Raw genomic sequence first — 41,462 nt, forward strand, 5'->3', positions numbered from 1 at the left:
CAGTAGCTACCTCGGTATGATTGCGGTCAGACTCGACACAATTTCGGCACGATCCCCGTCTCAGCCAGTCACTAAACTAGAACGGATGGGGCTCCCGTACTACGTCCTCCGGAAAGTGACGATCGCGAGCGCCGTGAGCCTCGGCATGAGCGGAGTCTCGACACAAGCGGCCAGCAAAGCCCGCTCGAGAGCGTCTCGACTCCGCTCTCGGCTCCAGGAGAGCCGGACAACGGACACTCCCTCCCCGTCGAAGTCTCGAGGTAACGTCAAACAACGAGCGTACTCCGGCTCCTCGAAGGAATCGGCCTCGAGCTCTTCTCGATCGGTCGGTTCGTTCGGAGGGGGGTCGAGCTCCTCCAACTCCAGCTCCCGTTCCTCGAGTACGCTCTCACTCATGCAGAGCAAGCGCAACGCCGATCGAGCCTCGAAGACTCGCGCCGACGACTGACCTACGATATCAAGCAAAACAATGTCCGACGAAACCACAGAGATCGAACGCAACGGCTCTCGAATCACGCTCCCCTACATCGATACGTCGAACGAGATATTCGGCCCGTTCGACCTCAAAGAGACGCTCATGCTCGCTCCAGGCGGCGCACTCATGCTCGGGAGTGCTTACGTATGGATCGGCTACGGTGCGATCCCCGCAGCTCTTCCAGGCCTCGCGGGCCTCGGAGCAACCATGATTGGAGCGCAGCTCGGGATAACGTCGCGATGGTACAACTCCCCGCGCGAGCGGGTCAAGAACCGACTCAGCTATCACGGCCTCCAGCGGGCGCTCCCCTGGAGTCACGAGGAACTCGAGCAGAAGCGAGAACACGGCGTCAAGCGGATCTTTGCGGACGGAACAGCAGAGATGGATGACGGCCGCCTCGTTGGCCTCGTCCGTCTCGAGGGCCGAAATACGTACCAACTCGAGGAGAGCGTCCGCAACCAGATAGCTCACCAAGTCGGCCGCGTAATTGATGAGGAGATTCGGGACTTTGGGTTCCGGTTCCATTCGACGACTCGCCGTCCGGATCCTGACGAGCTCATGGCCGCTTACGAGAATCGAACTCTCGAGGATCTCTCGGAGACCGGAGCCGACCAATATAGCAAAGAGTATCTGCTCGATCTCGTTGAGTGGTACAAGAATAGCGACGTCCCTCCCTGGGACGCCCGCGAATGGAGTCATTACGTCGTCGTCGATGTCTCCCCCGGCGAGGTAGAAAGACAACTCTCTCGCCGAGAGAGCGAGTCGAACGGACTCCGTTCCTACCTCGATCCGATTAACCCGCTCTCGGGGAGTGAGGAGCGCCGCCGTCGCCGTCTCATGAAAGAGGAGCTCGAGGACCGGCTCAACACGATCGAGGGAGATCTCGTGAACGCGGTCGACGGAGTGACCGGAGAGCGAATTAGCCCCGACGAGCACGCTTGTCTCCTCCTCTCGTTTTGGACCGGACAGGAGACCTCCCCGGACGACGAGCTCCAGCACGCATTCAAACGGACGCACTCCGGGCCGTCGGTATGGCCCGGCGACAAGAAGTTTCGCGACCCGGATCACTCGGAGGAGCCGGAATGGAAGGCCGATCAACCAGGGAACGAGGACGCAAAGGCCGCAATCGATCCCAACTCAGACACTCGCTCGAGAGCCGCGGCCGACGGCGGCAGCGACGTGCAATCAGGGACGACGACGGCTTTCTCGCCGAGTCACTTCGACGTCCACCGGAGTTACGTTGAGGTCGGCGAACAGTATGCGAAGACCTACTGGATCTCCGAGTGGCCCGTCGCTCCCGAGAGCCTCTTTCTCGAGGATCTCTATACCATGCGCGGTGTCGACCTCCATACGACCTTTCACTTCGAACCGGAGCCGAAGAAAGAGACGATCTCCGAGCTCGCGAACGATCGAGCGGCGATCGGTGCCGAGGCCTCCGAACGCTTCGAGGACGGCGACGTGACGGCCGACGACGTCCACACCGATTCGGACGCGTACCATATGTACTACGAAATGCTCCGATCAACGTCGACACAATCCTGGAGAGCGAACGGGTACGTCACCGTTCGCGCCGGATCCCTCAAGGCGCTCGAGGAGTTTGACGAACGCGCTCAAGGGATCGACGGCCTCGAGGGCGCAAAGATGGAGGCGCTCCGAGACAGTTCCGATCGAGTCAAAAAGACGCTTTCCGGAGCGCCCGCGGACATGATCCCGCTCCCCCCGACGACTCGGCAGCGAGAGGCTTTCGAGAGTGCCTCCCCTACCGGCCGCGATTGGTACAACGAGGCCACCGACGTCGACAAAACGACTCGCGTTCTTGGGGGAACGATCGGCGCGCTATTCCCGCCGTGCACGGAGACCGTCCAAGAGGACGGTGGGATGGATTGGGGCCGAAACGAGCACAACGGGAGCCTACTTCGGGCCGATCCGTTCAACCGGGGAGCTGCGCCGCACATCATTACGATCGGCCAGTCCCGTTCGGGCAAGACCTACGGCTCGACGAAAGCGGCCGCTCGCTGGTTCCTGGAGAACGATGAGCGCACGCTCATCGTATGCGACACTCAGGGAGGCTTCGAGGGCCTCACGGAGCTTTGCGACGGCGAACATATTGTCGTCGACGGCAGCGATACGATCAACCCGCTCGACATTCAGCCGGTCTCCAAACGGCTCCGGCAGTCGAGCGGACAGATTGATCCCTACCGCATGAAAATCGACGAGGCGTCTCAATTCTTCGCGGGGATTCTTCGATCCCAGGGAGTCAAACCTGGGGAGTTTACCTCAACGATCGAGGAGGCCCTCGAGGAGACCTATGCTCGAGCAGGGATCTACCAACACGACCTCGAGAGCCATGCGAACGAGAGTCCGACCGTTCGGGACTTTCTCGACGTCCTCGGCGATATGCTCGACGACCCGCACGAGTTCACCCACACCGGCCATGAGGCCGAAGCCAACGAGAAGGTGCAACACGCGAGCCAACTCCTCGATTATTTCTCGGGATTCAATGAGAACGGAAAGTACGCTCACCTAGTCGGGGAGACGTCGACCGGCCTCAATGATCCGGACGTCGACATGGCTTACCTCGATCTCCAGCAATTCCAGGGCCAGAGCGACGCCGAGAGGTCGGCCATGCTCCAGCTCATGCTCGGCCAAGTCTCGGAGAAAATCAAGCGAGCGCAAGGCGAGAGCGTCTTTATGATCGACGAAGCGCACTTTCTCCTCCACAGCGATGAGATGAGTTCGTGGCTCGAGAAAGCCGCTCGCGAATGGGCTCGATACGAGGCCTGTATGTGGTTTATCTCCCAGCACCCAAGCGAGTTCGTGAGCGACGACGGCGCCGACTCGAGCAAAGACAAGATCACGGCGCAGTGTTCGACCATTCAGCTGTATCGGACTCCCAAAGTCGACCTCGAGACACTCCGTAAGTTCGGCCTCAACGACAAGCAAGCGAGAGAAGTGAAAGAGCAACTTGTGACGGGAAAGTCCGGGCGCGGATTCTCGGAGTGTCTTCTCCAACTCCAGGATAAGCAAGGCTGGTTCCCGACGTATGTCGAGGCTGCTCCCTTCGAGGACCTCGTGCTCAACTACACCGCTCGAAAGCATGGGTCGTTCGACGACTACGTTCGCCGCAACTGGAGTGATTACTAACATGGGATTCTTCGGAAGTGACCCCCGGACGCTACGGAAGGATAGTGAGCGAGACGATCGGGCGGTAAAGCTCTCAGAGTTCGGCTCGATCGAACTCGACAACGAACTTGCCGAGAGCCTTCGCGGCGATTTCCCCGACGAGGACGACCGGCCCGCGATTCGGGTACGGCCGTTCAAGGATAACGAAGGAATCGAGAGCGGCCGCGACTTCATGCAGTCGATCTATGAGGTCGAACGCGCGGGGTTCCGAGACCGTAAGAACGTCTCGGCAGCTCACTCGTTCGAAATTCGCTACACGGGAGAGCGGATGAATATTCAGTACGTCCCGGCCGAGGGGTGGGCGAATAGCTTCGAGAGCCAGCTCCAGGACAAGTACCCGAACGCGCTGATCGAACAGGCTCCCGTCGAGACGCTCTCATTCGACGCCGAGAAGTACGTCGCCGGGGCCGAACTCGATCTCTCCCTCTATACCCTCTATCCGATCAAGAACCTCGAGCTCGAAGGGTTCCGACGCGACCCGTTCGGTGGGATCACGAGCGCGATCGAGGACTCAAAGAAGGACGGCGAAGCGAGCGCCGACGTCCTCATGCAAGTCGTCTTCCGGCCGGAACCGCGCGACTGGGTGCACGGAGTCAACGGTGGGCCCGGGATCGATACGATCGCTCACAACCTCCAGCAACCACGCTACGAGAAAAAGCGACGGCTATTCACGACGACTCGAGTCGAGCATCCCCCTTCCGATATCGAGAAAAAGGCCGCTAAGATCGTTCGCGATCAACACGGAGATCGCGCTTGGAACGTCAATATCCGTATCTTCGCCGTCTCGAGCGAGGAGCAAGTTGCCCGACGGCGAGTCAAGAAGGCCGCCACCCAGTTTGAAAACTACTACGAGACGGCCACCGAACAGAAATTCGAGCCGATCCCGCTGAAAGGCTCCGATCTCCGCGACGGTCTCGATCGGCTCATTACCCGTGAATGGGAGGATCGCGGGATTATCAAGTCCGAAGCTGAGGTCGCCGGGTTCGTCCATATCCCGAACGCTGAGATCAATCAGCAAAACTTCAACTGGGCGCTTTCAAAGCCCGGAGAGGGCGTTCCGCCGGGAACTCCCCGATTTGATTTCGAGAGCGCCGGTGTGAGCGAGATGGCCTCGGAGGCCGAGAAGCAAGTTGCGATGATCGACTCGGCCGACGTCGGCGATCCGTACTGGTACGGGTGGGGCCAGAAAGATGGGATTGAGGCCGGAGTTTACGACGAGTATCTCAACGCTCACTAGGGCGTGTTCGGCCGGACTCGCATGGGGAAGACGGTTGCTCTTACCAACTTCGCGGGGCAGGCTATGCGACGGTTCACCGACGATCCGGAGACCGATAACGAGGGCGGGATTATTGTCGACCCCAAGGGCCAGGACGGCGACGAGTTTATCGCCGAGTGGCCGGAGGATCGCCCGAACGAGGATCTCATCGTCGTCGACCTCGACGACAAGAACGAGAATATTCCCCGGNACGAGTTTATCGCCGAGTGGCCGGAGGATCGCCCGAACGAGGATCTCATCGTCGTCGACCTCGACGACAAGAACGAGAATATTCCCCGGTTCAATATGCTCGAGATTCCGAGTCATATCGAACCGGGAACGCGAGCGTTCGACTCCTACACAAACGCCGTCGCTGACGTCGCGACTATGATGGTCGCCGAGGCTGGAGGCTCGGATAACTACGTCGGCTCCGTTATGAAGCGAGTGACCCGGACGCTCGCTCGAGGAATGCTCAAGTCCGATCGGACGTGCACATTCCTCGATCTCGCCGCCGCGGCCTCCTATAAGGGCAACTTCGAGCAGTTCTCCGAATGGATGGATGATGATCGGCTCGCGTTTATCGGTCAAGCTGCCGAACGCATGGCCGAGGATGATAATATCGATCTCAACCCTCTCGCGGGCCGATTCGATGAATACGTTCAACCCGACAGTATTCGCTCGATGATCTCCGCTCGGGAACCGAGTTTCTCGATCCAGGACGCCGTCGATAACGGCAAGTGGATCGTTCTGATTTTCCCCGAGTACGCCGGTCATACGGAGGTAACGGCGCTCACCAACTCCTATATGGCCGAAACCTATCTCGCGAAACTCCTCTCGGAGAACGACGCGCCGTTTCACTTCATCGGCGACGAGGTCCACAACTTCACGACGGGAGAGTCCATGCTCCCGCACATCCTTTCCCAAGGGGGCGGGCTCGGGTATCGGTGCACGCTCGCTTGTCAGAGTCCGGCCAACCAGCTCAAGGACGCGCCGGCCGTTCGCGACGCGATTCAGGATAACGTCGATATCTGGCTCTCGTTCAAAATGCCTGGCAACTCGAGTCAATATGCAGCCTCTCAGTATCGGGAGACCGACGCCGAAGACCTGGAGAACGTGACTCGATACTCGGCGTACCTCGTTCAGTACACCAACGAAGCCGAGGACATAGGGACGCTTATCGATACGTTCCCGCCGATCCGAGAGGTTCGCGAGGACGTCCTCGGCGACGAGAGCCGGACCGACAACGAGCTCGAGGAGCTCAAGCAAGAATCCATGGAGCGGTACGGGGCCCCACTCGAGACCGCCGAAGAGCAGGCCGCTCAAAGTCACTTCTACGGCGACGACATTGCTTCCCCAGCTACCGACGAGCAGCTTCAGGACGATGTCGCGAAGATCGTATACGACGCCGCGCTCCGATCCGAGGGCAACGACCGGGACGTCCCGCTCGAAGCGTGCGAGGACGCGATTCGGGGCGCTGTGGCCGATCGCCTCGAAGCGGACATGATCGATACCAGGGAACGGCTCTGGCGCAATATCCTCAAGCCGATCCCCGACTCGAAGCTCACCGAGAGCGAACGAGACGGCGCGCTGTGGCTATCCGTCGAGGAGGACGTCGTCTCGAGCATCCAAGACGTCGGCGACGACGAGAGCGCCGGCGGGGCGCTGCATTCGCTCGTGCTCCGGGACGCATATCCCGCACTCAATGAGCTCGGTCTTGACGTCACGATCGCCGAGCAGGGTGAGGGCGACAAGCCTCTGCCGGACGGCACCGCCGACCCGACGCCACTGCTCGAGATCGAGGATGGTGCCGATCCCGCCGCGATCGCCGAAGCCTTCGAGCAGTTCCGTGAAGATCACCCGACGATCGACGCGCTCACGAACGGGCGCGAGGCGATCCTCGAAGCCGAGAAGTCGACCGGATCAACGAAACAAGGTCAGACGATCCGCAACCTCTCAAGCGCCGCGGCCGATAACAAGACGTGTCTATTCTTGTGCCGCGAGGACGTCGCTGATAATGTCTGGCGGACGCTCGCCAAGGAACCTCGAGGCGCTCGCGAACGGCATTCGGTCGATAGTGAAACCCGGTTCTACAACCTTCGGCCCTTAGGTATCGGCGGCGAAAGAGTCTATCGCAATGGTGCCCCCGAGGACGTGTGGGTTCGGAACGACGAGACCGGCGAGTACATCCTTCGGGACGGCGCCGGCAACGTGCATGCTCGGTTCCCTGACGCCGCGAGTATCTTCGAGGACGCCAATCAGTACCCGGCCGTCGGCGACGAGGCCACCGACGACATGCGTACGGTCAAGACGCCGATTATCCCAGAATATAAGTTCGACAGTGGTGAGGTTCCCGAGCCCGGCGACGGCTGGTACATCGTCGTCGTTCCGTCAACCGGGGACGATAAGACGCTCACCCCGGGAGACCTCGAGGTTTACATCCGCGACATGACCGTTCCCCTCAAGGCGATCGGATCCGGCGACGGCGATCGCGACGACGGGCCCGACGACGAAGACGACGAGAAGGACGGCGCCGGCGACGAGCTCCAGGACGACAGCGACGACGGACCCCACGCACCGAGTGAAAAAGAGGACGACGGCGACGGGAGCAGTACGGTTCTCGACGCGCTCTAGATCTCTTCCTCGAGCCGATCCACTTCCTCATTGAGCCGTTCTAACTCCTCGTCGAACTCCTCGAGCTCCCCACTATCCACTACGTCGAGTTCCTCCTCATGTTGGTTGACCACATAGGCGAACTTGTTAAACGTCGCCTCGAGCCGCTTCACCCGTGCTTCGAGGAGATCGGCCCGACCCTCCAGTTCGGAAGCCGATGGCGGACTTTCGTCCCGTTCCCGAATCTCCTCGAGGGCGTCCCGCCCCTCGTCGGTGATCGCCCAAACGACGGCTTTCTCTCCGCCGCCGACTTGCTCCGAGCCGACCCGCATGATCGCTCCCCACTCCTCAAGCAGCTCCAGGTGGTAATTGATACTCCCTCGAGGGACATCGCCGTTCTCTCGAAGGGTCGGCGTGGTTGCTTCCCCGCCGGCTAATTCGAGCGCGCTGAGCAACGACTCACGCCGGTCCTTGATCTTCCCTATCGGCACCGATCTCTCGGATTGCTTACTATCGCTCATGGGACTCATAATGAGTCATAGACGCATAAATCTAACTTATAATCGAAGCATATCCGCGACTACCGAATACAATAGGCATTGTAACAACCGCCGGGAGGGCAAGCCAGGGGATCAAGCGATATCCACTATATCTCGAAAAATCTATAACTCGAGACGGCGGGAGTGACTCCTCGAGCGAACGAGAGCGACGACGACCTGGAGGACGACGACAGCCTGGTGAAGAGTAACACAACGGCCTCGAGGGAACAACGGCTTGGTGGGGGATCAAGACGCCGATCACGAGGATGCCTGGAGGGGGACAGGAACGAGAACGAGACGGCCCACGTCGATCCGGAACGCCCTCGAGGCCGGTCACGACGACAGCGCTCAAGAGGAAAGCGACTCTTCGAGTTCCGAGGACTACACGGTCCGGGTCTACTACTCTGGCGAGTGGTCCAGCTCTGTCAGGGGAGATGGATCGAGCCGTACTATCGACGGATCCGGAGAGGAAACCTTCGACGCTCATCTGTAGGACCCGAAACTTTCACTCCTGCCAGGGGCTGTGTGGCACGAAACGACGCTCTTGCTCACGAGATCGCGGGACAGATTCTCGGGTATGCACTTCTACAGTGAGGTCCCTGTATATTTATACAGAAGACGAGAGAACACACCAAGCGTATGGCAGACCTGATTGTTAAAGCGGCTGTGAAGGAAGCGCTTGACGACTACAACGTTGCGGCAGATTTCTACGAGGCACTCGACGACGAAGTTACTGAGCTACTCGACGAGGCTGACCAGCGTGCTGAGGCGAACGACCGAAGGACTGTCCAACCCCGCGACCTCTAGCTCACTCAGGGAGTTTCACCGCGCTGCTCGAATTCACTCACCTGTTTTTAAGATGCACTATTGAATCGCCAGACGACATCGGAGTAAATTCGGACATCTGGACGCTTTGGTGCCGTCTTGCGATTACCACCTCAGCCAGGGCATAATTACGTCTATAGAATGACCAACGAGGACGCGTACTGCACCTGTAGAATTCAAGTGTGTTGGTGTGGTAGAGAGAGGAAATTATGTCGGATAAAAGATAGCAAGCTCACTTGGCCACCTGTGATTACTGTGGGAGCGTATATGCATCCACAACCACGGATGATGGGCAAATCCTCCCAATTGGAGCTCGAAATGGCTGTAGATGTGGTGGAACATCCTTCTCTACAATCACCAATGACGACCTTGAGGAAACAACCAACAGCTGAATCAGCTCCGATTGTTCACCGAATTCTCTTGAGTGACTTTGACTTCTTCCTCCCGTGGGGATGCCGACACTGCCTCAGTAGTCGAGCCCCTCGAGCAGCTCCTGGACCTCCTCAGGAGTGGCACCCTCGAGGCGATCCAAGCCATACTCAATCACGAGCGGGTAGTAGTGACGGTTCTTCTCGAGACTCTCACCGAACTCTCGCTCATACTCTGCAGAGATCATCTTGTAGCGAAAGTTCATCTCGTCTCGCTGCTCCTCNTTCTCGAGACTCTCACCGAACTCTCGCTCATACTCTGCAGAGATCATCTTGTAGCGAAAGTTCATCTCGTCTCGCTGCTCCTCTGGGAGATAGAGGTAGGTGCCGACCTGCTCATCCTTGAGCGACGTCGATTCCTGCGAGCTGCCCGTCTCGTCTGTCTTGGATGTCTTTTCCGTTTTGGACGTCTTGGATGGTTTTGATTCTTCAGACTCTTCGGGCCTTCGATCTTCTGAACCCGATTCAGACGCAGCCTGCGATTGGACTTTCTCCTTGGACCGGTTCCGTCGTTCACGGAGCCGACTCGCACGATCACTCATGCTTGAACCACCCCGGAGTCAGACGGTGACGCAAATCCAAACTGCGAATCGAGACTCTCTGCGATGTTCAGGAAGGCCTCACAAACGTCAGCTTCATCGTTGTATTCGAAGATCGAAGTGCCGTTCTCGAGAGCATACTGGATGTCCGCCCGTTCACGAATCTCCCAGACAGGGACATCGTCGTAGGCCTCGTTGATCCACTCAACCATCTGCTGGGCCTGGTTCTTCCGGACGTCAATTCGATTGACAACGACGCCAACCTCGTTGATCTCGATCTCGTAATCCGCCTCGAGGAGGTCGACATGATCGTACAGGAGTTCGAACGCACGCTTACTGGTCGACTCCGCCAGCGCTGGCACAAGGATATTCTGGGCCGCATACAATGCGTTGTCCGTGAGGTTCCCGAGATTAGGCGGGCAGTCGATGATGACGTAGTCATAGTCATCCGCGACGTACTCGAGGACGGCATCGAGCTGCTCTCCGCTGCGACGCGAAAGCGTAAGCTCTGGCTCGACCGCGGTCATATCGATATTGCTCGGGATGACATCCATCTCCTCGTGTTCACGGACGATCTCCGTCACGTGCGAGCGCATCTCCGCATCAGTCAGACAATCGAATAGCGTCGGGGGCTCGTCATCGTAGACCTCTGGCATCCCCAGGTTTTCCGTTGCATTCCCCTGTGGGTCGATATCGACCAAGAGGACATCCCGACCACGCTGGTTAAGCGCGCCAGCGACATTGATCGCTGCCGTTGTCTTCCCGACGCCACCTTTCTGCTGAGCTACACTAATCTTGGCTGTCTCGTCCATACAAACCGTATTGTATCGGCCAGATATAAAAGACAGGATAACTGTCAAAATCTGTAATGGGAGATCAAAATCGTATAGCGGTGGCAGTGGAGNCCTCTCCACCGTATACATCGCCACTGCGACCTACTCCACGCCAACATGTCTCCCCCCGCGTGGTGGACTCCCAAAAGCGAGCAAGAGAACTAGGTAAGAGAGACTGAATTCATCGACGAGCAGCAGTGAGGGCAGAGTTTTCGGTGTTGGGACCCTATCCACGACTAATGACGTTTCAGTCGACCTGGAGTAATCTGCTCGAGGAGTGTGAGGCGTTAGGGGATGAGGCGACACTGGTGACACCCTTATCGAAAAAGCCGTTTCACATCGTCGATGTCCAGGAGCATCGGATCGTCATCGAGTTCTCGGACTCTGAGGAAAAGCGACCACTCCAGCGTAACCAGTTCGAGACGCTTGCACGCCGAATTGGAGATGCAGCCGATACATTCGACCTCGAACGATTGCCCCCCGACGCCGAACCCTATGCGGCAGTCTTGAGTCTCCACCCCAGATTCGAGATTGATGAGCGCGAGGGGCTGATCCGAGAGAGCGAGAACCCAGGTCCGTCCCAGCTCGTCCAAGCTCCAGAAACCGAAACAGAGACTGAACGAACAGAACCCGACCTTTCCATCTATGCTGACGCACTCCTCCTTACTGATGCACTCGAGCGCCACGATGTAACCGATCTTAGTGGACAAGAGACATCCACACTGGTGAACCTCTATACGCTGTTATCTGACGTCCAGCGGAATGCCGATGACCTCCGCCAAGATGTTGCTGACGTCTTGCTTGAGCGGGTTCATCACGATCAGCCTATTCACGCGCAATTCGGATCTGTCCAACGGACTAGTCGGACGTACAAATCATTGCGCGACGAAGAGGAGGTACTGGCAACCCTCGAGGACGCTGGGATCCCACGCAAACGTGTCATCAGCGTTGATTCCAGTAAGGTCGATGAAGCCCTCGAGGTCACTGAACTGAGTCGAAGCGATGTCTACGAGATCGAAGATCGAGAATACGTCCGGAAAGCCGACGTTGATGAAGAGCACAAAGAGACGCGACTCCAAGGTCTCAAAGAGCAGTTAGCCGCCAGTGACGAGCCAGAGGCCGCTGAACTGCGTGAGGAGATTGATGATCTCGAGACTCGAATCGAGGAACTCACTGAGTTTAGTCCGGCTCAAGAATTCCACGCTGAGTGAATTAGAGTTGATGGCTCCGCTGAACCGCACTACTGGTGACCGTGTCATAGCTGTCTTTCCGACGTTTTCTGAGAGACGTTTTTTCTTCGAGAGTCTTTCCGAACGAGTCCGACGGGAAGACTCTCCTAGGTAAATAGCCAATAGAACGGCTGTGGGTGCTGTTGCTGAAAAGCAAAACAGCAAAAGGGGTGCTGGCTTCCAGCACCCCCCTACCCTACCCTCAGTAAGTTAGGGTGGGGGTGTGGTGAAACCACCAAAACCCTAACTTGGTGAGGGTAGGGTGCTGGAGCACAGGTCTTTCTTCTGTCCATCTTCGTCCTGTACAACTGTGTACTCGCTATTCTCCGCTGTTTCCGGTGCCTATCCTCGTGTCGCCCTCACTCTCAGATCTCCAGGTGAAGAAAAAACTCCTCGTCTCGACAATCAGCTAAGAGGGGCCATAGAACAGTTCGCATCTCTGATTTTCAATAAACGGTGAGTAAAGGTAAACCTCGAGCAGTGACGACAGTCTACGCTACCGAATTGAGAAGCACAAAAACGACTCCCCTGCTATATCTCTACCTTGTAGCCAGAACCACTTAAAGAAAATCGAGGTTCGCTCAAGGTCAATCGGAGCCCTGACGACTTCCCGTTTCGAAGCACTCCGCACAAAAGCTCCTGTGGAGTTCAGAAGTCAGAGTGAGTGGTCTGCGCGACGCCGTATTTCGCGGTCGTCGACTGTTCCGCAATGACTTCTCCATCTTCCAGAATCTGGATGATGAGTTCTTCACTCGTATCATCGTGCTCTCGAGGTGACGTCGTTCCACTCGCTCAGCAGAGAGGAATTCTCCCCCTTGCTATCAATATGGAGGGTCTCGGGAACAGAGCAGAGACGTAGCTGACGCTAACCGAAAAATCACGATCTTCTCGAAACGTGTTGTCCATACATTCGTCTATCGGCCTATCTCTCGGCCCTGTTTGAGTGTGGACTATTCGCTCACTACACCGCCGTCAGTGGCCACTTGTCTTCCGTTGTCAGTTCGCGCTATCTCTGTGCACTCCTCGAGCGTGAGTCCGATTTCATCGGCGACAGCGTCGATCTCTTCCGGAGCAACACTCCCCGCGGTTGCATCTGGCTGAGCGTCGGGGATCTGATCGGCAATCGACTCGCGAGCATACTCGATATCCATCGATTCCCAGAGCGCGACGAGATTTCGATCTGCATCAACGATCGATTCGACAACCTCAGAGAACCATCTGGTTTCCTCGATTGGTGTCTCTGGTTCAGTATTGCTTTCGAGATCGTCGCTGTTCTGATGAGTGTCCTCACTATCTGCCGTCTCGGGCTCGGATTCGGACTCCTCCACGGGGTCGCTCGTGTCGTTGACATCTTCCGGATCACGGAACTCATCAGTGTCTCCGTCGTACTCGAACCCGAGCCGATCGATCAGTTGCTCGACGAACGCATTGACTTGCTCGCGGTTGTTCTCGGAAACCTCGATCCCATTCGCGTCAAGTGCACGGCAAGCATCGGCGCGGTCGAACGCCGGCGCAGTGTTAAGAGATCGGTCGCCACCGAGAGCGTCGATCACATCCCCGACGATTTTCTGTCTCCAGACTTTTGGTGGGAGGTATTCCGTAGTACCGTCCTCATCGTCGTATCGCTTGACATCGTCGTCGAGGTGGTTGATTACGCGCTCACGGTATTCCTCGACAGTCTGCTTTGCCGGGCTATCGCTACGTCCAGCATGCTTACAAATAGCCTTCTCGAGCGTCTCGCCATCGAACACGTCGGGGAGTTCGTTCACGATCGTGATCGTCGTTCGTTCAACACTCGAGAGCCCGTCGCTGTTTGAGTCGGCCAATGTCGAGAGTAGACCTTCAGCGTCGTCGGCGATCCGGTCAAGTTTCCGATTGAGACGGGATTGACGATCGTCCTCGAGGTACTTCCGAAGTGCCCGACCGAGCTCGACACCGTATGTGTCATCGCTCTGCTCCACCTTCGCTCGGAACCCATTCGCGATGTCAGCGTCGACCCCCTTTTGTACTCTCACTCGATCCTCGTTCGCTAGTGAGTCGCTGGTAACTGGTTCGCTGTCCTCGATATCTTTCGGTCGCCGTCCGGCAGCTCGGACAAGCCGGTCGATGGTCGACTCGGGAGAGTTGTCAAGATCAGTGTACTCGATCATTGCGCGCTCGAGTTCTGGCCGTTCGTAAGCCCGAACACTCGTCCGATTCTGAGAGAGATGGTCCTGAAAATCGTTCCACGGGTTCTTCGGGACGCTCCAGTCGATTCGATCGGTAGTTTTGTTTGAAGCTGGGTTGTTCGTGTCCGATTCGTCCGTTGCCGTCGTTCGCGTGTCCGTCATTTCTGTGGTTTGGGGGGTTAACGCGCCCAAATCAACACTGCAGACAGCGACCGCCGACGAAAAGTCTTTTACTCGGCCCGTTCAAGGACCAAGTAGACGACATCACGTCGTCGGCAAGTTCACTCCGAACTCCGTTGTCCGCGTTGTGGTTCGTGGACGCATACTTCGGGGGGTGGCAGCCCCCCGGACGTTACTTCTCGAACAGTCACGACGCCACCGTTCGGTGCCGCGACCTGATTGCCTCATCGATTATCTTGAGACCCNGGCAGCCCCCCGGACGTTACTTCTCGAACAGTCACGACGCCACCGTTCGGTGCCGCGACCTGATTGCCTCATCGATTATCTTGAGACCCGGTAAGTGTTTCCCTCACACTCTGTCTTCACAGACGACTTCTTAAAGCTCCTCGAGAACATCGGGCCGCTCTTCTCGTGATGTCTCGATATCTGTCGGCAGCTCCTCTCTGATTCGCTTTCGCACTCAGTAGACCGTCTATTTTGTACGTCTCGTCCGTTTTGTATGATTTTCATGTCTTGTCTATTTTGTACGGCTTACATATCTTGTCTATTTTGTATGGTTTGTCTGTATCGCACAGTTTGGAGATGCGATCAGATCTTGCTGAAAAAGAGGCCAGCTGAAAGGAATAGCCACGGTATCGCTGCGAGTGAAAGGAAGAAGATCCCGCCAGGATCGGTGGCCTGCATATCTGATCCCCAGACACCGAGAGCATAGAGACCAAGAGCAACCGAGTTAGCCTGCCAGATCCTCGTTGGAATGATAATTGTCAACCCGGCGACCACGATCGAGGTAAGGAGAAACGCGCCAACGAGTTCGGGCGTCGAAAGCTCGGTGAGAGCCTCGATGGCAAACGTAATCAAGAAGAGATTGATGGCGGCGAACAACCCAACAGCTGCAGCAATTGCATACCCAGCTCGACCCGTACTGGTAGAGGTTTCTGGGCTGCGTCCCCGATCCGGCTCACCAACCCAGTCATCGCCGAAGATATCATGCTCGTGGGTGTCATCATGACACGGCTCACATAGCGTAGTGAGATTTGAGAGGGCGTTCGAACCGCCCTCGGATCGCGGCGACATGTGGGGAGCATGGAGCCGAACACCATCTCCGTTTGCATGTGGTCCACTCTGACGACCGCACTCCTGACATGTCCAGTCGTCGCGCCGATAGACGCGTCGGCGTCGTGCATCCCAGTCTGGTGGGAGATCTTCATCGTATGAGTTTGGATCATCCCATCTTGGATCTACTTCAGGTTGAGATTGCATCCCTGTCTTCGAGATAGCTCCCTTAGAGGATATTATATCTTTGTGATAATAGCAGAATATGGGAACACTCTTGTGAGGGACATTGGTGGTGGTATCTAGGTCGNTAGCTCCCTTAGAGGATATTATATCTTTGTGATAATAGCAGAATATGGGAACACTCTTGTGAGGGACATTGGTGGTGGTATCTAGGTCGACCTTCGCGTGCGCGAATATTCATCATCTAGCAGTGCCGGAAGCGGCGATATTACATCAGTCTCTTCGCAGACGCAATATCGACTAGATCCTCAACGACATCATCAATGCGGCCGTCTTCACCAAGGATATCGAGAGTAGCTTCGAGGTCTGTTTTCAGCTCGAATCGATAGTGAGATCCACCCTGAATCCCCGTGTTTCGGGTTTCAGCGAGGAGAAATCCCTGCATCCCGAGGCTTTGAAGATGGTCGCGGACGCGGCGCTCAACGAGTTGGTTCCCATCGAGTCTATCAACAATTGATTTGTACTTCTGGAATACTTGACGCGTCCGGGCCGGCGTCTCTTCGTCAATCTCGAGTGCCACGACGGAGAGAAGTGCGAACTGATCCTGCGTCGTCAGACTACGCATCCCTTCCTCGATCCGTTTCCGTTCAAGGATATCGCGAGCTTCGCGCACGTGCTGCTCATCTACGGCCTCGTCGTCACGATTGAGCGCCAACTCGCCCGCCTTATACAAGAGACGGATAGCTTGTCGAGCACTGCCTTCGTCTTGGGCAGCGAACGCTGAACACAAGGGAATAACCTCGCCATCGAGAACACCATCAACGAATGCACGTTCCGCACGTCGTTCTAGAATTGTCGTCAACTGATTGGCGTTGTACGGGGCAAATTCGATTTCTGAATCGTATAGGGAGTCTTTGACCTTCGGCGAAAGATTATCTCGGAATTGGAGGTTGTTACTAATACCAATTACACTCACCCATTGATCCTCGATGTGACCGTTTTTCCGTGCTCTCGGGAGTTCATAGAGGAGTTCGTCGTTACTTCCGATAGCATCGATCTCATCGATAACGATTATAACCGTGTCTTCGAGACTGCCAATTTCTTGGTATAGGAGGTCGAACATTGACTGCTGGTCGATTCCACTCGGCTTCTTCGTCCCCCCACGAATCTCCTTGATCAGATGCGCGCAGAGTTGATAGCTCGTTGTTTGATTGTTCGCACTCGTCTTGATGACACTTAGATTGAGATCGTCACTATCGTCGGCATACTCTTGGAGTAACTCGATTTCGTGGTCTATGGCCACGGTTTTTCCTTGGCCAGTTTTCCCGTAGAGAAACAAGTTGTGTGCGTTCACCCCTCTTGTTGCAGGGGCGAGAGCGTTCCTGATCTCCTCAAGCTCAGGTTCCCGCTCGGGGAGCTGCTCGGGTTGCCAATCTTCCTTTAGGACACTTTCATCGGCGAAGACTTCAACGGACGTACTGTAGGGATTGCTGTCGAGTGTCCCGTAGGGGTTCCCCGAGTTCGTTTCATCACCGGTCATGTTATCCGGAACCAATAACTCAGAGATCATAAAACCCCCTTGTCCGGAGCGTCCAGTGCGTCCGCATAGCTGGATTGGTTTATCCCCCCGCCCCCCACTGCGTCTGCATAATCTCGGACCAAGAACTATACTCTCACGAACTCCCGGTAAGAAGGCTAGGGTAAGCAAAGAACTAAGTTACAAAGAAACTAGCCGGTCCGTAGTGGTCGATTTTCGAATAAAGATCAATCACATCTAGTGAAGAATCGACGTAAGCCGGAACGTCTGACGCTCTTGCGTCCAAATTATGCGGACGTGGTGGGGGGGGACGAAGCGTTGTCTTAAACATCCCCGAGCAATTTATGCGGACACGGTGGGGGGAGAGGGTTCCTTTCTTACGGTATCCCCAGCCCTTCTTCAGAAGATTATGCGGACACAGGGGGGGGTCCCTCTGTATCACTATGTCGGCATAGATCCTCCAGGTTGTTCGGAAGCAGGAGCGGAACTTCCTCCGATGGCTAATTACCTAGGCTCAATAACCGTGAACTCCGTCAGATCCTGCTCCCGTGTCTTGGCGAGTTCCTGACGAATATCTGTTTGATCCTACCCGAGCGGAGAGAGAATGCTTTCGACAGCACGGAGTTGGGTTTTGTAGTACGACGAGTCGTACGTATCGGACTCTTCATGGGCGAGGACGACACGCTCCCGTGGGGGACTCTCATCATCGATGACCACGTACCTGATATCTTGGCTAGGATGAACGAGGTCTTGGTCGCCAGCACGCTTCAGCGCCGCGACATTCTGTGTGTTCGAGGGGGTCATAGAACTATTCTCATGGAGTTGTTTTCATCCCTATTTCGGTGAACCAACCGTTACGTAGATGTGCGTATATTACATCTGTTCAGCAAGATGCTTGGAGGATGATCTTGCCGAGTCAAGTTTGATGTAGAAATAAAAACGGCAGACAGAGACGCCTAGTGTTGCGAAAGTGCGTTGTCAGGATACCCTGCTCGTCTTCGTGCAGTCTGTCGCTCTGCTTCGGTCAGCCGATAACCAGACAATTCCTCCTCAAGCGAACCGAGCGCCGCTCGCCGCTCTTGATGATTTTCGAGAAAGTCCGCGATACGCTCTGCTGCTAATTCCTTGATTTCACCACTCAACAGCGTCCCTTTACGATATTCTTCTGCGAGTCGTTCAACCCGCTCATCGCTTTCCTCAAAGAAATAGTACAAGAACAGATACGGGACATCTACCTCCGGATTTCCACCTTTTGATCGATGTTCCTCAATACTCGTTTGTCCACCGGAGTAGGCGTGTGTGCGGATTTTATCGATTACTGTTTCGCGGTCATCAGAAAGGAGGATACTCGGAGCATCACTGGAGGTACTCATCTTCCCCGGCCCTTCGAGACTCGGGAGGAACTTCGAGAGTAAGGCACCGGGCTTGGCCACGTCATAGCGTTGCTTGGCCGCGATGTCACGGCAGACACGGACGTGAGGGTCTTGATCAACCGCAATCGGAACGAGCGTCGGATGGCGACCTTCTACGAGTTGTGGGAGAAGCAAATGAGTAGCTTGGACGGCAGGATAGAACGAAAGGCCGATATTCTCAGGTTCTCCGTACGTCGCGTCTACCGTTGACTGTGTTACGTCCTTTGCAAAGGCAGCGGCGAGTGGATACACCACGTCTGCGTCTGCTGTATCGACTATAATGCGAGTATGCTCAGGATCGAACCCGACAGCGAGGAGGTCGCGGAGATTCTGGCGAGTGCAGTCACTGATTTCGTCCAACGATTTATCCTTGACAAAGTACTTTTCGTCGTCGGAGAAGGGGATATAGACGAGTGTTCCGGTCTGTTCTTGGAGATATTTTGCGAAGTAGAAGGGAAAGATGTGGCCGATGTGCATCGGCCCGGAAGGGCCGCGTCCAGTCACAATTGAGTGGGGTTCGCCACTGTTTACAGCGTCGAGGAATGAGTCTACATCTCGTTCAGCATAGAACACGTCTCGTCGGACAAGCGGATGGCTGGGATCGGGAAACCGAGCTTTCTGTTCGGGAGGGAGACGGTCGGCTCCGAACTGATCAAGGAGTCGGTCGTAATCGATGTCGCCTTCGACAGCGTAGGGCGTGACGGTGAAGTTGTCTTCTGCTGGCATTGATGTTGGTGATGTGGTGGTTACTCGGAGTGCGGTACAGCAAAGAAGTAAATGAGCATCGCAGTGGTATCCGGCGGGGGAAGCCCGACTGATCCTATACCGCGATACTGTCCACTTCCCGTGACACATACCAACGCCAGCAGTTGGTGTGGGAAATGGACACCTTACGCTGATTGTAGAGTGCTTTAGATATATATCCTATGATCGCTTTTAGCGGTCATCCAACTGATGTATTTTTGTGGCTGAAAATCTGTTCAGCCGAATACACTCTCTGTGCTGGATGTTATTTGCTTGCCCTGTACGTACCGTTCGTCGGGTAGTCGAAGAGGGGTATGCGAACCGTTCTATGACCCCCTCGTGTGTTCTGGTACCGTGCCTACGTAGGAGTCGTACGTAAGAGCGCTTGCTGCTCAATCGGTGGGCCCATAATCGCCCGGCTGTCTTCAGTGGGNTTCTGGTACCGTGCCTACGTAGGAGTCGTACGTAAGAGCGCTTGCTGCTCAATCGGTGGGCCCATAATCGCCCGGCTGTCTTCAGTGGGTTTTGTAGCTGTAAGAGCAGCTGCTAATCGCATCCATGAGCCGATCATCGGATGATCGAGTAACCGTCCTGGATCTGGTGGCCAGAATAGTGCGCTGCCGAGCGGATCGTTGGGATCGCCGTATCGATCTGGCGGGAGCACCGTCTCGAGCAATGCATCGGCTGCATCGAGGTGCGTCTGGTTCTTCTCGAGGACGGTTGGAACGATGGGATTGCGGCGTTCAGTGGTAGTCTGGAACGATACCGCTAGACGATACCCGTTTTCATCAACACGGATGAGGTCGAGCGCCTCAAGTCGGTCGCGATAGTTTCGAATCGTCCGTGTTGAAATCTCTGCACGGTCGGCAAGCTCCTGTTGTGAGAGCCAACTCTCAGCGGTAAGAAGCGCTTGGACGATTCGACCAACTGCCGGTGGGAGATCTGGAAGCAACTGTTCAGGCCTGAGCGTTCCCAGCGCATAGCGGAGTTCGTCCGGACGAAGTTCTCGACGCTTGTCCTCGCCGGCGAGTTGGTGGAGTGCTTGAGCAGCAGCGTACGGTGAGCCGGTCAATGCGTGGAGCAACGAGATTGTCTCTCGAGTCGGTCGCAGATTCTTGGACTGCAGGATTCGCGTTGCAGCCGATGCGTAGGCGGTTCGCTCGACCGCCGAAAGGGAGACGTGGACTGCAAACTCGGGAGAATCCTCAGCGAGCGCTGTCGGCGTCTCGAGCGATTGCTCGAGCTTGGGACGGAGTCGGTGGACGTCTTCACCACGAACGACAAGGGAGCCAATGAGCGTCCCCACTGGATCGTTGGCGTCGACTGTTGGTGACAGCGCACCCTGGCGTTTTTCTTCTCGAGTTTCGAACAGTTGCCGGTAGCAGGCGAACGCACCGTATTTCGACTGAATTGCCGTCGCAATGCTGATTGTGGTCGCGAGCTCCTTCAGCGAACTCGTGTCGAGCCCGGACGGTACTCGAAGTTCGCGAACGACGTCGATCCCGAGAGTATCGAAGAGATGCACAATCGAGCCAGCAAGCCCGTGAGCCGACCGCATGATCGATCCACGGAACCGATCACGATCCTCGTACACGCCGGCCGAGAGTTTTGTTGTGAGATCCTCGAGATCGGTCCCCCACTCGATGAACGCTTCACGGAGTGCTTCGGGATCCTCAAGGGTTACATTGGAGAGTCCACCGATACACCGAGCATTCCGAAGAATCGTCGGCGGATCCTCCAGGGACTCGAGGCGACCATCGGTGAGGACTCGGTTGAGCAAACGGGGAGATGCTAACGCCGTCGCGAGACTCACCACGTACTGCAGGGGCCCACTCGCCCGAACAGCAACCACGGCTTCCTCCCGATCGTCGTCGAAGCTCACATACCGAGTGTGGTCCGGAGCATCTGTTTGGTCCTCGAACGCCGCTTCAACGAGGGTGATGTCGCCGGCCTCTCCACATCCAATGGCACCGGCATGTCCTGGACGGTCGAGGTAGGCCGTCCGGTAGGGGTTGCCGTCTGTACTGCCGTCACTCCCCTCCCCTCGTGTACGCGGGGTTACACGGCACTGTGTGGAGGACGTTCCGGTGTCGCTCACGGCCTCGACCAGTTCCTGCTGACGGCCGACTTGGGCGTCCAGCTCCTCGAGTAACTGCTGACCGGCCTCGAGTAACTCGACAGTCCGATCATCCGCTGGTCCGAATTCCGCGACCAGTCCAAGCTCGGTGAGCGAGTTCTGCTCGGAGACCAGAAGTTGAGAGATCCGACTGCGGTCAACGTCGTGCATCGCCCTCAGTGCGTGCCTTGAATGCGTCTGGGCGGGTTCGTTGGCGAGTTGTCTGAGCAGTTCGACCTTGCGGCCGTCCGGGTCCAGCACCTCGAGTGCTTCGTCGACGCGGTCCCCAGTAGGAAGGTGTGTCTTTCGCCACTCGCTCACGCCGGGCAACTCTTCGCGATGCTCTCGAGCGAGCCAATGCTGAGTGCGCCCACTCGCGACGACGCGGATCTCGAAGCCGGTCGCAAGGACGGCAAGCAGTCGGCAGATCGACTCGCGTTTGCGCCGTGGGGCATCCTCGAATTCGCGGCCGATGGTCACCGCAAGCGTCGGTGGCTGCTCATCGGGGACATTAGTGGCGAAGAAGTCGGCAGTCGCGAACAGGTCCTCGAGACTCGCGTGTCCCTGTCCGAGGTTCGGCACGAGATCGGCAGCTAGTCGCCACGCTTCCCGTCGGTTCCCGCGGGCGACGTCTAAAATTCGCGAGCGTAGCCAGTAGGGGATCTGCTGATCCTCGAGGGCCTCGTAACACTCGGTGACAGTCCAGCCGTCGGCGAACCGGCGGACGGCGCGAATGAATCGATCTCGGATCGATTGCTGGTCGAATAGCTGTATCCAGAGTTCGGAAACGGGTTCGGTAGCAATCTCGAGGCTGGCCGCCGGCGAGAGCGGGGGCTGTTGTGTCGGCGTAAGTCCCGCGTCGGTCACGGTGGGCTCACCTCGAGTCCGAGTGTGCGCTGTGGGCGTGCTGACTGGGTGGGGGGGCGTGCCATCGAGTCCTGAAGGCGACTGTGGAGAGTGCGGACAGCTGAGCGCGGTGGCTCACGGGCTGTCGGCGTGATGCGTGGTCAGGGGCTCATCGGTTCGGAACGGGGATCGCCCGTGGGTCGGTGGCCCTATTGGTAGGTGGACTCGAGTCTTTGAGTTCAGGTTCGATGACGGCCAGTCGGGACTGTTGGGTGGCTAGATCAGCGCGGGTGCCGAGTCGGCACTTGGCCAGTAGTTCCGTACAGCCGACTGTTGGGTGGCGGATGGGGTTGGGACTGCAGGTCGGACAGTAAGGGCGATGGATTGCCCACTGGTCGGAGTCAGCTGGGCGGGCGGCGAAGACGGTTGCGTGGTCGCCTTCCTGGAGGGTGTTACCGCAGTGTTGGCACGCAGTAGGTTGGGGACCGACTGGGAATCCCTCGAGGAGTTGCGTGGGAGTAGTGGCGACCTTCATTGGTCGTCACCTTCGAATGCATCGAAGAGTGAGTTCGTGAGACTCGAGTAGAGGTGTTGGCTCTGGAAGCCACGTTTGACTTTGACGTATTCGATCCAGTCGTTGATACGCTGATCGACGGTGTTGAGGTCGTAGCGATGGGTGCGATCACTGTCGGAGATGACGTGGACGGTTTCATCTGTGGTACGGTAGAGGGGATGTGCGTCCTCGGTATCGATGCCGACGAGAAGGTAGTCTGGTCGATGGTCGGTACGACTGTGAGCCGAAACCGTTTCGTGGGATTGCGGTTGTATACTCATGTGCTGGTAGGTCCAGCACGGGGTCGGTGTGCCAGCACCGGCCTCAGAGATTTTCCGAGGCATCCGTGCTTACTCTACGATATGCAGGATCTATATTTATACTTAACGAATAGTAAAGGGGAGCCGTATTTTTGACCATTAAAGACAAGTGGTAACCTCTGTTACTATAACCAAGGTCGAATTACAGTGCAGAAAGTGACTCTACGAATTGACCCACTGATGCACGACGTCCTAGACGTTTTCGCATCTACCGATGGCTACGCAACGACTGGATATCTTGTCGACGAGCTTGATTCAACGCGCCCAACAGTCGGAAAGCGGCTTGATAAGCTTCATGCAGCAGGTAAAATCGAATACATTCATGAACCCACGGCTTTCTGGTATCTTGTTGACGACCCACGTGAAGAATGATTGTGAGACCGTGTTTTAACCCCATGCTAGTTTTCTTCTATCTCGATTCGATGTCTGTCTGTGAGGCTGTGGGCTTGATCCAGGAGAGGAAGAGTAATGTGAATCCGGTTCCGGCTTTGGTTGGTCAAGCTTGAGTGACGTTAGAAGAATTGATAGGATGTTGATTGTCCTGTTATAGCTGTACTCGTTTGAGTCCCATGTATTATATTAGGTATGATCAAGTTGAATCAGATAACATGGATGACCACGAGGTAACGAAGGTTCTCACGAAGTTTTTGGATGACTCGGGTGTGGACTATGAAGAGGTCTATTCCGAAAAGAAGACGTTGTATGTGAGGGGTCTAGGGGATTCTGTGGCGCCACAGCTGGCGTATACTAAGAGGAAGTCGTTAGATCCATCTTGGGAGGGTATGCTGATGGTTGATACCTTGGATGGTGGTCGAGAAGAGTATTTCACTCCAGGGTACCTTTTACCTTTGCAGAAGTAGGTGAGGGTGTCATAGAAGTCTTCTCACACCGTGATCACGGTACTTCCCGGATTGTCTCCACGTTCGTAGTTGGTGATTGCGACAACGAGGCGCAGACACAGCGCGAGAAACACTTGTGCTCGCGCGTGAACGCGGCCNTCCACGTTCGTAGTTGGTGATTGCGACAACGAGGCGCAGACACAGCGCGAGAAACACTTGTGCTCGCGCGTGAACGCGGCCTCGGGCGTGGGTGCGCCCAAGGCCGCGGTCCTTAACTGATTCATTGGTTCGTTCGACGCCTGTGCGACGGTTGTACGTCTCGTCTAGGATTGATTGCTTCGGCTTGACGTTCTCGCTGTGTTCCTCGATTCAGTCTTCGACCCTGTACTCAAAGACGAATACGTTGGTGAGGTATTCGACTGAAGCACAGTCTCTTCTTTAAGTGCCGTGTTGACTCGATGGAAATTCTGCTATCCCATGAGAGCGTGAAACAAGTATGGGACGCAAGAGACCGAGCGCTATTCCGTGCTCTGAAGCACGTGGTGTTGACTGGTCCGAGTGCGTAGGAAGCCGAGTTCTGGGCATTACAGCCCGACTGCCGCTCCCGGCGGCAGTCGGGAAAGCCCGTATAGGTGAATCTCTGTTTCACGCACCGGCGTCCCGAGGTGAACCCAATGTTCATCGGAATTGACGTACATAAACGGTACTCACAAATCGCGGTACTGGACCAAAACGGAGAGATCGTTGAAGAGGTTCGCGTCGAAAACGCGAACCTCGACGACTTCGCTCAGCAGTACGCTGGGTCCAAAGCCGCGCTTGAAGCGACCAGCAATTACTACCACATCCATGATACTCTTTCAGAGTATCTGGATGTGACCGTCGCCAATCCAGGCGAATTAAAGTTGATCTCCGACTCGGACAAGAAAACTGACCGCGTCGACGCGAAACAACTCGCTCGGATGGTTCGGTTAGGCTCAATTCCTGAAAGCTACGTTCCAACCGACGAGGTTCGGCAAGCCCGCGCACTTGTGCGCGGGCGTCAAAAGCTCGTTGAGAACCGGACCGAGTACGCGAACAAGATCCATGGCTTGTTGAGTGATCACGGGATCACTCAGGAGGNGCGCGGGCGTCAAAAGCTCGTTGAGAACCGGACCGAGTACGCGAACAAGATCCATGGCTTGTTGAGTGATCACGGGATCACTCAGGAGGTGAAACCACTGAGTGTGAAGGGACGAGAGTTCCTAGCGGAACTCTCGCTCCCGGCACCGTGGGATGCGTTGCTGGAGTCGTATCTGGAGCTCATTCAGACACTCACTGAACAGATTGAGTCGTTGGAAGCAGAGATCGAGGAGCGGGCTGGGTCTCTGAAGGAGACCCAGCTCCTGATGACGATTCCTGGTGTGAGTTACTTTACGGCATTGACGATTTACGCAGAGTTGGGAGAGATCGACCGGTTTGACCGGGCCAAAGAGGTCGTAAGCTATGTCGGATTGAACCCGATAATCCGCGAGTCTGGCGACTCGCGGTTTGAGGGGAGCATCTCGAAGCGAGGATCAGGACGAGTCCGGTGGCTGCTCGTTCAAGCATCGTACTCAGCGGTACATACGTGCGAAGACGAGTATCTCAGCCGGTTTTACAACCGGTTAGATCGAAAGAAGAACTCGAAAACAGCGATTGTAGCAACTGCTCGGAAGCTGCTGGTTTCAATGTATCACATGCTGGACCGTGAGGAGGTGTACGATCCACCAGGGGTGAGTGCCTGAGCGCCGCCAGGGCGGCGCTCATTGGCCGGTTGGTGGCAGCGTGAGCGACTGCTCTCGCAAACAAGAAGTCTCCCGCCTGATGGCTGTTTCAGTAACTATCGGTTCGCCGCTTGCTGATTCTACGCTCGCAGATGCAGCAAGCCCTCGTCGCCCCGAAGAATTATCTTGGCAAACGTGGTTTGGTCAGCCAGCAGAATTTCCATAGGTGAATAGCGATCTAATCGGCTGATATCACGGAGTAGAAAGGCGAAGCCGAGGAAATCGATTCTGTCCATGGAAGTCGATCTCCTCGACTTCGTTGAGCAGTGTCGTCGCCTAGTCAAACAAGCATTGGGAAAGCACGCGGGCGAGCCCGCCAGCGGCGGGTTCGCCCGCTGGAAACACGTCGTGCTGCACTGTCTTCGGCTCGAAGACGGCCACAGCTACCGAGAAACGCCGAATCGGCTGAAGTACATGTCCGAGATTCGTGACGTCCTCGACTTAGATCGAGACGATCTCCCAGACTACAGCACGATCTACAAATCGTTCGACCGGCTGAAAATGTGGGTGTGGCGGGCGTTGCTGCGCGTTTCAGCGCAGCAACACCCGCAGTCCGGCCATGCAGCGCTCGACAGCACGTTCTTCGACCGCCGCTCGGCCTCGTCGTACTACCGCCAGCGGTCGGGAAGTAACGTTCAAACGTTGAAAGTGACGACGCTAACCGATAGAGAGTCTCTTGCTGTCCTTGACGTACATATCTCTGCCCGGTGGAAACACGATACAAAGACTGGGCCGCAGGTCGTCCGCCGGAACGCGGACGACCTGCTGTCGGTGGCCGCCGACAAAGCGTTCCACAACTGGGTCACGAAATACGAGTTCTACGCACTCGGCGTCGAACCACTCATCTTACAGCGTGGATCGAGGCCGTTGACGCTCGGACACAACGCACTCATCCGGGCAAAAGGCTACTCTCAGCGCTGGATGGCCGAAAGTTCGTATTCGACAACGAAGCGCTCGCTCGGCGATGCCGTGCGAGCGCTGGGCTGGTATCGGCAGTTCCGGGAGATTGTCCTGATGTTCGCCATCTCAAACATAGAACCGCTCTGTGAGCCACTCTAACCGTGACTCAGCATCTATTCAACACGGCATCTTTAAGTGGTTCTGATTACAAGGTAGAGATATAGCAGGGGAGTCGTTCTTGTCGTGTTTCTTAATTCGGTAGCGTAGGTTGTCGCCATTTTTCAAGGTCAGTGATAACCGTACCGACGAGGTCACCGAATTAGTCGAGTAGGTAGCAAAGAGGGGTGAATTGATAACGAGCCTACTGGTCTAAGGGAACCGAGACTAACAAATTGGTGGTAGTCAATATCATCGCCACTTCTTGATCGAAAACAATCAGATGGAACTAACTATGACAAACGCCATTTAATCGAAAAGGACATCGCTATCCATTCAGTGGGACCCATAATTCTCGGCTTCAAACCCAAAGATCCACACGGCACTAAAGATGAACGCGCGTACGATTGAATCGGTAGGATACATCACGCACCATAAGGATGAGATTGGTAAGGACCATTGCTCGGCGATCCGGGACGCGCTCATCACCGCTGTTGCAGATGGGCTAACCAACGGAACTGATTCTGCGGGGAATAGACATGAACGAGATTGAAGACGCCCGTGCGGCCGGTACATACGTTATATCGCTCGATAACGCCCAGGCAACGAATCGAGCGCTCGTCGGTGGTAAGGGCGCGCACCTCGCTCAACTCATCGAAGCTGACCTGCCGGTACCTGCGGGATTCTGTGTGACGACTGCTGCGTATGAGGAATTAACCGACGATCCAGCCATTAAAGCAGCAATCGACGAGCTCTCCGATCTCGATCCGTCAGACACAGCGGCAATTGCAGAGGTGGGAAGCACGTTGCGCACTCAAATCCAAAAACACAGTATACCAGAGGAGATCCGAGATGCCATCGAGGCCGGTCTCAACGAGATGGCGAGAGACCCAGAACAGGCATATGCGGTTCGATCAAGCGCGACAGCCGAAGACCTCCAAGAGGCGTCATTTGCGGGCCAACAGGAAACGTTCCTTAACGTCCGCGGCGCAGACAAAATCGCCGATCGGGTTCGCACCTGCATGGCGAGTCTATATACTGATCGCGCAATCGCGTATCGAGCGACGAACGATGTCCCCCATGATGAGGTTTCGCTCGCTGTCGTCGTCCAACAAATGGTCGANTATACTGATCGCGCAATCGCGTATCGAGCGACGAACGATGTCCCCCATGATGAGGTTTCGCTCGCTGTCGTCGTCCAACAAATGGTCGAACCCGACGTCTCTGGAATCCTCTTCACTGCCGATCCACAAACGGGTAACCGCCACATTGCTTCCATTGAGGCCGGGATTGGACTCGGAGAGGGCTTGGTGTCTGGAGAGGTGACCGCAGATACCATTCGTGTGGAGACGCGAACTGGTGAGATTCTCGAATATGAGGTTGGAGATCAACAGAGCGCAGTTCGAGCAACTCCAGAAGGGGGAACTAAGATGGTCGAACTAGACTCGACCGACCACACATCACGTGTACTCACAGTTGAGCAGATTCAGACCCTTGTAGACCTCGGCGGGAAAATCGAAGCACTGCTCAAGAACCCTCAAGACATCGAATGGTGTCTTGACGAGGGAGAATTGTATGTCGTTCAGTCCCGCCCGATTACGTCACTATTCCCTCTCCCATCGCCGCTGCCAGACGACGACCACCTTCATGTCTACTTCAGTATGGGGCATGTTCAAGCGTTTGCGGAAGCAATGCCGCCGCTCGCCAGGGACATCTGGATGGAGTTCTGCCAGCTCTGGATGGTGGAGATGGGAATGGACGCTACTACACAGTGGACGGTGGAGGCCGGCGGGCGAATTTACATCGATATGACGCCGTTCTTGCGGAACAGTGTCCTTCGGCGTGGATTTCCGAAGTGGCTATCCGCCACGAGCGAACCGCTCGCTGCTGCTGTCGAGGATTTGGTGGCCCGGCGTGGCGAAGAGTTCCAATCGAAGCGGACTGCTCGTGAGATACTTACACTACTGCGGCGGGTCGCTGGTACGGTTCGGACACAAGCACGACCGATGACTTCGGCAATAATAAGTGGATTCGTCGGCGCATTCATCGGAGAGCCGACCCCAGAGCGTGAGAGAGATCGGTGGAACACCTGGGGACAGAAGGCAGCAGACTACGTGCGTACACCGGAGACACCTACTGAACGTGTTCGTGCTGCCTTTGACACTAATAATAGTGCACTCGTCAATTTTCCGCGCATCGGGCCGTTGTATGCTGCCATGGTAGCTGAAGGACTCCTTCAGCACTTGTTCTCCGACGTTCCCGAGGAGTTGAATGATGTCGGCCGGGGCTTCCCGGATGAGCTGGTGACGCGGATCAACCTCGGACTGGGTGACCTCGCCGACGTGGCGCGTGACTATCCAGCGGTCACTGATGCGTTGCGAGAGGGCGCATCGATTAATGGGATCGAACCGCATGAAGGCGGAAGGGAGTTTCGGGATGCACTTAACGCCTTTCTCGTTGAATTTGGTCATCGAGCGACTGGCGAACTAGACGTCAGCCGCCCTCGATGGCACGAGGATCCCTCTGGGCTGCTTGCGATAGTTCGAGCCAACCTCGAACACGGTGAGAAAGGTGAACATCGAGAACGCATCACCCAATTAGAACGAGAGGCGAACGTAGCAGCCAAGCGACTCGAACATCGGGCTGGTCAGGGGATTCTTGGACCTCTGCGTAAACGATTCGTCCGACAACTCATCCGAACGTACCGCGGCTATATCCAGACGCGTGAATACCCCAAACATAGTACGGCACACCTATTCGCAGCATGGCACGAAGCACTCCGTGACGCTGGCGAGGCGCTCGTCGCTGAAGGACAATTGAACGAGATCGATGATGTCTGGTTCCTTTGGAAAGATGAACTCTTCGCCGCACTGGACGGGGATACCATTGACGTCGATATCTCGGCCCGGCGTGCCGAGTTTGAGCGTTACGCAGCGATGGCTGCGCCTCCGGTATTGACAAGTGAAGGGGAGGCACCGAGTGCGGCCATCGAACATGAGGACATCCCTGATGGNGCGTTACGCAGCGATGGCTGCGCCTCCGGTATTGACAAGTGAAGGGGAGGCACCGAGTGCGGCCATCGAACATGAGGACATCCCTGATGGTGCGCTCGTTGGAACCGGCGTTTCGAGTGGCGTCGTCGAAGGGACTGCTCGTGTCGTTCATGACCCCTCTAAAGAGACAATTGAAAGGGGGGAGATTCTCATTGCGCCATCTTCTGATCCTGGCTGGACACCACTATTCCTGAATGCAGCAGGTATGGTCGTAGAAGTTGGTGGCCGAATGAGTCATGGTGCGCTTGTTGCCCGTGAATACGGGCTTCCAGCAGTAGTCTCAGTACCGGAAGCAACGCGCCGTATCAAGACTGGGCAGCGGGTACGGATCGATGGCACCCGAGGAACAGTAGAAATCTTGGAAGACGGCTGAGGACTTGTCACCCGTTTCGCCACTTCGTTTCGACGAGTCTTCACCGAAAGAGCCGATACAGAGACAGTGCATATGGAGCGTCCGGCGTCGTGTCTGCAGCCTCGAGCAACCACCGGTGGGTGGGACTGAACGGGGCTGGGACATTGAGCGGTAGGTGCGACGAGAGCAGTCCTGCTCGCACGAACACGGGTGATTGCCCCGCCCTCCCCAGCCGATTCACTCACTCTCTGCGATCGTTCGTTCATCCCTCGCGCAGTATCGTCGACCGCCCTCACTGACGTTCGGTCGGTCGACAGCGCACGCCACCGCAACGAGGGGAGGTCGATCTCTGGTGATACGCAGTTCCCCTGTACGTAACACCGACTCAGCGTTACTCTAGTTGCGAACTGACCAACTACCGTCCAGAAGCGGTTCACTTCTATGGTTCTTGGTGGGAGATCGAGAGCGGCTACAAGAGTATCAAGCGATTCATGGCAGCGATGACATCGAAAAGTTTCGTGCTACGGTTCTTCTACTTCGCGTTCGCCTGTCTGCTATATTCGATTTGGAGAGCTGTCGATCTGCTCGTGCAGATCGAGTTTACTGGCGAGTACGAACAGACACCACTCGTAACGGCGGAAAATACGCTCACGCTGTTGAAGAAGGAGACGGGAATCGGGTAAAGAGCCACTCTACCCGCGTGGAAGAGTGATTTTGAGTGGCGACACTGGAAGCTACCTCGGAAGAGCGCCGAAACCCTTCTAAAACTAACAGGAATTAGCGGCTGAGAGGGCGTCTGAAAGATCTCCGCTAGACTGATTTGTCCGAATTCACCGACGACAAGCCTGCTAAACGGCCTGTAGTCTCATCTTCCGGGAGACCAGAACACGCGATACCGAAATAGAGTTTATCCACGCTCAAATTGAGCGTTTTTCCGATGCCACTGATGAGGTGTTGATTGTCGGTGACTCGGGGTTAGTACATCAGTTTCTGAACGTTGTTGAGCCTCTCCAAACCTGGTTGGATTCGTTACAAAACAATTCGATTCACGTTCGAATTCTCTTGTCCGATAGGTTTTCTGATACTCACGGACATAAATACGTAAAGACATCTGGAACTTCGATGCGGTTGAGTGCAGAGAGAGCGGCATCACGAAGGTCGTCAAGTGTGTCGAATAGACGGTTCCCAAGTTCTTGATCAAGTTGTCTCCAGCACTCTTCCGCGGGGTTCAGCTCCGGTGAACCCCGCGGGAGATAACAGAGTTCGATCGGTGTGTCTTCGACGAATTCCTGCACTGCATTCGCCGTGAAATACGAGGCGTTGTCCAAGACAACGCAGATTTTCTCGCCGAACTCGGCCTGGAGTGCATCGAGTAGACGGATTGTGGTGTCGCTGTTGAAGTTCTCGGCACACGGGAGAAAGAACGTCTCGCTGGAATCGCTGACTGCACCAAGGAGCTTGATGCTGTCCCACGCGCCCGTCACTGCCAGTGACGGGCGCTCTCCCTCTGGAAACCACGCATAGATCAGCGTTGAGAGCACCTGTCGCGTCTGGTCGATCGTCAGGACCGTGTATTCGTCGTCCAGGTCGTTGCGCTTTTTTTGAAGCCTTCTTGCCAGGCTTCTTGGGCTCTCTCGTCGGATTTGTAGAACTCCGGCCGGGCTGTCTTCCAGGACAGCCCGGCCTCAGACATCAATCGTCGAACGTGCCGCTCACAGTACTCAACGTCAAATTCCTCGGAGAGATAGTGACGAGCTAGTGGAACAGACCACGCGGGCGCGTCTAGTCCTACTTCTTCGGGTGAGTCGTGAAGTACCTCAACGAACTGGTCGTGCTGTTCATCAGAGAGTTCGGATGGTCTGCCTTCACGCGGATCGTCGTAGACGACTTGCTCGACCGGCTCATCAGCGAGCCGGTCGAGCCGGCCAACCCAACGAGATAGCCATGGACCGGTGTATCCGTACCGTTCAGCTCCCTCTGCCATCGTCGCGTCGTCTTCTTCGAGGTAGTTGATCACCGCCATCAGCCGCTGTGTCGGCTTCTTGTCCCCGACCTCCACGAGAGCGTCGCGGAGGTCATCAAGGGTGGCGGCGTCAAGCGTGGCCATACCCTAGAATCACACTCTAGCCTAAAAAATATTCAGCCGACAGTATGATGAGGGAGATCAACTAATGCGGTTGTTGCGCGAGACTCACCAAGCGACGACTTCGGTCGAAACACGGATTCATCCATCCGTTACAGCAAACTTTGATCTGATCGATCAACGTGAATTGTACCTCTACGTAACTGATCCATTTGCTCGCTCAAGACCCCTTGGGACGATCCATGTAAACGAGAGTACTCTTGTTGAAGAGTTGAAGGGCGAATTCACAACGTATTGGCAGGAAGCGGAGGCGCTCCCAGAGAAGTACTGATTACACGCAGTACAGTGTTTTCATGACGAACTGCTACCCAAGAGCGGTTCACGTCTCAACTCGCGAATGTAGAAGAGAACTATCAGCGGCTGGAAGTTGGTCGAAGCAACTTCAACTTTCTCACATTAACTTCCGGTCAGATTTCAACTAACGGCTTTGTGAACTACTGAATCTCAGGAACACTCAAGTTGATCTGATCCGTGGCGTTCCATCCACATTTCCAATTCTTGGAAAACTGGCGTGAGATCGTCTACCATTTCTGTTTCCCTATATTCCACTCGGGGTGGGATTTCGTCATACTGTGTTCGCTCAAGAAACCCAACTTCGACGAGTTCATCAAGCCGTCGAGAGAGCGTATTCGGGGAAAGTCCAAGTGAGCTTTGGAGTTCGCTGAAACGGATTGACTGCTGGTCTTTAGTGACGATCTCCTTGAGGATTGCTAAGGGATGTGCCTTCCCAAGAAGTGAAAAGAGCGTACTCTCATCAACCGTTCCACTCTGTTTTGATTCCTGCTTTATTTCGGACTTGCTCATGGCACTACTACGGAATTCGTAGTAATGGATATTCCGAAAAAAGTATCCGTAGTTGAGAATAGTAAAGTAGGCCACATACTTTAGGGTCCAATTCGAGAGGGGCCAGATCGGTGAGCCAGTTCCCTTACTTCCACCCTCGGTAGGAGCAACCACACTTCTAACTTGGTAGCTTTTCACACTCCCACTCATAGGACTGAAACGGGAGACCATTGATGAAAATTGGAATTATTGGCGCAGGCAATATTGGAAGTACAGCCGCTCAGAACTTCGCTGAAGCAGGGCATGAAGTCATGGTTAGTAATTCTCGGGGGCCAGAAACACTCACGGACCTCGTTGATGAGCTTGGAACGAACGTTCGAGCAGGAACAGTATCTGAAGCAGCCGACTTCGGCAAGGTCGCCATGGAGGCAATTCCTTTCAGTGCTTATGAATCACTTCCTGTAGAGGACCTCAGTGGCAAAATTGTAATTAGCGCGTCAAATTACTATCCGGCACGTGATGGGGTTATGGACGTAGCAGAGACATATACGGATACCATCGCAGAATATCTCAAAGACTCAAGAGTCGTCAAGGCATTCAATGAGACGTATTGGAAGACCCTCCAAGATGGGCAACGGCCAGACGCTGATTTAGATGACCGTCTCGCGATCTTTCTCGCAGGGAATGATGATGAAGCAAAGACGGTCGTTTCAAACCTTATCAAAGATATTGGTTTCGCACCTGTAGACGCAGGCCCACTCACTGAGGGAGGTCGCCATATAGAGCCGGGTTCGCCGATCTATACCGAACCAATGACGGCGAGCGAGGCACGGACACGGTTAGCAGCACTAAAAACGACCGTAGCCGCGTATGAAAATGGCTATTACGACCCTTCGCGGGAAGTCACTGTTCAAGAATTAGCCAATGAACTGGATATGAGTGAGGAATCGCTTTCAGAACAGCTTCAACGAGGGACGGAGCAACTCATCAGTCAATATCTTGAGTAAGAGTGCCAGTCACAGCTACCGGTAGTTGAGGATTAGATCTCCATTTCTGACAGCTATCGGAGAGGTAAATAGCAGCACCGGTAACGCCTACGCCTGTACGTAACACAGTATCCTCTTGAGACAGTGGGCGAAGAGCNCCTGTTACATCGGTCTACACACTGAACAGGAGTCGACTTGCAAGACGGACTGTTCACGTGCCTTGGTATCAAAACGTGCGTTTCAGCGATTAAGTATTGATCCGAGAATAGGCTGCTGAAATTATGGGGCATCTCCGGGAATATTTGAAACGAGTTGACACCGGATATACTCGTCTAACTGATTGTAGACGGCTATCTCTCGACCGTCGTCTGACAGTGAGGACCGGAACAGTGCACCCTCGAGAGCGGAAAGAATAAACTCGGCGACTGACTCCGGATCAACGTCGCGGAAGACGCCGTCGTCGATTCCCTGCTGGATAATCCGAACGAGACGAGTTCGGATCACCTCGTCCTCGTGCAACAGTTCAGTCCGGAACGACTCGTCGTGGATCGCTTGTGCCCGTAGTTCGATGAATGCGTCAGCTGTGCCCGCTTCGAGGGCGCTGTCTGCCGAAGTATTAGTTTCTACCGAATCAAGGGAGAAGAGATCGATAAACGTCTGCAACTCCGTTTGTGGGTCCTTGTCGATGTCGTCAAACGGGGTATCAAGATACCACTCGAGGAAACGGCTCAGAAAGTCCAGCAGTAGGTCGTCCTTGCCCTCGTAGTGATTGTAAAGCGCGGACTTACTCANATCAAGATACCACTCGAGGAAACGGCTCAGAAAGTCCAGCAGTAGGTCGTCCTTGCCCTCGTAGTGATTGTAAAGCGCGGACTTACTCAATCCCGCTTCGTTTGCGATTTTCGCGATTGAGAGGTTCTCATAGCCGTGTTCCAAGAGGATGCGGTACGTCGCCTGCATGATAACGTCGACGGTGTTTGTCGCCTCTGCACCGAACTGAGTGGAGTCGGCCATAGACAGGTAGATGTCATATACCTCGCTCGGGACCTTAAGAAATGGGGCGGAGACTCCGACAGGGGCACCGACCGGCTGTGGTGCCGGTCAGGCTTTGCCAACCCACTATGTCCCCTTCGTCGGAATGTGTCACTTCGCTACCGTCGTTTCTCTCGATCGATAGCGGCCAATCGGACGAGCGGATCCGGGCTACAGGCGATTCCGCGAGTCCGCGACCGTCGATTCGACTGGCGTCACTCGCCTTTCGCGTTCGTCGCTCCTATCACTCGGTTCGGTGTCTGCGTCGATTCTGTCGGCCGCTTCGTCGTTAGTTTCCAGCGTCTCGGCGAGATAGTCGTCATCGATATGAGCCATCGCAGGCTCCCACTCGGTCATGATCCCGTACTCGATCATCGTCTCGACGTTGGCGATCGCCGCCTGCAGCCGCACAGCGACGAGGGGAACGTCGTTAACGGTGATCAGCAGATCAGCATTCAGGATTGCCCCCTTGTTTAACGCGCGATTCAGCAGTCCGGCGAGACCCTCGTCGGCCGATTCGGTTTCAGGTTCCATGAGTGTCGGTGCTGGGTGCATCGCTCCCGAGCGAGCCGACGAACGAGTACGGATGCCACGGGCCGGTGAAAACGACCTCGACACCCGGTTCGTCATCGATATCGCCCAGTACTTGCTTCAGTCCGTCGATCTCTCCTTCGGCGACGAGACACGACGCCGTGAGCACGTTTCGGCCCCGGTCGTCGTTCTCGCGCTCAAGGTCCTCTTCTGTGATCTCGTCGACGACTGACTCGATTCGCGGGAAGTACGATTGGAAGCGACTTTTCGTGTTCTCGGCGATCTCTTGTCGGCGCTGTTTCTCCCGTTTCTTCTGGTCGAAGTACGCCATCCCACCGATGTCACTGGAATCAGGTGAGTCGGAGACAGGGTCGCTCTCCTTGAGTAGTACATCCTCTTCGCAGTAGATCCGGACGCCGTATTCCTCTGTTCCGGCCAGAACATCCAATCTGCTCCGTATCTGGCTTTGGTGCTTGACGAGAAACGTTCGGAGGGATGATTCGTCCTCGAAAATTGTATCGAACGTCATCGGGAGCGGCGTTCCAAACGCATTCGCCGCGCGCTCGATTGTTCTATTGTGCTGTTTGACCCACGTTTCTGCCTGCGATCGGTCATCGGTATCGTACGCTTCCGATGGACAATCGTGGACGACAGCGCCGATGCCGTCCTGAACGAAGACGGACACAGGCTCCTCGTCGATTCCCGTCCCGAGTGTCTGTCGGTCCTCATCCGTCGCACTGACGATACAGTAGGTATACTTGCTCTCAATCATTCGTCTTCCCCTTCGCTGGCCGCTGCTGGAGATAGCTCTCCCTCGGAGACGCCGTTGTCGACCGTTTCGACGGAGTCACTCTCCTGTGCTTCGATTTCACGAGCCCACTCAGCGGGGTTGAGCGCCGTGTTGAGAACATCATCGACCGTTCGATCAAGCTGATCTTTCGTCTCCGAAGCCGTCTCCTCGATGTTCTGTTCCTCCTCAATCTGTTGAATTGTCTCCTCGAGGTCCATCAGTGACTGGCCAAGCTGTTCGGCGGATTCGTCGTCGAGAACNCCTCCTTGATAATCTCGACGAGCGCCATGATGAGCCCGAGTAGCCCCTGCTCAAGTTCCTCCTCGTCGACTTCGATCGTCATGAAACGATCACCTTCTCGTTGCGTAACGACTCGAGAGCAGGATGATCGTTTGGCTCACCAGTGAACCACCACTCGAACGTGACTACTGAACCGGTCCGAGAGTCGATCTCCCGCCGTTTGAACTCGAGTACCGGCTTGTCGAGGGTTTTTCGTGCGGTTACATTGAGCCGCTCTCGAACTACGGTAAGAGTTTCCATGTCGGTCGCCGCTCCAATCAGCGTCGTCAGTTCTCGGACTGACGCATGCTCGTTGTGCCAGCAGTACTCGAGAACGGCAAGGCTGCGGTCGTCGAGTACCCGCAGAAACTCGTATACCACCGCTTTCTGAGACACTCCGAGTGCAGATTGCAACGCGTCGACCGTTCTGATGACTCGAACGATCGTTCGTCTGGCAGACTCAGATTCAGTGTACGCTCGTTCGACGAGTTGACGTCGATTGTCCCCAGTAAGCGGTTCCAACTCTCTATCCATGGTAGTCGGATCGTCCGCCGTCGTTCGGAGGTGTCGGCGATATCGTTGCAGTTCCGCTCGGGAGAGAACGCGACCGACGTGGTCAAGTTCACTTGTAGTCATGGGTCCTGAGTGAGCGAGTGTGCGCGTTCGACCGGCGGATCATCGGTCCTCCCTGTCGACACCGGTCAGTGGTTGTTCCGCCTCGATCTTCGTCTCCCGGCGCTTCGAGCGGGCGCTTCGCCAGCCACACCACGGGCACTCCTCGTTGAGCAGGACCTCTTTCTCGACTCGTTTCGCACACTGTGGACACGTTTCATTTCGGGCTCGAGCTTCGGCGTAGGCTTTCGTCTCTTCCGTTCCAGCAGGGAACTCGAGGCCGTATTCCGCTGCCGTCTCGAACGACGCCAGTGCCGCCCGGACCTTGATTCCAAGGAGTTCTGTTCCGGCGACATCAATCGTGACGTCCGCATTGATGACTAGCCCCTTATCGAGAATGCGATCGACGGCGCCGGCGAGTCCGTTCTCCGATTCGTGTGCATTGGTGGCTTCGATACTCATGAACGATCGTTCGTTCACCAGTCCGGTACCAGCACGGAAAGCATCAGAGCACTCATTTGCAAGGTGGGATGATGGTCGTATTCGCAGATTGACTTCTGGCTCGGAACTACTGTAGAAGTTGAAACTGCGTCACCCACTGCATATGGACTCGTCACCCATTCCGTCACTTCGTTTCGTCGAGTCTTCACCGGAAGAGCCGACACAGAGAAAGTGCGCATTGATCGACGACGCCGCTCTCGGTGCCCATCGCACAAGGGTTGAAAGATCCCAACTCGATTATACGCGGTGAGAGAGTACAAGGGGTAGGAGATCATGCGCGAGGTCATCTTTACCGTCGAGTACGAGAACGGGGCTGACGAGGTGATGGACCTCTTTATCGAGAATCCAGACCTGTACGCGCGGTCGATGGAGATTAACGCGACCAGCGAGTCCGTTTGGGGAATCGAGAAGATCATGGGCCCGACCGACGTTCTTGATGAGTTCGACGACCGATTGGAACGCGTCGCCAACGACCCGAATGCGACTGGAATGTGTGGTGCACCGATCACCAAGTGGAACTACGACATCCTGTCGTCGAACGACGAGTCGCGGAAGATATATTCACTCCGCAGGGAGGGTGATGGCCCACGGTCGATCCCACTTGTCGCCGCGAAGCACGTCGGCGAGGGGTTAATGATGCGGACCGAGCGCCGCAGCGACCAGTTCCGCTGGACGTTACTCGTCGACGAGACGGTGGCAGCGATGCACGATGACATCCGCGAGAACCTTCGAGACGGGTTGTCGCTCACTGTCGAACGTCTTGGGACGCCTCCGTGTCTCCTCAACGACGGTCGCGTCCAGCAGAGCCTCACGCTCGAACAGAAGGCAGCGCTCGAAGCCGCCATCGAACATGGGTACTACGAAGTCCCCCGACAGCGGTCGGTCACCGAGATCGCAACCGAAGTCAACGTCTCGAGTTCGACGTTCCAGTACCGACTCAACCGGGCCGAGGCGTGGTTGGCCCACCAGTTCGCGGCAGACTCGATGGATATCGACGTCGACCTCGATCTCGAGGATGTCGAGTTCATTCGATGACCGGCCATCTCGTTCGGAGGCGGTGCAGTTGAAATATTTTGAAGTAAATCCCAACCCGCTGTCTCTCCAAGGGGATTCGTGTATGACGACTAACTCCGACTTCAGTGTTCAACTCGTACGGAACGCCACTGTCCTCGTGACCGTCGACACGACGACGTTCCTTGTTGATCCGATGTTTACGCCGGAAGGCGAGATGCCGACCGTGACGGATAGCCCGGGGGTTCCCGAATTCCTCACGACAGAGAACCAACGCCGGAACCCGCTCGTTCCGCTGCCCGCCATCGACCTCGACTACGACGCAGTCGTCGTCACCCATCGTCACCCCGACCATTGGGATGAGGCGGCGAAAAAAGAACTCGACGCAGATGTCCCACTCTTCTGTCAGCCCGAAGAGGCGGACGACTTCGCTGACGAGGGATTCACTGACGTGCGACCCGTCGACGACGAAACCTCCTTCGACGATGTAACGATCCATCGAACTCCGGGACGCCACGGACACGGCGACTTGGCCGAGGGAATGGGCCCTGTCTCGGGGTTCGTATTCGAGGGCGGCGAGACAGTGTACGTTGCCGGAGACACGATCTGGTACGAGCCGGTCGAGGAAACGCTCGAGGAGTTCGATCCCGACCTGGTCGTTCTCAACGGTGGCGAAGCACAGTTCGAACAAGGTGACCCCATCACGATGGGCGTCGACGACATCACCGCCGTCCGCGAGGCAACCGACGCGACGGTGGCTGTCGTTCATATGGAAGCCATCAATCACTGCCTTCTCTCACGCGACGAGTTGCGCTCGGAGACGGAGGACGTTCTCGTTCCCGAAGACGGGGAACAGATCACCCTGTAAGGCAAGAATCCTGTCTGCATGGGCACACTGTGACTGGCGAGTACGAATCCCCTCCACTCGTAACGGCGGAGAATACGCTCACGCTGTTGAAAAAGGAGACCGGGATCGGGTAAAGAGCCCCTCTACCCGCGTGGAAGAGTGGTTTTGAGTGGCGACACTGGAAGCTCCCTCGGAAAAGCGCCGAACCCCTTCTAAAACTAACAGGAATTAGCGGCTAAGAGGGGGTCTGAAAGATCGCCCCTAGACTGATTTGTACGAATTCACCGATAACCAGCCTGCTAAACGGCCTGTAGTCTCATCTTCCCGGGGGAGGCAGACGTTGAGACTGTGTCGCCCAATGTATATGGAATTGGTGCTCTATTCGCATAAAACAGATGCTTTTATATCTATTTTATAATAAGAACGTCACGTCTCCAACGTGAAAATTTGAGGATTTAGTTAGTTTAGCTCCTTATTCGTACTAACTGGCAGATTATATATGGGAACTGCTCAGGGATGGTTTCCGAATATGTGCCTGCTTACGGTCAGATACCGATGGTATTGAGAAGATTTTTCGCACTGACTGAGTAATTAGCTAGTATGGCAGACGTGCTCGTTATCGGTGGCGGTCCGGCTGGCCTCAGTACCGCGCTATTCACGGCGAAGAACGGCCTTGAAACGACTGTCTTCGACACTGACGAGACGTGGATGCACAAGGCCCACCTGTTCAATTACCCTGGCATCGGGTCAATTGACGGAACGAACTACATGGCTACGCTCCGCGAACAGGTCGATGATTTCGGCGTCACCCGGTATCAGGACACCGAGGTCACATCTGTTTCGACAACCGACGATGGGTTCCGCGTCGCCACAGACGATGATGAGTACACTGCAGATTACGTCGTGTTAGCGACAGGGGCGAACCGCGATCTCGCAGATGAACTGGGCTGCTCTCTCACCAATGAAGACGTCGTCGATGCGGACGTAACAATGGAAACGTCGGTCGAGAACGCTTACGCGACGGGCGCAATGATCCGCGCCGAAGAGTGGCAGGCAGTTATCTCCGCAGGTGACGGTGCGGCAGCCGCACTCAACATTCTCACGAAAGAGAAAGGGGAGCACTTCCATGACTTCGACGTACCAGCGGACGCCGAAGAACTGTTCGGGTCGTTAGTCGATACCGAGTAATCAGTACTCTTCAGTGTCCGCTCGTCTCATTCGCTACTTCCCGTCTGCGAGCAGCTTTCCATACTGGTGTAGCCGAATCCACAGGAGCGATACCAATAGTCAGACTGCAGCCGCTGCGAGGAATTTGTCTCTATGAGTGAACGATCCCGACTTGCGCTCGTCGTGTGGAGTGTCCTTGTTTCACAGGTCTTTCTCTATCCAGGGCTTGACGAAATCGTCTCAGTGCTAGATGGCGGTGAGAGCCTTCTCGCGGGGACGTGGTTCCTGGTCGCCGAGTTCGGAGCGTTCGTCGTCTGTGCCGTTCTGTGGGGTATCGTGAGTGATTCGCTCGGCACTCGGTCCCCGCTTGTCGTGCTTGGTGCTGTGGGTGGTGCAGCGAGTTATCTAGTAGTCGCGTCCGCACCCACCCTCGAGCTCGGGTTTGGTGTCGTGCTGCTATTGCGTGTCGTTGGCGGTGCGTTCACGATTGGCGCGTTTTCGCTGTCGATCACGATGCTGATGGACCTTTCGGGCGGCCACGGCCGAAATATGGGCGCGGCCGGGACGGCGATTGGCCTCGGTGCAGCGCTCGGATCGGTCGTCGGCGGACAACTGACGAGCTTCGACCCGCTCGCGCCCCTGTACGGCGG

At 55.9% G+C, this 41,462-nt stretch carries 34 protein-coding genes and 4 pseudogenes; 18 read left to right on the forward strand and 20 right to left on the reverse strand.

From position 1 onward, the window contains the following. Positions 1–99: 99 nt before the first annotated feature. A complete protein-coding gene (locus C492_RS00160) occupies positions 100–396 on the reverse strand; it encodes a hypothetical protein (RefSeq protein ID WP_152424768.1) in 297 nt (98 codons plus the stop codon). A 73-nt stretch (positions 397–469) separates the two neighbouring features. Here C492_RS00160 and C492_RS24925 point away from each other — a divergent pair, with 73 nt between their 5' ends. After that, positions 470–3,619, forward strand: a complete 3,150-nt coding sequence (locus C492_RS24925) for a VirB4 family type IV secretion system protein (protein ID WP_008419364.1) — start codon at positions 470–472, stop codon at positions 3,617–3,619. A 1-nt stretch (position 3,620) separates the two neighbouring features. Beyond that, positions 3,621–4,895, forward strand: a complete 1,275-nt coding sequence (locus C492_RS00170) for a hypothetical protein (RefSeq protein WP_049892542.1) — start codon at positions 3,621–3,623, stop codon at positions 4,893–4,895. A 2,645-nt stretch (positions 4,896–7,540) separates the two neighbouring features. On the opposite strand, the gene C492_RS00180 is transcribed toward C492_RS00170, so the two are convergent. Then, complete coding sequence (locus C492_RS00180) at positions 7,541–8,044, reverse strand: hypothetical protein (protein ID WP_152424769.1); 504 nt, start codon at positions 8,042–8,044, stop codon at positions 7,541–7,543. Between the two features lie 256 nt (positions 8,045–8,300). Here C492_RS00180 and C492_RS23350 point away from each other — a divergent pair, with 256 nt between their 5' ends. After that, the gene (locus C492_RS23350; protein ID WP_008419367.1) at positions 8,301–8,555 is read left to right on the forward strand and encodes a hypothetical protein; all 255 of its coding nucleotides are present in this window, start codon (positions 8,301–8,303) and stop codon (positions 8,553–8,555) included. Positions 8,556–8,701: 146 nt separating this feature from the next. After that, positions 8,702–8,869, forward strand: coding sequence for a hypothetical protein (locus C492_RS00185; protein WP_008419369.1), 168 nt, complete (start codon positions 8,702–8,704; stop codon positions 8,867–8,869). A 984-nt stretch (positions 8,870–9,853) separates the two neighbouring features. Here C492_RS00185 and C492_RS00195 read toward each other — a convergent pair. Beyond that, positions 9,854–10,666 (reverse strand): ParA family protein, encoded by an 813-nt coding sequence (locus tag C492_RS00195; RefSeq protein WP_008419373.1) that lies wholly within the window; start codon positions 10,664–10,666, stop codon positions 9,854–9,856. Between the two features lie 260 nt (positions 10,667–10,926). Here C492_RS00195 and C492_RS00200 point away from each other — a divergent pair, with 260 nt between their 5' ends. Next, on the forward strand, positions 10,927–11,898 hold the full coding sequence (locus C492_RS00200) for a hypothetical protein (protein ID WP_008419375.1): 972 nt from the start codon (positions 10,927–10,929) through the stop codon (positions 11,896–11,898). Positions 11,899–12,866: 968 nt separating this feature from the next. Here C492_RS00200 and C492_RS00205 read toward each other — a convergent pair. From C492_RS00205 to C492_RS00235, 7 genes and pseudogenes are all read right to left on the reverse strand, one after another. Then, a complete protein-coding gene (locus C492_RS00205; RefSeq protein WP_008419376.1) occupies positions 12,867–14,066 on the reverse strand; it encodes a hypothetical protein in 1,200 nt (399 codons plus the stop codon). Positions 14,067–14,852: 786 nt separating this feature from the next. After that, the gene (locus C492_RS21930; RefSeq protein ID WP_083898717.1) at positions 14,853–15,524 is read right to left on the reverse strand and encodes an HNH endonuclease; all 672 of its coding nucleotides are present in this window, start codon (positions 15,522–15,524) and stop codon (positions 14,853–14,855) included. 244 nt (positions 15,525–15,768) lie between these two features. Beyond that, entirely contained in the window at positions 15,769–17,040 is a 1,272-nt protein-coding gene (locus C492_RS00215; RefSeq protein WP_049892551.1) for an AAA family ATPase, read from the reverse strand. A gap of 501 nt (positions 17,041–17,541) precedes the next feature. Further along, a pseudogene (locus C492_RS25745) lies at positions 17,542–17,829 on the reverse strand (type B DNA-directed DNA polymerase); the annotation flags it as partial. Positions 17,830–17,993: 164 nt separating this feature from the next. Continuing rightward, positions 17,994–19,175 (reverse strand): tryptophan--tRNA ligase, encoded by a 1,182-nt coding sequence (locus C492_RS00225; RefSeq protein ID WP_049892546.1) that lies wholly within the window; start codon positions 19,173–19,175, stop codon positions 17,994–17,996. Between the two features lie 466 nt (positions 19,176–19,641). Next, entirely contained in the window at positions 19,642–22,176 is a 2,535-nt protein-coding gene (locus C492_RS00230; protein WP_008419385.1) for an HTH domain-containing protein, read from the reverse strand. Between the two features lie 510 nt (positions 22,177–22,686). Further along, positions 22,687–22,989, reverse strand: coding sequence for a hypothetical protein (locus C492_RS00235; protein ID WP_049892547.1), 303 nt, complete (start codon positions 22,987–22,989; stop codon positions 22,687–22,689). A gap of 219 nt (positions 22,990–23,208) precedes the next feature. On the opposite strand from C492_RS00235, the gene C492_RS21940 reads away from it, so the two are divergent. Together C492_RS21940 and C492_RS00240 are read left to right on the forward strand one after the other, a co-directional pair. After that, on the forward strand, positions 23,209–23,400 hold the full coding sequence (locus C492_RS21940) for a MarR family transcriptional regulator (protein WP_239643364.1): 192 nt from the start codon (positions 23,209–23,211) through the stop codon (positions 23,398–23,400). A 236-nt stretch (positions 23,401–23,636) separates the two neighbouring features. After that, positions 23,637–23,888: a hypothetical protein gene (locus tag C492_RS00240; RefSeq protein ID WP_152424770.1), complete on the forward strand. Its 252-nt coding sequence runs from the start codon at positions 23,637–23,639 to the stop codon at positions 23,886–23,888. Between the two features lie 23 nt (positions 23,889–23,911). Here the strand turns inward: C492_RS00240 and C492_RS25990 are convergent. After that, positions 23,912–24,025 (reverse strand): annotated as a pseudogene (locus C492_RS25990) (IS5/IS1182 family transposase); the annotation flags it as partial. Between the two features lies 1 nt (position 24,026). Further along, positions 24,027–24,257, reverse strand: a pseudogene (locus C492_RS21945) (transposase); the annotation flags it as partial. Positions 24,258–24,541: 284 nt separating this feature from the next. Here C492_RS21945 and C492_RS00245 point away from each other — a divergent pair. The 5 genes and pseudogenes from C492_RS00245 to C492_RS25050 form a co-directional block, all read left to right on the forward strand. Then, entirely contained in the window at positions 24,542–25,630 is a 1,089-nt protein-coding gene (locus C492_RS00245) for an IS110 family RNA-guided transposase (RefSeq protein ID WP_008419393.1), read from the forward strand. A 273-nt stretch (positions 25,631–25,903) separates the two neighbouring features. Continuing rightward, entirely contained in the window at positions 25,904–26,728 is an 825-nt protein-coding gene (locus tag C492_RS00250) for an IS5 family transposase (RefSeq protein ID WP_008419396.1), read from the forward strand. A gap of 536 nt (positions 26,729–27,264) precedes the next feature. Then, a complete protein-coding gene (locus tag C492_RS00255; protein WP_204365590.1) occupies positions 27,265–29,781 on the forward strand; it encodes a PEP/pyruvate-binding domain-containing protein in 2,517 nt (838 codons plus the stop codon). Continuing rightward, on the forward strand, positions 29,753–30,151 hold the full coding sequence (locus C492_RS24930) for a PEP-utilizing enzyme (RefSeq protein ID WP_239643366.1): 399 nt from the start codon (positions 29,753–29,755) through the stop codon (positions 30,149–30,151). The genes C492_RS00255 and C492_RS24930 overlap by 29 nt, the downstream gene beginning before the upstream one ends. 419 nt (positions 30,152–30,570) lie before the next feature. Beyond that, a pseudogene (locus tag C492_RS25050) lies at positions 30,571–30,813 on the forward strand (transposase); the annotation flags it as partial. 402 nt (positions 30,814–31,215) lie between these two features. Here the strand turns inward: C492_RS25050 and C492_RS21950 are convergent. Continuing rightward, positions 31,216–32,237 (reverse strand): IS630 family transposase gene (locus C492_RS21950; protein ID WP_086009407.1). Its coding sequence is split into 2 segments (ribosomal slippage): positions 31,216–31,731 and positions 31,734–32,237, totalling 1,020 coding nucleotides; the frame shifts between segments, so codons are not numbered across the junction. Between the two features lie 64 nt (positions 32,238–32,301). Between C492_RS21950 and C492_RS25995 the strand changes: the two genes are divergently transcribed. Further along, complete coding sequence (locus C492_RS25995) at positions 32,302–32,544, forward strand: DUF7436 family protein (protein ID WP_449289492.1); 243 nt, start codon at positions 32,302–32,304, stop codon at positions 32,542–32,544. 173 nt (positions 32,545–32,717) lie between these two features. Here C492_RS25995 and C492_RS00275 read toward each other — a convergent pair whose 3' ends face one another. After that, on the reverse strand, positions 32,718–33,077 hold the full coding sequence (locus C492_RS00275; RefSeq protein WP_049892553.1) for a winged helix-turn-helix transcriptional regulator: 360 nt from the start codon (positions 33,075–33,077) through the stop codon (positions 32,718–32,720). Between the two features lie 212 nt (positions 33,078–33,289). Between C492_RS00275 and C492_RS00280 the strand changes: the two genes are divergently transcribed. Next, positions 33,290–34,063, forward strand: coding sequence for an NAD(P)-binding domain-containing protein (locus C492_RS00280; protein ID WP_008419404.1), 774 nt, complete (start codon positions 33,290–33,292; stop codon positions 34,061–34,063). A 258-nt stretch (positions 34,064–34,321) separates the two neighbouring features. On the opposite strand, the gene C492_RS00285 is transcribed toward C492_RS00280, so the two are convergent. From C492_RS00285 to C492_RS25665, 6 genes are all read right to left on the reverse strand, one after another. Next, complete coding sequence (locus tag C492_RS00285) at positions 34,322–35,056, reverse strand: TetR/AcrR family transcriptional regulator (RefSeq protein ID WP_008419405.1); 735 nt, start codon at positions 35,054–35,056, stop codon at positions 34,322–34,324. Positions 35,057–35,245: 189 nt separating this feature from the next. Beyond that, positions 35,246–35,608: a gas vesicle protein GvpJ gene (gene gvpJ, locus C492_RS00290; RefSeq protein WP_008419407.1), complete on the reverse strand. Its 363-nt coding sequence runs from the start codon at positions 35,606–35,608 to the stop codon at positions 35,246–35,248. Continuing rightward, positions 35,598–36,377 (reverse strand): gas vesicle protein GvpL, encoded by a 780-nt coding sequence (gene gvpL / locus C492_RS00295; RefSeq protein WP_008419409.1) that lies wholly within the window; start codon positions 36,375–36,377, stop codon positions 35,598–35,600. Before gvpL ends, gvpJ begins: the two co-directional genes overlap by 11 nt. After that, complete coding sequence (locus C492_RS00300; protein ID WP_008419410.1) at positions 36,374–36,613, reverse strand: hypothetical protein; 240 nt, start codon at positions 36,611–36,613, stop codon at positions 36,374–36,376. Before C492_RS00300 ends, gvpL begins: the two co-directional genes overlap by 4 nt. A 121-nt stretch (positions 36,614–36,734) precedes the next feature. Then, a complete protein-coding gene (locus C492_RS00305; RefSeq protein WP_239643365.1) occupies positions 36,735–37,088 on the reverse strand; it encodes a hypothetical protein in 354 nt (117 codons plus the stop codon). Positions 37,089–37,349: 261 nt separating this feature from the next. Then, positions 37,350–37,748 carry a gas vesicle protein gene (locus C492_RS25665; protein WP_008419414.1) on the reverse strand — a complete coding sequence of 133 codons (399 nt, stop codon included), beginning with the start codon at positions 37,746–37,748 and terminating at the stop codon, positions 37,350–37,352. A gap of 312 nt (positions 37,749–38,060) precedes the next feature. On the opposite strand from C492_RS25665, the gene C492_RS00315 reads away from it, so the two are divergent. The 4 genes from C492_RS00315 to C492_RS00330 all read left to right on the forward strand — a co-directional run. After that, positions 38,061–38,822 carry a helix-turn-helix domain-containing protein gene (locus tag C492_RS00315; protein ID WP_008419415.1) on the forward strand — a complete coding sequence of 254 codons (762 nt, stop codon included), beginning with the start codon at positions 38,061–38,063 and terminating at the stop codon, positions 38,820–38,822. Positions 38,823–38,904: 82 nt separating this feature from the next. Continuing rightward, positions 38,905–39,666, forward strand: a complete 762-nt coding sequence (locus tag C492_RS00320) for an MBL fold metallo-hydrolase (protein WP_008419416.1) — start codon at positions 38,905–38,907, stop codon at positions 39,664–39,666. A 579-nt stretch (positions 39,667–40,245) separates the two neighbouring features. Continuing rightward, complete coding sequence (locus tag C492_RS00325; RefSeq protein ID WP_008419417.1) at positions 40,246–40,833, forward strand: NAD(P)/FAD-dependent oxidoreductase; 588 nt, start codon at positions 40,246–40,248, stop codon at positions 40,831–40,833. A gap of 132 nt (positions 40,834–40,965) precedes the next feature. Beyond that, positions 40,966–41,462: MFS transporter (locus C492_RS00330; RefSeq protein ID WP_152424771.1), on the forward strand; the 497-nt coding region annotated here is incomplete at its 3' end.

The organism is Natronococcus jeotgali DSM 18795, from assembly GCF_000337695.1.
Classification (GTDB): domain Archaea; phylum Halobacteriota; class Halobacteria; order Halobacteriales; family Natrialbaceae; genus Natronococcus; species Natronococcus jeotgali.

What these genes read in the sequence shown, in the direction of transcription:
- C492_RS00160 (WP_152424768.1), bottom strand. Translation starts at nt 396, where the DNA reads ATGAGTGAGAGCGTACTCGAGGAACGGGAGCTGGAGTTGGAGGAGCTC.
- C492_RS24925 (WP_008419364.1), top strand. Translation starts at nt 470, where the DNA reads ATGTCCGACGAAACCACAGAGATCGAACGCAACGGCTCTCGAATCACG.
- C492_RS00170 (WP_049892542.1), top strand. Translation starts at nt 3,621, where the DNA reads ATGGGATTCTTCGGAAGTGACCCCCGGACGCTACGGAAGGATAGTGAG.
- C492_RS00180 (WP_152424769.1), bottom strand. Translation starts at nt 8,044, where the DNA reads ATGAGCGATAGTAAGCAATCCGAGAGATCGGTGCCGATAGGGAAGATC.
- C492_RS00185 (WP_008419369.1), top strand. Translation starts at nt 8,702, where the DNA reads ATGGCAGACCTGATTGTTAAAGCGGCTGTGAAGGAAGCGCTTGACGAC.
- C492_RS00195 (WP_008419373.1), bottom strand. Translation starts at nt 10,666, where the DNA reads ATGGACGAGACAGCCAAGATTAGTGTAGCTCAGCAGAAAGGTGGCGTC.
- C492_RS00200 (WP_008419375.1), top strand. Translation starts at nt 10,927, where the DNA reads ATGACGTTTCAGTCGACCTGGAGTAATCTGCTCGAGGAGTGTGAGGCG.
- C492_RS00205 (WP_008419376.1), bottom strand. Translation starts at nt 14,066, where the DNA reads ATGATCGAGTACACTGATCTTGACAACTCTCCCGAGTCGACCATCGAC.
- C492_RS21930 (WP_083898717.1), bottom strand. Translation starts at nt 15,524, where the DNA reads ATGCAATCTCAACCTGAAGTAGATCCAAGATGGGATGATCCAAACTCA.
- C492_RS00215 (WP_049892551.1), bottom strand. Translation starts at nt 17,040, where the DNA reads ATGACCGGTGATGAAACGAACTCGGGGAACCCCTACGGGACACTCGAC.
- C492_RS00225 (WP_049892546.1), bottom strand. Translation starts at nt 19,175, where the DNA reads ATGCCAGCAGAAGACAACTTCACCGTCACGCCCTACGCTGTCGAAGGC.
- C492_RS00235 (WP_049892547.1), bottom strand. Translation starts at nt 22,989, where the DNA reads ATGAGTATACAACCGCAATCCCACGAAACGGTTTCGGCTCACAGTCGT.
- C492_RS21940 (WP_239643364.1), top strand. Translation starts at nt 23,209, where the DNA reads ATGCACGACGTCCTAGACGTTTTCGCATCTACCGATGGCTACGCAACG.
- C492_RS00240 (WP_152424770.1), top strand. Translation starts at nt 23,637, where the DNA reads ATGGATGACCACGAGGTAACGAAGGTTCTCACGAAGTTTTTGGATGAC.
- C492_RS00250 (WP_008419396.1), top strand. Translation starts at nt 25,904, where the DNA reads ATGGAAGTCGATCTCCTCGACTTCGTTGAGCAGTGTCGTCGCCTAGTC.
- C492_RS24930 (WP_239643366.1), top strand. Translation starts at nt 29,753, where the DNA reads ATGGCTGCGCCTCCGGTATTGACAAGTGAAGGGGAGGCACCGAGTGCG.
- C492_RS25995 (WP_449289492.1), top strand. Translation starts at nt 32,302, where the DNA reads ATGCGGTTGTTGCGCGAGACTCACCAAGCGACGACTTCGGTCGAAACA.
- C492_RS00275 (WP_049892553.1), bottom strand. Translation starts at nt 33,077, where the DNA reads ATGAGCAAGTCCGAAATAAAGCAGGAATCAAAACAGAGTGGAACGGTT.
- C492_RS00280 (WP_008419404.1), top strand. Translation starts at nt 33,290, where the DNA reads ATGAAAATTGGAATTATTGGCGCAGGCAATATTGGAAGTACAGCCGCT.
- gvpJ (WP_008419407.1), bottom strand. Translation starts at nt 35,608, where the DNA reads ATGGAACCTGAAACCGAATCGGCCGACGAGGGTCTCGCCGGACTGCTG.
- gvpL (WP_008419409.1), bottom strand. Translation starts at nt 36,377, where the DNA reads ATGATTGAGAGCAAGTATACCTACTGTATCGTCAGTGCGACGGATGAG.
- C492_RS00300 (WP_008419410.1), bottom strand. Translation starts at nt 36,613, where the DNA reads ATGGACCTCGAGGAGACAATTCAACAGATTGAGGAGGAACAGAACATC.
- C492_RS25665 (WP_008419414.1), bottom strand. Translation starts at nt 37,748, where the DNA reads ATGAGTATCGAAGCCACCAATGCACACGAATCGGAGAACGGACTCGCC.
- C492_RS00315 (WP_008419415.1), top strand. Translation starts at nt 38,061, where the DNA reads ATGCGCGAGGTCATCTTTACCGTCGAGTACGAGAACGGGGCTGACGAG.
- C492_RS00320 (WP_008419416.1), top strand. Translation starts at nt 38,905, where the DNA reads ATGACGACTAACTCCGACTTCAGTGTTCAACTCGTACGGAACGCCACT.
- C492_RS00325 (WP_008419417.1), top strand. Translation starts at nt 40,246, where the DNA reads ATGGCAGACGTGCTCGTTATCGGTGGCGGTCCGGCTGGCCTCAGTACC.